The sequence below is a fragment of the Streptomyces sp. NPDC023838 genome, from assembly GCF_040639555.1.
Classification (GTDB): domain Bacteria; phylum Actinomycetota; class Actinomycetes; order Streptomycetales; family Streptomycetaceae; genus Streptomyces.
The window spans coordinates 140,743-196,176 of sequence record NZ_JBFAAD010000005.1; the positions used below are offsets into that span (position 1 = coordinate 140,743).

A 55,434-nucleotide genomic window follows, 5' to 3' on the forward strand; every position below is an offset into this window, starting at 1 on the left:
GCCGCGGCCCGCATCTGTCCGTCGGGCTCGGGCGCCTGGAGGCGGCCGGGCGGGGCGAGACGCTGCTCGTGGTGGCGCCGGAGCGGCCGGACGGCGGGCTCCTGGAGCGGGTCCACGACGCCCGGCGGGCCGGGGCGCGGGTGCTCGCGCTCGACGGGGGCGACCCGGCGGTGCGGGGCCTGGTCCACGAGTCGCTGACGGTGCCGCCGGGTGCGGAGGTCGACCTGGACACGGTGCAGCACCTGGTGAGCGCGGCGGCGGGTGAGAACGGGCTGCCGGTGCAGCGGGGGCGACGGCGGTTCCGCGACCGGCTGTCCCGCCTGGCGGACCAGCTGACGGCGCCCCCGCCGGCGCGGTGGTGAGCCCGCCGGCGCGGTGGTGCGACCGCCGGCACAGTGGTGCGACCGCCGGCACAGTGGTGCGACCGCCGGCGCGGTGGTGAGCCCGCCGGGGCGCGCCCCCCTGTCGGCCTTCGCCCCGGTCAGGCGTCCGGGCGGCCCTCCTTGTCATGCCACTTCGGGTCCGTCTCCCACTCCAGGTTCCGCTCCTGGGCGGTCTCCATGGCGTGCTCGGCCTCCTCGCGGCTGCCGTACGGGCCGAAGCGGTCCTTGGCCGGGCACTCCGGGCCCTCCTCGACCTTGTGGTGGGTCAGGCAGTAGTACCACTCGCCGGGCTTGCCCGCCGTGCGTCTCTTGAACAGCGCCATCAGGTGCTCCTTCCTCTTGGACCATGCTGCCCCAACGCGGCTCGATAGACTCGCCCGCATGTCTGGCCAGTCGCTGCTCGTACCAGGGGAGCTCTCTCCCACCCGCACCGTCCCCGGGAACATCCGGCGCCCCGAGTACGTCGGGAAGCCCATGCCCACGCCGTACACCGGCCCCGAGGTGCAGACCGCCGAAACGATTGAGCTCATGCGGACCGCGGGCCGCATCGCCGCCCGCGCGATGGAGGAGGCCGCCAAGCTCATCGCGCCGGGCGTGACCACCGACGAGCTCGACCGGGTCGCGCACGAGTACATGTGCGACCACGGGGCGTACCCCTCGACGCTGGGCTACCGGGGCTTCCCGAAGTCCCTGTGCAGCTCGGTCAACGAGGTCATCTGCCACGGCATCCCGGACTCCACGGTCCTGAACGACGGCGACATCGTGAACCTCGACGTCACCGCGTACATCGGCGGCGTGCACGGCGACAACAACGCCACCTACCTCTGCGGCGACGTCGACGAGGAGTCGAAGCTGCTGGTCGAGCGGACCAGGGAGTCGCTCAACCGCGCCATCAAGGCCGTCAAGCCCGGCCGCCAGATCAACATCATCGGGCGCGTCATCGAGTCGTACGCCAAGCGCTTCGGCTACGGCGTCGTGCGCGACTTCACCGGGCACGGCATCAGCACCGCCTTCCACTCCGGCCTGATCGTGCCGCACTACGACGCGCCGCACGCCACCACCGTGATCAAGCCGGGCATGACGTTCACCATCGAGCCGATGCTGACGCTGGGCACGCACGAGTACGACATGTGGGAGGACGGCTGGACGGTCGTCACCCGCGACCGGAAGCGGACCGCCCAGTTCGAGCACACACTGGTGGTGACGGAGACGGGCGCGGAGATCCTCACGTTGCCCTGACCGCGGGGCGGGGTACACCTTTACCGACAGGATGTCGGGAACTGGGCTCGGGCAAGCCTGAGCAGCAGGATCGCGGCTGGTTCCCGTCCCCCTCGGTCTCCGGAGGCACGCCTTGGTCACGCCCTTCTCCACCCTCATCCGCACGGCCTCGCACGACCAGCACACCGAGGCGGAGACCTCCGGTTTCATGACCGCCCTGCTCGGCGGACGGCTCGGCGTCGACGCGTACGCCCGCTACACCGAGCAGCTGTGGTTCGTGTACCAGGCCCTGGAGGAGGGCGCGGGGGCGCTGCGCCGCGACCCGGTGGCGGGACCGTTCATACGGCCCGAGCTGATGCGTACGGCCGCGCTGGAGCGGGACCTCACGCATCTGCGGGGCGCGGGCTGGCAGCGGACCGCGACCGCGCTCCCCTCGACCCGGGCGTACGCGGCCCGGGTGCGCGAATGCGCGGTGACCTGGCCGGCGGGGTACGTCGCGCACCACTACACGCGGTATCTGGGTGACCTCTCCGGGGGGCAGATCATCCGCGACCGGGCGGAGAGGACGTGGGGGTTCGCGCGCAAGGGCGACGGTGTGCGGTTCTACGTGTTCGAGGCGATCCCCAACCCGGCCGCGTTCAAGCGGGACTACCGGGCGCTGCTGGACGCGGTGGACGCGGACGAGCTGGAGAAGAAGCGGGTGGTCGAGGAGTGCCGGCGGGCGTTCGCGCTGAACACGGCGGTGTTCCGAGAGCTGGGGGCCGAGTTCCCGCTCAGCGCGTAGCGCTCCGCGGGGGGCCGGTTTTTCGGGTGCGGGTCCGTTGTGGCTGGTCGCGCCCACGCGGCGGAGCCGCACAACGTCACAGCCCCGCGCCCCTTAAAGGGCCCTGCGGGCCCCCAGAAGGGGCGGGCGGGTCCCCAGAAGGGGCGGGCGGGTCCCCAGAAGGGGCACCGGGGCCCCTCGGCGCCTCAGCCCTCGCGCGTCAGCGTGCGCTCCAGCTTGACCCTGCCCGCGAGTTCGATCGTGCCGTCCGGGTTCGGGGCCGTGAGCAGCTGGGAGCCTCGGCCCTGGGTGATGTTCAGGGCCCGGCCCAGCTGGGCCGCAAGCAGCAGCGCGGCCGCGCCCGTCGCCTCGTCCTCGTCCACGCCGTCGCCCCGGCCCGGGAACGCCCGCGCCCGGACCCGGCCCGCCGCCTCGTCCTGCCAGCCCCAGGCGTACACCCACTCCCCCGGCTCCGGCACCTCCAGCGCGTCCACCTCGGCGGCCGAGGCGTACTGGCGCAGGGTGCGCGGCGGGGCCCACTCCGGGCGGGCGGTGATCCAGGTGAACTCGCCGTCCTGGCGCGCGAAGACGTCCCCGACGGCCAGTTCCAGTACGTCTATGTCGAGCAGCCACGCCACCCCGACCAGCGGATGTCCCGCGAAGGGGAGGCGCAGGCCGGGCGTGTAGATGTCGACGGCGCCCCGCTCGGGGTCGTCGACGAACACCGTCTCGCTGAAGCCGAGCTCCTTGGCCAGCGCCTGCCGGGCCGCCTCGTCGGGCAGCGCGGAGCCCTCGCGCACCACGCCGAGGGCGTTGCCGTGACGCCCGTCGGGGCCGCAGAAGACCCTGAGTACGTCGATGAGCACGCCGGGTACGCCGTTTTCGGTCACCCCGGCATTCAACAACACCCGCGCAGCCGAGCCGGAGCCTGTACGGAGTCACGGGGGCGCAAAGGAGCGTGCGGGGGCGCAAGAAATCGGCCAGGCGCTGGCGTGTGAGCCCGGAGTGAACCCGCGGATCATGGTCCACGCAGCGGCGCTTGACCGTCCCTTGACCCTGCCATGGCCCTCTTGTGATTGGCCTGTTATCGACGGCCCTCACCCGGACCGGGGTGAGAGCTGAATCACTGACCCGATGGGTATCGGTCAGGTAAGCCTCGGTTAAGTTAGGTCCGCCTCACCCCCTGACCGAAACCAGTGTGGAGCCCCGTATGCGAGCCGTCCGTCTCTCCGTAGTCACCGCCGCCACGACCGTGGCGGCTCTGGCCGCCGTCACGGGCTGCTCCTCGAAGAGCGACTCCAAGAGCACGGACGGGGCGATCCAGGTCACCGCGTCCGACGACGCCTGCAAGCTGTCGAAGACCGAGTTCGCGGCAGGCCACGTGCAGTTCGCCATCGAGAACAAGGGCTCCAAGGTCACCGAGGTCTACCTGCTCTTCCCGGACGACCGCATCGTCGCCGAGCGCGAGAACATCGGCCCGGGCCTCAAGCAGAACCTCACCGCCGAGGTGAAGGCCGGCTCGTACCAGATCGCCTGCAAGCCCGGCATGAAGGGCGACGGCATCCGCCAGAAGGTCACCGTGACCGGCGGCGGCCAGACCCCCAAGCGCGACCCGAAGCTGGACGCGGCCGTGGCCGAGTACCGCAAGTACGTGCAGCAGCAGGCCGACGAGACGCTGCCCAAGCTGAAGACCTTCACCGAGGCGATCGCCGCCGGCGACGTCGAGGGCGCGAAGAAGGCGTACGCGCCCTCGCGCATCGGCTGGGAGCGCACCGAGCCGGTCGCGGAGTCCTTCGGTGACATCGACCCGAAGACCGACACCCGCGAGGACGGCCTGGAGAAGGGCCAGACGTGGACCGGCTGGCACCGCCTGGAGAAGGCGCTGTGGGCCGACGGCAAGATCGGTGACGAGGAGAAGAAGCTGGGCGTCCAGCTCTCCACGGACATCGCGGACTGGGCCAAGCGCGTCGGCACCGCCGAGATCACCCCGACCTCGATGGCCAACGGCGCCAAGGAGCTCCTGGACGAGGTCTCCACCGGCAAGGTCACCGGCGAGGAAGAGCGCTACAGCCACACCGACCTGATCGACTTCAAGGCCAACGTCGAGGGCGCGCAGCAGGCGTACCAGCTGCTCAAGCCGGTCGCCTCGAAGAACGACCCGGCGCTGACCAGCGAGCTCGACAAGCAGTTCGCGGCGATCGAGGCCCAGCTCGACAAGTACCGCGCGGACAAGAACTCCTACGACTTCACCGCGTACGACAAGGTCGGCGCGAGCGAGCGCAAGGCGCTGTCCGACGGCGTGAACGCGCTCAGCGAGCCGCTCTCCAAGCTCGCCGCGGCCGTCGCCAAGTAACCCCACAAGCAGAACGAACAGGAGGGGCTCCGCCATGAGCGACACCACCGACGCCGGCACCGGCACCACCGCCGACTCCGCCGGGGACAGCACGTCCTCGGCCCCGTCCCGGCGTTCCCTGCTCGGCTGGGGCGGCGCGGGGCTCGCCCTGGGGGCGGCCGCCGCGGGCGGCGCCGTCGCGGCCGTACGCGGCGACGGCGGCGACGCGGTGCCCGCCGCCGAGTCCGGCGCGGCCGTGCCGTTCTACGGGGCCCACCAGGCCGGTATCGCCACCGCGGTCCAGGACCGGCTGCACTTCGCCGCGTTCGACGTGACCACCAAGGACCGCGCGGAGCTGGTCCAGCTCCTCAAGGACTGGACGGCGGCCGCGGCGCGGATGACCGCGGGCCAGACGGTCGGCGAGGGCGCCTACGGCGGGCTCGCCGAGGCGCCGCCGGACGACACCGGCGAGGCGCTCGGCCTCAAGCCGTCCCGGCTGACCCTGACGGTCGGCTTCGGCCCCTCGCTCTTCGCCAAGGGCCGGTTCGGCCTGGAGGGCAAGCGGCCCGAGGCGCTCGTCGACATCGAGAAGTTCCCGCACGACAACCTGGACCCGGCCCGCAGCGACGGCGACCTGTGCGTCCAGGCGTGCGCGGACGACCCGCAGGTGGCGGTGCACGCGATCCGCAACCTGGCCCGGATCGCCATGGGCCGCGCCGCGGTGCGCTGGTCGCAGCTGGGCTTCGGCAAGACGTCGTCCACCACGCCCGAGGCGCAGACCCCGCGCAACATGATGGGCTTCAAGGACGGCACCCGGAACGTGTCGGGCACCGACGCCGCCGCCCTGGACAAGCACGTCTGGGTCGGCGAGAAGGACGGCTCGCCCTGGATGACCGGTGGCTCCTACCTGGTGGCCCGCCGCATCCGGATGCACATCGAGGCCTGGGACCGCACCGGTCTCCAGGAGCAGGAGGACGTCTTCGGGCGCGACAAGGGCGAGGGCGCCCCGGTCGGCAAGGCCAAGGAGCGCGACGAGCCGTTCCTGAAGGCGATGAAGCCGGACGCCCACGTGCGCCTCGCGCACCCGGACTCCAACGGCGGCGCGACCATCCTGCGCCGCGGCTACTCCTTCACCGACGGCACGGACGGCCTCGGCCGCCTGGACGCCGGCCTGTTCTTCCTCGCCTACCAGCGGGACGTCCGCAAGGGCTTCCTTCCCGTACAGCGCAGCCTGGCGCGTCACGACGCGCTCAACGAGTACATCCAGCATGTGAGTTCGGCGATTTTCGCCGTCCCTCCGGGCGTCCGCGACAAGGATGACTGGTGGGGCCGGGCACTGTTCAGCTGATCGGCCGAGGGCTGAGGGGAAACGAATGTTCGGCAATTATCTGATCGGCCTGCGCGAGGGTCTCGAAGCCAGTCTGGTCGTCTGCATCCTCGTCGCGTACCTGGTCAAGACGGGTCACCGCGAGGCGCTGCGGCCGATCTGGATCGGCATCTCCGTCGCCGTCCTGGTCGCCCTGGGCTTCGGCGCGGGCCTGGAGTTCGGCTCGCAGGAGATGACGTTCAAGGCGCAGGAGGCGCTCGGCGGCTCGCTGTCGGTCGTCGCCGTCTGCCTGGTGACCTGGATGGTCTTCTGGATGCGGCGCACCGCGCGGTTCCTGAAGTCCGAGCTCCAGGGGAAGCTGGACGCGGCGCTGCGGCTCGGCACCGGCGCCCTGGTCGCCACCGCGTTCCTGGCGGTGGGCCGGGAGGGCCTGGAGACCTCGCTGTTCGTCTGGACCTCGGTGCACGCGGCCGGCTCCGACAGCGGCAACACCGACCCGCTGATCGGCGCCCTCCTCGGCCTGGCCACGGCGGTCTTCCTGGGCTGGCTCTTCTACCGGGGCGCGCTCAAGATCAACCTGGCGAAGTTCTTCACCTGGACCGGCGCGATGCTGGTCGTGGTGGCGGCGGGCGTGCTCGCGTACGGCGTGCACGACCTGCAGGAAGCCGACTTCATCCCCGGCATCAAGAGCCTGGCGTTCGACATCAGCTCCACGATCCCGCCGGACAGCTGGTACGGCACGGTCCTCAAGGGCGTCTTCAACTTCCAGCCCGACCCGACCGTCCTCCAGGTCACGGTGTGGGCGCTGTACCTCATCCCCACGCTCGCGCTGTTCTTCGCCCCGGTAGGGTTCCCCAAGCCCAAGGGGGCGGTGGCTCCGCAGGGCGGGGCCACGAAGGACGAGGGGCAGAAGGCAGTCCATGAGCAGGGTGAGTCGGCTGGCGGCGGCGCTCGCGACGGTGACCGTACTGACGGTGACGGCGAGCGGCTGCGTGACGGTGCACGGCGAGCGGGAAGTAGTACCGTCGGCGACCAGGGCTGAGGCCGTACAGGCGCTCAGGGACTTCACCGACGCGTACAACAAGGCCGACAAGGCCTTCGACCCGGCCCTCGACGCGGGCCGGGTCACCGGCCCGCTCGGGGCGGTCAACCAGGCGGGCCTCAAGGCCCGGCACGTCACCGACCCGGGCGGCAACCCGCAGCACGTGCCGCTGGAGCTGACGGACGCGAAGTTCGCGATACCCAGGAAGGCGGGCTGGCCGCGCTGGTTCGTCGCCGACACCGACTCCAACCGCGACAAGGACACCGGCCCGGAGGACACGCGCTGGCTGCTGGTGTTCGTACGCGGCGGTGTGGACGACGTCTGGAAGGTGGCCCACCTCTCGGTCCTGGCCCCCAAGGACGTCCCGGCGTTCACCGCGGACAAGGACGGCTGGGCGGAGCCCGTACGGCCGGACGACGCGGGGCTGGCGGTGGCGCCGAAGGATCTGAGCGAGCAGTACGTGTCGTATCTGCGCGCCGGCCGCCCCGAGAGCTTCGCGCCCGGCCCGCACACCACGCAGTGGCGCGAGCTGCGCAAGAAGAACGCGGTCCTGCCGGGGATGTCCACGCAGTACGTGGACCAGCCGCTCGACACCGGCGACTTCGCGCCCCTCGCGCTGCGCACGCGGGACGGCGGCGCGCTCGTCTTCTTCGCCACGCGCCACTTCGAGCGGCAGACCGCGGCGAAGGGGGTGCGGCTGAACATCAACGCGGATGTACGGGCGCTGATGACCGGGGAGGCCCGGTCGACCGTGACGAAGGAGCGGGTGTCCGACGACGCCGCGCTGGTCCCGCCGGCGGGACGGGGGCCCATCACGGTGATCAATCGCCTTCAGGGCCTGGTCTCGGCCAAGGGCGAATAGGGTTACGCGTTCGGCTGCGGCCCGGTGGAGGCTGGTCGCGCAGTTCCCCACGCCCCTTTAGATGCGCCCCGGGGGTGCCGCGCAGCGGCACTTAAGGGGCGCGGGGAACTGCGCGACCAGCCCCCCACTCAGCCGCAGACAAAGGCCCGGCCTGAAAAGGGGCGCGGGGAACTGCGCGGCCAACCCCCACTGGCCCGCAGACGACAGCGCGCCCCGCAGGGGCTATCGGCCCAGGGGCCAGGCCACCGCGTGCGCGTCCGCGACTCCGTGCCTGGCGCACGCGTCCGTCAGGGTTTCCAGGAGGGTCAGGGGGTCCGGCAGGTCGTGTTCCGGGCCCCGTACCCAGGACACCTCGTGGTCGCCCGGCAACCGAGCCGGGGGGACCAGGACGTAGCTGCCGCGGCAGTGCCAGCGCAGGCCCGGGTGCTCGTCCATCGTCTCGGGGTGGCAGTCCAGCTCGCAGGGCCACCACTCGTCCTCGTCCTCCGGCGTGCCCCGCGTCGCCGTGAAGAACAGCATCCGCGCCTGGTCGCCGACGCCGCCCGACTCGGCCACCGGGCCGACGTCGACGCCCTCGGCGAGCAGCCGCTCCAGGGCCTCGCGGCCCGCTTCGAGGGGCACGTCCAGGACGTCGTGGACCATGCCCGTCGCCGTGATGAAGTTCGCCTCGGGCTGGCCCAGCGCCCACCGCTCGATCTGGGCGCGGTCGGTGGTCGACTGCGTCTGCCAGGCGAAGGAGACCGGGTGGCGCGCCGGGGTCGGACAGCCCACGCGCTCACAGGAGCACCGGTAGCCGGCGGGGTACGCGGCCGGGGCGAGCGGCAGCTTCGCGGCGGCGACGGCGAGCAGCAGACCGAGGCGGCCCTCGTCGGCGCCGGGGGCGTCCTTGGGACGCCTGCGCAGCCAGCGGGACAGCTTGCTCTCCGAGCTGCCGGAACGCCCGTACTCCGCGCCCATCTATCCCCTCACCTCACCGTTGCCCCGCGAGAACCTTCCCCCATGCTCCCACCATCCTGCGTCCGCCGAGGCCGTACCCCCCGATCCGGGCCCTCAGCGGGGGGCCAGTCCGCGCAGGGCGTATTCGACGACGGTGTCCGCGTACGCGTGGGTGAGCGGCAGGGTGCGCAGCAGCCAGCGGTGCGAGACCGGGCCGACCAGCAGCTCCAGGGCGGTACGGGGGTCGACGTCGGCCCGTACCTCGCCCGCCTCCTGCGCGGCGCGCAGCCGGTCCACGTACATCTTCAGCTGGGGCTCCAGGAGGTTCTGCACGAACGCGGCGGCGAGCTCCGGGTCCATGACGCCCTCCGCCGCGAGCGCCCGGTACGGCGCCTCGGTCGCGGAGTCGTTGAGCTCGTCGACGGTGGCGCGCAGCACCAGCTTGAGGTCGGCCTCCAGGTCCCCGGTGTCGGGCAGCGACACCTCGCCCTGGACGGCCTGGCGGCTGAGGTCGACGAACGCCTCCAGCAGGACCGCCGCCTTCGAGGGCCACCAGCGGTAGATGGTCTGCTTGCCGACCCCGGCGCGGGCGGCGATGCCCTCGATGGTCGTCTTCGCGTACCCGACCTCGCCGACGAGTGAGAGCGCCGCGTCGTAGATCGCGCGCCGCGAGCGCTCGCTGCGGCGGGTGGAGTCGGGCGCCTGCCCCTTGTTCGCCATGCCGGGATCCTAGCGCCATCGAGGCGAAACGTATCGTCTCTGTTCGCCTGCGCGGTCCGGCTCTGTCAAGGGCGCGCGCAGGGCAACGGTGGGTGAAGCGGCGAAAAACACCCGAACGGATCACTGCGCGAACGGCGGGCAGGCCGCACCATGGGCTGACCACCACCGCAGATGCGGCGCGTGCAGCCGAAGTCGTCCGTGAGGAGCCCTCATTGCTCAGTGAGACCCGTGACCTCCGTGCACCCCGAGTCGCCAGACCCCGGCGCTATCTGATGTGCCCACCGGCACACTTCAAGGTCACGTACTCCATCAACCCGTGGATGGACCCCGCCAAGCCCGTCGACCTGCCGCTCGCCCTCGCCCAGTGGGAGGACCTGCGCGACCGCTACCGGGCGCTCGGCCACACCGTCGAGCTGCTCGAACCCCGCCCCGACCTGCCCGACATGGTCTTCGCCGCCAACGGGGCCACCGTGATCGACGGCCGGGTGCTGGGCGCCCGCTTCGCCCACCCCGAGCGGGAGGCGGAGGCCGAGGCACATCTGGACTGGTTCCGCGCCCACGGCTTCACGGAGATCCACGAGCCGTCCCACATCAACGAGGGCGAGGGCGACTTCGCCGTCACCGCCACCTATCTGCTGGCCGGGCGCGGCTTCCGCTCCAGCCCGCTCTCGCACGACGAGGCCCAGGAGTTCTTCGGCCGCCCGGTGATCGGCCTTGACCTCGTCGACCCGCGCTACTACCACCTGGACACGGCCCTGTGCGTGCTGGACGACGCCGCCGACGAGATCATGTACTACCCGGGCGCCTTCTCGCCCGGCAGCCGGGCCGTCCTCGCCCGGCTCTTCCCGGACGCGGTGATCGCCTCGGAGTCGGATGCGGGGGCGCTGGGGCTGAACGCGGTGAGCGATGGTCTCCATGTGCTGCTGCCGCAGGGGGCGGTGGGGCTGTTCTCGTCCCTGCGGGAGCGGGGGTTCGTTCCCGTGGGGATGGACCTCGGTGAGCTGCTCAAGGGCGGGGGCAGCGTGAAGTGCTGCACGCAGGAGCTGCGCGTTTAGGTGCGGTGAGTTGTCTGCGGGTCGGTGGGGGCTGGTCGCGCCCGCGCGGCGGAGCCGCACATGCCACAGCCCCGCGCCCCTGTAGATGCGCCCCCGCGGGGCGCCCCGGGGATGCCGCGCAGCGGCACGTAAGGGGCGCGGGGAACTGCGCGAGCAACCCAACACAGCCCGCAGACAAACACCGGGCCCGACAAGGGGCGCGGGGAACTGCGCGACCAGCCCCCCACCGGCCCGCGGGCGAAAACGGCCTACCCGGCCGGAGGCCACCCGTCGCCCCACTCCGCGTCCCGGGCCGCCCGGTACAGCGCGCCGTGGCGCTTAGTGACCGTCTCGCGCCGCAGCACCTCCTCCGCCGTGCACAGGTCGAGCAGCACCTGCCCCTTGCGGATCTGGGGCCGCCGCACGATCCGGTTCACGGCGGGCTCGGCCGCCCCCCGCACCGCCGCGACATAGCTGAACTTCTCGTCCTCGTACGCCAGGGAGCCGCCCTTGACCTGCCGGTGCAGGGAGGAGCGGCTGACCCGGGCGGAGAAGTGGCACCAGTCCGTGCCGGGCTCGATCGGGCAGGCGGCGCTGTGCGGGCAGGGCGCGGCGACGGTGAACCCGGCCGCGATCAGCCGGTCCCGGGCCTCGATGATCCGGGCGTAGCCGTCGGGGGTGCCCGGCTCGACGATGACCACGGCGCCGGTCGCGGCGCGGGCGGCGGCGTCCACGAGGGCGCGGCGGTCGTCGGGGGTGAGCTCGTTCAGTACGTACGAGACGGTGACGAGGTCGGTCCGCTCCAGGCTCAGCGCGGCGCCGATCCGGGCCCGCTCCCAGCGGATCGCGCCCAGGCCCTCGATGCCGGAGGCGTCGGCCAGCTCACGCCCGATCGCGAGCGCGGGCTCGGCCCAGTCCAGGACGGTGGTGGCGGTCTCCCACGCCTCCGCGACGGCCCAGCTCGCCGCGCCCGTGCCGCCGCCGACGTCGGTGTGGGTGGCCGGGGCCCACTCCGGCACGGCGTCCTGGAGGGCGCCGAGGGCCGACCGTACCGCCTCGAAGGTCGCGGGCATCCGGTACGCGGCGTACGCGGCCACGTCGGACCGGTCGCGCAGCACCGGGGCGTGGGTCTGGGTGGCTCCCCGGTAGTTGGCGATGAGCCGGTCGACGGCCTGCGCGGCCTGCGACGGCGGCAGCCCGTCCAGCAGCCCGGCCAGCGTCGACCGCAGCACTTCGGGGACCCGCACGTTCTCGTTCACCTGGGGATTCTACGGGCGGGGCGGCACGTCGTCGGCGCGCTGCCAGGGCCTGCACAGCACCAGGAAGCACACCAGCGCCGCCACGCCCGAGGCGACCTGCACCACCGCCATCGGAACCGCGGTCGACTCCCCCGCGATCCCCACCAGCGGCGAAGCCACCGCCCCGATCAGGAACGACGACGTCCCGAGCAGCGCGGACGCCGAGCCCGCCGCGTGCGGGGTACGCATCAGCGCCTGGGCCGTCGTGTTGGGCGTCGCCATCCCCATCGCGGACATCAGCACGAACAGCCCGGCCGCGACCGGCGCGAGGCCCGGGTCCCCGAACACCCCGGACACCATCACCAGCAGCGCCGCCGCCGCCAGGACGACCACGCTCAGCGCGCACGCCAGCACCTTGTCGAGGCTGACCCGGCCCACCAGCAGCTTCCCGTTGATCTGCCCCGCGGCGACCAGGCCGACCGAGTTGAGCCCGAAGAGCAGCGAGAAGGTCTGCGGCGAGGCGCCGTAGATCTCCTGGATCACGAACGGGGAGGCCGAGATGTACGAGAAGAGCGCGGCGAACGCGAGCCCGCCGGCCAGCACGTACCCGGTGAAGACGCGGTCCTTGAGCAGCGAGCCCATGGTGCGCAGGGCCTCGCCGACCCCGCCCTCGTGCCGCCGCTCGGGCGGCAGCGTCTCGCCCAGACACCGCCACACGAAGAGCGTGAGCAGCAGCCCGACGGCGGTGAGCACCCCGAACACCCCGCGCCAGTCGGTGACCCGCAGCACCTGGCCGCCGATCAGGGGGGCCACGACGGGCGCGGCGCCGGAGATCAGCATCAGGGTGGAGAAGAACCGGGCCATCTCCACGCCGTCGTACAGGTCGCGCACCACCGCGCGGGCGATCACTATGCCCGCCGCGCCCGCCAGCCCCTGGAGCAGCCGGAAGGCGATGAGCAGTCCGGCGTCGGGCGCGAAGGCGCAGACGGCGGTGGCGACCACGTACACGGCCATGCCGACCAGCAGCGGTCTGCGGCGTCCCCACTTGTCGCTCATCGGCCCGACGACGAGCTGGCCGAGCGCCATGCCCGCCAGGCAGGCGGTAAGCGTGAGCTGCACGGTGGCGGCGGGCGCGTGGAGCGCGCCGGTGACCTCGGGCAGCGCGGGCAGGTACATGTCCATGGAGAGCGGCGGGAGCGCGGTGAGGCCGCCGAGGACGAGCGTGACCAGAAGCCCGGCGCGGCGGGCGGCGGCGACGGGCACCGGTACGGGTATGTCTGCCTCGGCCGTCGGACTGCTCTCCGCCATGCGCGTCCCGTCTCCTTGTTGTCGTTTCAAGCATCCATGCTCTCAGCCCGGCCGGGGTGCTCGGAACCACATCGCGGACGACCCGGCCCGGCGCCGAAGCCGCTCCCGTACGCTCCGGGCCATGAACGCATCCGCAGCGCGCAAGACCGCCGTCGTCACCGGCGCCGGTTCCGGCATCGGCCGCTCCGTGGCGCTCACCCTGGCCGCGGCGGGCTGGTCGGTGGCCCTGGCGGGCCGCCGGTCCGAGCCCCTGGAGGAGACGGCCGCGCTGGCCGGCGCCGACGCCGACGTCCTCGTCGTCCGTACGGACGTGACGTCACCGGACGAGGTGACGGCCCTGTTCGAGGCGGTACGGGACCGGTACGGGCGGCTCGACCTGCTCTTCAACAACGCGGGCACGTTCGGGCCCGGCGGGGTCGCGGTGGAGGACCTGGCGTACGAGGCGTGGCGCCATGTCGTCGACACCAACCTCAACGGGGCGTTCCTGTGCGCGCAGGCGGCGTACCGCCAGATGAAGGAGCAGGACCCGCAGGGCGGCCGGATCATCAACAACGGCTCGATCTCGGCGCACGTGCCGAGGCCGCACTCGGTGGCGTACACGGCGACCAAGCACGCGATGACCGGCCTGACCAAGGCGCTCTCGCTGGACGGCCGCCCGTACCGGATCGCCGTCGGCCAGATCGACATCGGCAACGCGGCCACGGACATGACGGCCCGGATGCGTACGGGCGTGCCGCAGGCCAACGGGGAGCTGGCGGTGGAGCCGGTGATGGACGCGGCGGACGTGGCCCGCACGGTGTTGCACATGGCGGAACTGCCGCTGGAGGCGAACGTGCAGTTCGCGACGGTGATGGCTACGGCTATGCCGTATATCGGGCGGGGCTGAGTGCCCCCTCGCACCTCCCTCTCCACCCGGGGAATGCCCGCACCCCCAGCCGGAGTTGATCACGGCATGACAGACGTACTGCGCTACACCGCCTTCTCCTCCGACCCGGCCGGCGGCAACCCCGCCGGGGTCGTCCTCGACGCGTCCGGGCTCGGCGACGCCGACATGCTCGCGATAGCCGCCGAGCTGGACTACAGCGAGACCGCGTTCCTGACCGCGCCCCCCGAGGGCCTGGGCGAGAAGGGGCGCGCGTTCACGGTCCGGTACTTCAGCCCGCGGGCCGAGGTCCCCTTCTGCGGTCACGCGACCGTGGCGACGGCGGTGGCGCTCGCCGAGCGGATCGGCCCGGGCGACCTGGTCTTCGCGACCCCCGTCGGCACGGTCCCGGTGACGGTCACGGACGACGAGGGCGTGCTGCGCGCCACGCTCACCAGCGTCGAGCCGCACAGCGAGGACATCGCGCCCGACGACCTCGCGGAGGCGCTGGCCGCGCTCGACTGGCCCGCCACCGACCTCGACCCGGCCCTGCCGCCGCGCATCGCGTACGCGGGCGCCCGCCACCTGGTCCTGGGCGCCGCCACCCGCGAGCGCCTGGCGGACCTCGCCTACGACTTCGACCGGCTGGCCGCGCTGATGCGGCGGCTCGACCTGACGACGGTTCAGCTGGCGTGGCGCGCGTCGGACACGGTCTTCCACGTCCGCGACCCGTTCCCGGTCGGCGGCGTCGTGGAGGACCCCGCGACGGGCGCGGCGGCAGCGGCCTTCGGCGCGTACGTACGCGAACTCGGCCTGGTACCCGAGGAGTCGGTCCTCACGCTCCACCAGGGCGAGGACCTGGGCCGTCCGGGCGTTCTGACGGTGACGCTGCGGGCCGGGGACGCGAGGGTACGGGTGGGCGGCGCGGGGGCTCGTATCCCGGAGTAACCCGACACCCGGCCCGGTCACACCCGCCCGGTCACCCTTGCCCGGTCACCGTTGCCCGGCTACGCCTGCCCGATCACGCTTGCCCGGCTACGCCTGCCCGGTCCGGTCACACCTGCCCGGTCCGGTCACACCTGCCCGGTTACGCCTGCCCGGTCTCGAACCGGCTGATCTTCCCGTCCTGGACGTCGAAGCGCCAGGCGGTCCGCATTTCGCCCCAGGTGTCGTTGCGATAGCGGGCGATGAGCGAGCGGCCGTCCTCGTCCTGCGACTCGACGTCCATGTACCCGCCGGAGGAGAAGACCTCGCGCTCGGTCCAGTCGTCGACGTTCCGGTCGGACCCGTCGTCGGACATGGTCGCGCCCGGGGCGAGCAGCGCCTGGAAGGCGGCGCGGTCACCCGCGTTGAGCGCAGTGACGAAGGCGCGGACGGTCGGGTCGCTGAGCAGCTCGACGGGGATGGTCATGGGGGGCTCCTCCGGATACAGCAGGGGGACGCCTCCCAGCTCACCCCATCCCCACCACCCCCGCCACCGGTCGCGGCGCGGAAGGGGGAAGCGGGGAACGTTCCCGAGGTTCAGACGGTCTGCTCGATGCGCTCGAAGATGTCCGAGTCCGTCTCCTGCTGCCAGGCCGGGAGGTCGGCCCAGTCGGCGACGTATCCGGGTTTCGGATCCTTGAAGTGCTTGAACATCTGGGCGGTCCAACAGATCGCGACGAAGCGGCCCTTCTGCTCGCGGGTGAGCCGCGTGGCGTGGCCTTCGCTGATCTTGATGAAGTCGCGCACCTGTCCGTACACGGCGGCGGCTGCCTCGCGCTCCCACTCGGGCGTCTCGTCCCACGGCGTGATGTAGCCGGGCTTCGGTTCACCGGGGTAGTGCTTGGTCACACCGGCGATCCACGCCTCGCGGAAGATCCGACCGTCACTCATGCACGTGCCCTCTCGTCATGCGGTGCGCGACAGCGCCGCGATTCGGTGATCCAGATCCGAGACTCGGCCATCGGACATGAGCGGGGCAAGACGCCCTCGCAGTCCGTCCAGCTTCTTGCCGATGAATCCCGAGTTCGACCGGTCGGCCAGTCCGAGCACTGCCTCCGCGTACTGCACGACCTGATCGACGTCGCCCCGGTGGGCCCCGAGGACAGCAAGGTCGCTCAGTACGGCGGCGCGGCGGCGCAGCGACAGTGGTTGGGCGAGGGCTGCGGTGAGGGCATCTTCCGCGAGGTCAGAACGGCCGAGCTGGAGGTAGCAGGCTCCTCGTTCCTCGGAGAGGCGGGAGCCGTCGAAGCGGAGCCAACCGCCGTTGTGGGAGTGGCCGTCGAGGGAGTGCACCTTCTCGGCTTCGTCGAGAGCCCGGGCGCAGCCGTCGATGTCGCCCATGGCCGCGCACACCTGGGCCTGGACGGAGGCGACCCAGTGGCGGGTGGACAGGGCACTGTCGCCCCGCCGGGCGATCCGGGAGGCCACCGCCAGCAGGGGCTGGGCAGCGGGCGCGCGTCGCGCGTACAGCTCGACGTAGGCGTGGCGGGTCATGGCGCAGGCCCAGAGGTCGTGGTCACTACCAGCGTGGGCGGCGTTGGCGGCCAGTGTGTAGCACTGGGCGGCGTCGATGTATCGGCTGGCGTCGAAGAATAGTTCCCCGGCGAGCTGGTAGAGGTCGCCGATCATCACGCACAGCCGGGCCCGGTCCGCTGCGGCGCGCGCCTCGGCTAGTCCCTTCGCCAGGACGTCGAGCTGCTTGCGGACCGCCGGAAAGACGGTCGGCTTGGAATCCGCGAGGGTGAAGACCTGCCACAGGCTGCGGTGCAGCTCCTCCCCTGTCTCCAGGAGCGCCGCCACTGTGTACCCTCGCGGAGCCTCGCCCGAATCGGGCAGGGTGACCAGCGCGCCCGTGACGGCGAGCAGGCCGAGGACATCGCGACGCTTCATATCGTCATCATCACCGCGGAGGAGGGGTGGGGTGTCGGGAAGCACGGCGGTTTCGGCCAGCTGCTCTCCGAAGAGAAGCCCGTCCAGCTCGGAGAGGGTGACTCCTAACAGGCTGGCGATCTTGGGCCGTTGGTGCGGCTGTGGGGCAGCACGGCCACTTTCCCAACGGCCCACGGTGGACGCGGCCACCGTAAGCGCTTCTGCGAATTCCTCCTGAGAGTACCCCTTTGCCACCCTCCGCTCGGCAAAGCGCCTACGCCTTAAAGCCATTGGTCTCCCCTCACGAAGAGCGCCTTCCTCACGCGAACCACCCGATGCCCGGAAAACGCCTGGGCAATGCGCGGGGTCCGCTCTGGGAGACGGTAACGGATCGTCGTTCACTGGTCACACGCCGCTCGGAAGTTGAAGGAACCTCGGGCGGTTCCCCCGAGGCAGCGGGCCACACGCCGCGTCCCGTCCGGGCTGCGGCCGGCTGCTGCCCCATCAGAGAGGAGCGACCACGTGGCAACCTCCGAACTCCCCCGCAGGAACCCTGGCGCCAGCGGCCGTACGTACACGCCGCAGAAGCCCCAACCGGGTGCACCGAGCCGGGCTCTGCGGGTACGGGCGGCCAGCGGCTGGGAAAAGTTCATGCGCCGCGTCGAGGCCCGGCAGGGGACGGAGACGTGAACCCGGTCGGGCCCGACGGCTACGAGCAGCACCCGCTCCTGAACACGAACGTCCGCGACATCGCCTCACGCGGGGAGGGTGTTCTCGTCGCCGTCACGCACGAGCTCCACAGCCACGGCACGGTCCGGGTCGCACACATCCGGCTCGAGAGTGGCATTGAGTGGACGACCGCGGCCGACAACATCCAGGCCGCTCACCTCTGAGTCACTGCCCGCAGGTCGCCGTCCGCACCCGCTGGCGCAGGCCGTTTCCCGCACTGCCCCCTTTCTGTCGAAGGAGTCCCATGACCACCTCCGTCGTACTCCCCACCCTCACTCGGCCGTGGGGTGCGGACCGACTCGCGCCCTACCCGACGACCATCCGCCGCCACCACGCCACGGTCGCCATCGACCCCACGACGCAGCTCGGGGTGTTCCGCGACCGCGCCGGGCAGGTGGTCGAGATGGGCAAGCACGGCACCAGCTCCGGCACCGAGACCTCCACGACGACGAACTCGGACTCCCGGAACGACCAAGGTCACGACCAGGACAGCAGCCAGGACTGATGACCGTGACGGAGGAGAGGCCGGTTCTGGTGGCCACCGAGGCGGACGACATCACCGCCGACATGGTGATCAGCGAACTCAACCGGCACGATGTGCCGGTGGTCCGGTTCAACCCCGCCGACATCGGCGGGGACCTCACGGCCTCGGCTCGGTTCGGCACCTGCCCAGCCCATGTGGTCTGGCAGGTGCGCACCCCGTCGAGAACCGCCGACCTGACCCGCGTCCGATCGGTGTACTGGCGCCGCCCGGAGTGGCCGTCATTCCCCAACCTGTCCCCGAACGACTCCCGATTCGCGGCGGCGCAGGTCCGCTACGGGCTTGGCGGCACGCTGTACGCCTTGGACGGCCCGCTCTGGGTCAACCACCCGTTACGCATTGCAGCGGCCGACTACAAGCCCGTCCAGCTCGCCCTCGCCCAGCGGCTCGGCTTCACCGTCCCACCCACCCTCGTCACCAACGACCCGGCCGAGGCGCGCGAGTTCATCCGCATCCAACGAGACGCGATCTTCAAGACGCTGCGATGGACCCCCTATACACGTGACGGCGTGCCGGTGACCGGATGGGCCGACCCCGTCACCCCCGACGAGATCGACGACAGCGTTCGCGTCACGCCCCACCTGTTCCAGGCCCGCGTGGACAAGGTCGCCGACCTCCGCGTCCTGATCGTGGGGCGGCACACGTTCGCCGTGCGCATCGATTCCGAACTGCTGGACTGGCGCAAGGACTACAGCGCTCTGGCATACACCGTGGAGAGCCTTCCCGACCGGGTGGACAAGTCACTGCACGCCTACCTGGACCGACTGGAGCTGGTATCAGGGAGCTTCGACCTCGCGGTGGACCGGGCGGGGGACTACTGGTGGTTGGAGTTGAATCCCAATGGGCAGTGGGGGTGGCTGGAGACGGAGACCGGCCTCCCGATGTCCGCCGCCTTCGCCGACCTGCTCCTGCAAGGAGACTGCCGATGACAGACCCGGCATCCGAGCGGCGCCGCATGGCAGCCGTGCTCGCGAACAAAGGCATCCTGAAGTCTCCCCGGCTGCGCGGGGCCGTCGAGGCCGTCCCCCGCGAGCAGTTCCTCCATCCCGGGGTCTTCCTGGACGAGGGGCGGACCTGGCGGCCGGTCACCGCCGTCGGTACGGACCCGGGCAAGTGGCTGAGGATCGCCTACAGCGTCGACACCCTCACCACCCAGCTCGACGGCCACCTCACCGCCGATCAGACCGGCGAACCCGTCGCGGGTGTACCCACGTCCTCCTCGACCGATCCGACCACCGTCGTCGGCATGATCGAGGCCTTGGGCCTCACAGAAGGTCACCGTGTCTTGGAGATCGGCACGGGCACCGGTTACGCCACGGCCCTGATGTGCCACTGCCTCGGCGAAGACAACGTCACCACGGTCGAGGTCGACCCGCAGGTGGCGGTACGCGCCGACGCCGCCCTGGAATCCGCCGGCTATTCGACGTGGACGGTGACGGGCGACGGGCTTCTCGGCCATCCGCACCGGGCACCGTACGACCGGGTCATCGCCACTTGCACGGTACGTCGCATCCCGTACACATGGGTCCGGCAGACGAAGCCCAGCGGCATCATCCTCGGTACGGTCGGCTCCTGGCCTTGGGGTACCGGCCTCGCGAAGGTCACCGTCGGCGAGGACGGTACCGCCGAGGGCGCGATCATCGGGCGCTCCTCCTTCATGCAGGCGCGGGCCCAGGCGGTGACGCCTTTGGCCGGCGACCTCTCCGCCCGGACCGCCTACGCGGACAGCGAGCGGACCGCACTGGTGTCCCCTCTCGCCCTGGAAGAGTGGATGCCCGCGTTCCTCGCGCAGCTCGCCGCGCCCAGTGCGCAGTTCGTTCGCGCCGCCCGCGACGACGGGGCACAGTTGCGATACCTCTTCGATCCCGAACGGGAGTCGTTCGCCGAGTTCCTCGCCGAGGGCGGGATCTGGACCGTCCGTCAAGGCGGCCCCGTAGCCCTCTGGGACGACATCGAACGCACCCTCGTCGCCTGGCAGGACGACGGCAGTTCAGCTATCGAGGCTGTGCGACTCCGCGTCACCAATAGATCGCACCTGTACTGGATCGACGGCAGCCCGCTGCTGCGCTGGGAGCACCGGCTCACCTGAACCGCTACCCTCCGAGGAAGCCGCTCCCCGGCCCGTAGGAAGCACGATGGACGACGAACCACTGTCGCAGTGGGCCGAGCGTCGTGACGCGAAGATCGGACAGCTCCGCGCCGTTCCGCTTGGCAGCGGCGAGGGCCCGCGAGGGTCGCATGTGAACCCTGATGTACCCCGAGCGATCCAGCGATGGAACGGGTACATATGGGAGCCGTTCGGCTTCGCGGCGAACCTCGCAGAGGCTAGAAGCATCCTGTTCCCCCACACCGAGGACACCCCAGCCTCGGGGCCGGCGCCGAAGCTCGGCCCGGGGAGCGGCAGGCACAGGAAGCCTCAGGCTCCGCGATGGTCCTGATGAGGGGCTGGCCCGAACCATGCGGGTGAAACCCGCTCCCGCCTGGTAGGTCACCGACACCACCATGGCGCCTGTGAGGAGGCCGGGGAGGGCCACTCCCGGCTTCGCCGACGCCGACCTCCAACCCGACGAAGCGTGGATACCTTGGTGGCTACCTTCGTACCGTGAGGTCCGGTTTGAACCGGTAAGGATCGGGGTCATGCTAGGTCCGCCGATCCATGAAAAAAGGCCTCTGACCTGTGTTTCTACTGATCAGAAGCCCCGAGGGGCAGACGAGTCGGGCTGTACGCCGGGTTCTGTCGCCCGGTCGCCTCGCGGCGGCCGGGGAGACGGCCATCCATCTAGGACCGGTGTTGCCACCGGCCTCGTGCGGTCTACCCGCGGACTCGGGCGGGCAGCCCTCGAACGTCCGCGCAGAGCCGCTTTTCACGGCGGCTCCTCTTGACCTTGCTCCGGGTGGGGTTTACCTAGCCGCCTGAGTCACCCCAGGCGCTGGTGGTCTCTTACACCACCGTTTCACCCTTACCGAGGACCGAGGTCCCCGGCGGTCTGTTCTCTGTGGCACTGTCCCGCGGGTCACCCCGGGTGGGCGTTACCCACCACCCTGCCCTGTGGAGCCCGGACGTTCCTCGGGAGGATCCGAGGATCCCCACGCGGCCGCCCGCCCGGCTCGTCTGCCGTGGTGCCCATGCTACCTGCCGGGCGGGACCCCTCAGACGAACTCGGCGGTGTCGAGGTGGAAGGCGAAGGGCTCGGGGAGGGTCTCGACCGTGGCCGGCCGCCCTCAGGCCGGGCTGAACTCCACCTTCGCCGTGCCGGGGTCGGCCTGGGTGAGGCGGACCTGGAGGCGTTCGCCGAGGGGGAGGGGGGTGGTGCCCCTGACGGGGGCCACGACGGCCGGGTCGGTCAAGTGGACGGTGCCGACGGCCGGTTCGTCCTCCTCCACGTCGACGACCGTCGCATCGAAGACGTCGCCGACGCGATCCTTGAGGAGAGCCGCCTCCACGAGGTCGACGCACTCGCGCTCGATCGTGTTGGCCCGGCGGGTGCCCTCGGCCATCTCCTTGGGAAGGGCGTCGAGCGCGGCGAGCACCCAGTCCGGGATGTCGGCGGCGGCGACCGCCGCGAGGCAGAGCTCGCTCGCGTAGCGGTCGACGAGGCGGCGCAGGGGGGCCGTGCAGTGCGTGTACTCGTCGGCGACCGCCGCGTGGACGGCGGGGTGGGGGATGTTTCCGCCGGTGAAGACGGTGTACCCGGCGCCCCGCAGCAGCGTCGTGCACTCCTGGAGGAACGCGGCGTGGTGCGGGTCGCGCGGGTCGAGGGAGCGGACGACCTGGGCGTACGGGACGTGGTGCGGCCAGTCGATGCCCAGCGCCTGGGCGGAGCGGCGCAGCCGGACGACGGCGCCGTCCGGGGCGCTGGGCAGGGTGCGCAGGACGCCGGTGCCGTACGCCAGCATCAGGTCGGCGGCGGCGATGCCGGTGAGCAGGGAGATCTGGGCGTTCCAGCCGTCGGCGGGGAGGGGGGCGCGGTAGTCGAGCCCGTACCGGCCGTCGCGCTCGACGATCTCCTGCTCGGGGACGTTGAGGGAGATGCCGCCACGGGCGACCTCCTGCTGTTCGCGCAGGCGCCCGATGTCCTGGAGGAGGGCGAGGGAGGGCTCGGCGGTGCCGGCGTCGATCTGCCGCTGCACCCCGTCGTAGTCGAGCTTGGCGCGGCTGCGGACGAGGGCGCGCTCGACGTGGGTGGCGGTGGTGGCGCCGTCCGCGTCCAGGTCGATGGTCCACAGGACGGCTGGGCGGGTACGGCCCGGCAGGAGGCTGGCGGCGTCTTCGGAGAGTACGGGCGGGTGGAGCGGGACGCGCTCGTCGGGGAAGTAGAGGGTGTTCACCCGGCGGTGGGCCTCGGTGTCGACGGGGCCGCCGGGGACGACGTAGGCGGCGACGTCGGCGATGGCGTAGTGCACGCGGTATCCGCTGCCGCTTGTGGTGAGGTGCATGGCCTGGTCCAGGTCCATGGAGGCGGGCGGATCGATGGTGAAGAAGGGGAGGTCCGTGGCGTCGCGGGCGGGCAGCCGGGGGCTGCCCGCGGCCCTGTCCGCCTCGGCGAGGACGTCCGGGGGGAAGTCCTCGGGGACGGCGAGGGCGGTGCGGAGGTCGCGCAGGGCGGCCCTCAGCGGGTCGGCTGCGCCGGTCATGTGCAGGTGACGGCGGGGCATGCCCCGAGCGTAGGCCGCACCCTCCGACTCGGCCCCTTTTCCGGGGCTACGCCCCGCCCCCCGGCCCGGCGGCGGCTGCTGCTCGCGGCCCTCCGGGGTGGGGTGCGGAATTCGTCTGCGGGCCGGTGGGGGCTGGTCGCGCAGTTCCCCGCGAGGCCCTCCGGGGCGGGGTGCGGAATTCGTCTGCGGGCCAGTGGGGGCTGAGCGCGCAGTTCCCCGCGGGGCCCTCCGGGGTGGGGTGCGGGATTCGTCTGCGGGCCAGTGGGGGCTGAGCGCGCAGTTCCCCGCGGGGCCCTCCGGGGCGGGGTGCGGAATTCGTCTGCGGGCCGGTGGGGGCTGAGCGCGCAGTTCCCCGCGCCCCTAAAAGACTCGGCTGGGCGCGCCCGCGCGGCGGAGCCGCACGTGTCACAGCCTCGCGCCCCTAAAAGACTCGGCGGAGCCGCACATGTCACAGACCCGCGCCCCTAGAAGCCCGGGCGCCCGTCAGGATGCGGGCCGCGGGACGCAGCCGCCGTAACCCCCAAGGGGCGCGGTGAACTGCGCGGCCAGCCCCCGCCGGGCCGCAGACAAAATCGGAGCCCGGGGCGCAGCCCCGAGAGCGGGAGCCCGGCGCGCAGCCCCGGGAGCGGGAGCCCGGCGCGCAGCCCCGGGAGCGGGAGCCCGGGGCGCAGCCCCGAGAGCGGGAGCCCGGGGCGCAGCCCCGCGAGCGGGGCCCGGGGGCGTGGTCCCCTGGGGAGCTGGCTCCGGCGGCCGACCGCCCTCGGAGAGTTTGGGGAAGGGGCGGGGTGGGGGCTTAACCTGGCTCGGGGCCGCACCCCCGTCCCGTACACCCCCCAAGGAGACCCCGTGCTCGTCCTGCTCCCGCCCTCCGAAGGAAAGGCCGGCGGGGGGCGCGGAACGCCCCTGAAAGAAGAGACGCTGTCGCTGCCGGGGCTCCGCCCCGCCCGCACCGCCGTCCTCGACGAGCTGATCGAGCTGTGCCTCGCGGACGAGGACAAGGCCCGCGACGTACTCGGCCTCAGCGAAGGCCTCCGCGGCGAGATCGCCAAGAACGCCGAGCTCCGCACCGCCGGCACCCGCCCCGCCGGCGAGATCTACACCGGCGTCCTCTACGACGCCCTCGGCCTCGCCACCCTCGACCCCGCCGCCAAGCGCCGCGCCGCCACGTCGCTGCTCGTCTTCTCCGGCCTGTGGGGCGCCGTACGCACCGGCGACCGCATCCCGTCGTACCGCTGCTCGATGGGCGTGAAGCTGCCGGGACTCGGCGCGCTCGGGGCGTACTGGCGCGGCGTCATGGACCCGGTCATGACCGAGGCCGCCGGGACCGGCCTCGTCCTCGACCTGCGCTCCTCCGCGTACGCCGCCGCCTGGAAGCCCAAGGGCGAGGTGGCCGGGCGGACCGCGACCGTACGCGTCCTGCACTCCCAGGTCGTCGACGGCGTCGAGAAGCGTTCGGTCGTCAGCCACTTCAACAAGGCCACGAAGGGGCGGCTGGTGCGGGACCTGCTGTCGGACGGGGCCGCTCCCACCGACCCGGCGCGGCTGGTGGAGGCCCTGCGCGATCTCGGGTACGTGGTGGAGTGCGCCCCGCCCGCCAAGCCGGGCAAGCCGTGGGCGCTGGACGTAGTCGTGGAGCAGATCCACTAGGCCCGGGGCCAACGCTCGTTGCATAGGGTGCAACGAGCGTTGCAGCACGCGAATGCGCCCGGCAGGATGCCCCGTATGGCCTCCGTCCTGGATCTCGCCCCCGTCGTCCCCGTGGTCGTCCTCGACGACGCCGCCGACGCCGTACCGCTCGCGCGGGCCCTGGTGGCGGGCGGGCTGCCGGCGATCGAGGTGACCCTGCGTACGCCCGCCGCGCTCGACGCGATCCGGGCGGTGGCGGCGGAGGTGCCCGGCGCGGTCGTGGGCGCCGGGACCGTCGTCACAGCCGCCGGGGTCGCCGACGCCGTCTCGGCCGGGGCACGCTTCCTGGTCAGTCCGGGCTGGACCGGCGGCCTCCTCGACGCGATGGCCGCGTCCGGGGTCCCGTACCTGCCCGGGGTCGCCACCGCCTCCGAGGTGGTGGCGCTCCTGGAACGCGGCATCCGCGAGATGAAGTTCTTCCCCGCCGAGGCGGCGGGCGGCACGGCCTATCTGAAGTCGCTGGCCGGGCCGCTGCCCGGCGCCCGCTTCTGCCCCACCGGCGGCATCTCGCCCGCCTCGGCCCCGGACTATCTGGCCCTGCCGAACGTCGGCTGTGTCGGGGGTACGTGGATGCTCCCCCCGGACGCTCTCGCCGCGCGGGACTGGGGGCGGGTGGAGGCGCTGGCGCGGGAGGCGGCGGGGTTGCGCTGAGTCCTTCGGCCGCGGACCGTGCCGGGTTGCTCGCGCGGTCCCCCGCGCCCCTGGGTGATCAGGGGCGCGGGCAACCACTCAAACCCTCAGCGCAGATGCGACGTGTCGTTCAGCAGCCGCACCGACGCGTTCCCGTCCCCGTAATACGCCACCGCCGACAGCGACGCCGCCGACAGTTCCATCCGGAACAGGGACTCCGGCGGGGCGCCCAGGGCGAGCCGGACCAGGGTCTTGACCGGGGTCACGTGCGTGACCAGCAGGACCGTCCGGCCCTCGTACGCCGTGAGCAGGCGGTCCCGGGTCGCCGAGACGCGGCGCGACACCGTCGCGAAGCTCTCGCCGCCGCCCGTCGGGGCGGCCTTGGGCGAGGCGAGCCACGCGTCGAGGTCGGCGCCGTACCGCTCGCGCACCTCCGCGAACGTCAGGCCCTCCCACGCACCGAAGTCCGTCTCGCGCAGGCCTTCCTCGACCCGTACGTCCAGACCGAGGCGCGCCGCGACCGCCGCCGCCGTCTCGCGGCAGCGCCGCAGCGGGGACGAGACGACCGCCTGGATCGTGCCCCGGGCCGCGAGGGCCGCCGCGACCTGGTCGGCCTGGCGTCGGCCCGCCGCCGAAAGCTCGGGGTCGGAGCCGCCGCTGCCGGAGAAGCGCTTCTCCGGGGTCAGCGCCGTCTCGCCGTGCCGCAGCAGCACGAAGGTCGTGGGCGTGCCCAGGTCGGGCGCGCTCCACCCGGCCGCCGGGGCCGCACCCGAACTCCGGGCGGGCGCCGGGACGGTGGCGACGGGAGCGGCGGGAGCCGTGGATGTCGCCAGCGCCGCCCTCGCCCGGGCCGCACCCGCCGCCGCGTCCCCGACGACCCGCGCCGCACCCGCGTCAGCGGACGGCGCACCCGCGGATCCCGCGTCCAGCGCCGCCCTGGACGCCGACGGCTCCCACTGCTTGCCCCGCTTGCCCGCGTCCATCGCCTCGTTGGCGAGCCGGTCCGCGTGCTTGTTCTGCTCGCGCGGGATCCACTCGTACGTGACCTGCCCGGGCGGCAGGACCCGCCCGGCCTCGGCGGCCAGCGGCTTCATGTCCGGGTGCTTGATCTTCCAGCGGCCCGACATCTGCTCGACGACCAGCTTGGAGTCCATCCGGACCCGCACCCTCGCCGCCGGGTCCAGCGCCTTCGCCGCCTTGAGCCCGGCGATCAGGCCCTTGTACTCGGCGACGTTGTTGGTCGCGACGCCGATGTACTCCGCCGCCTCGGCCAGCGTCTCGCCCGTCGCCGGGTCCAGGACCACCGCGCCGTAACCGGCCGGACCCGGGTTGCCCCGGGAGCCGCCGTCGGCCTCGACAACGAACTGCCGCACTACAGGCCCGACTCCGCCGTACGGACCAGGATGCGGCTGCAGTTCCCGCACCGCAGCACGGTGTCCGGGGACGCCGCCTTCACCTCGTTGACCTCGGTGATGTCGAGCTCGAGCCGGCAGCCCTCGCACTTGCGCTGGTAGAGCCGGGCCGCGCCGACGCCGCCCTGCTTCTCGCGGAGCTTGTCGTAGAGCTTGAGCAGGTCGGCCGGGATCACACCCGCGACGACCTCGCGCTCCTTGGCCACCTCGGCGGCCTCGGCGTCGAGCTGCTGCGTCGCGGCGTCGCGGCGGGCGGTCGCGTCGTCGGTCTTCGACTGGACGGAGGAGACCCGCTCGGTCAGCTCGGCGACCCGCTCCTGGGCGGACTCACGGCGCTCCATGACCTCCAGGACGACGTCTTCGAGGTCGCCCTGGCGCTTGGCCAGCGAGGTGATCTCGCGCTGGAGGGACTCCAGGTCCTTGGGCGAGGAGACGGCGCCCGAGTCCAGGCGCTGCTGGTCGCGGGCGGCGCGCTGGCGGACCTGGTCGACGTCCTGCTCGGCCTTGGTCTGCTCGCGGGCGGTGTCGCTCTCCTCGGTCTGCGCGGCGACCAGCAGGTCGCGGAGCTGGAGGAGGTCCTTGTTCAGCGAGTCGATCTCGGCGTGCTCGGGCAGCGACTTCCGCTTGTGGGCGAGCTGCGACAGGCGTACGTCGAGGGCCTGTACGTCGAGGAGGCGGATCTGGTCGGCGGGCGCGGCGTTCAGTTGGGGGCTCCAGAAGAGTGGTGGGATGACCAGGGGTCGGTGACCGTCTTCGAGACGTGGACCCGCAGGTCCCAGCCGTGACGGTCGGAAATCTCGTCGAGCTGTGCGGCGGCCTGCTCGCACCAGGGCCACTCGGTGGCCCAGTGGGCGGCGTCGATCAGGCCGAGCGGGCCGGAGGAAGGAGACGCGGCCTGGGTCGCCTCCGACACCGGGTGGTGGCGCAGGTCGGCGGTGAGGAAGGCATCGGCTCCCGACGCCCGTACGGCGTCGAAGAGGCCGTCGCCCGAGCCGCCGCTGACCGCGACGGTCCTCACCAGGGCCTCGGTGTCGCCGGCGACCCGGATGCCCTGCGCGGTGGCGGGCAGCCGGGCGGCGGCGCGGGCGGCGAACTCGCCCAGCGTCATCGGCGGCTCCAGCTCGCAGATCCGGCCCAGGCCGCGGCGGCCCGTGGGGTCCGTGGCGTCGGGCACGAGCGGGCGGACGACCCGGATGTCCAGGGCGCCCGCGAGGGCGTCGGAGACGCCGGGGTCGGCGGTGTCGGCGTTGGTGTGGGCGACGTGCAGCGCGATGTCGTGCTTGATCAGGGTGTGCACGACCCGGCCCTTGAAGTGGCCGGCCGCGACCGTCGTCGTACCGCGCAGATAGAGCGGGTGGTGGGTGACGATCAGATCGGCGCCGAGCTTCACGGCCTCGTCCGCGATCTCCTGGACGGGGTCGACGGCGAACAGCACGCGCCGGACCTCCGCGTCGGGCTCGCCGCAGACGGTGCCGACCGCGTCCCATCCCTCGGCCCGCTCGGGCGGCCAGAGGGCGTCGAGCGCGGCGATGACTTCAGACAGACGGGGCACGGACACAGGTTACCCGCGCTCGGGGCCCCGCCCACCATGGCTCCGGGCCTCCGGCCACCTCGGCCGCGGACCCGGCCCGCCGCCGCTCCGGCCCCGCCCGCCCCGGGCGCGCCTCGCCCCGCTCGCACCGCACGCGCATCCGTACGCGCACCGCACTGCACATCCGTCGCCCCGATCACAGCGGAATCGCCCGATGGCCACCCTTTGGTGTGAAGCGAGTGGTCTCGTGCTGTTCGGCAGGAAGTGCGAAAACTACCTTCATGGGCCGGAGGTGAGCCATCTCATGACGGCCTTGGCCATCGAGATCGCTGCCGGGAACGGCGCGGTCCGGCACACGGACTTCACGATCACTGCGGACGGCTCCTACGCGGCCCGTCTGGTAAGGGGAGGGGGCGAGGGCGAGCGCTGGTTCCCCGAGCGGTGGACGCTCGACGGACCCGAGCCGTACGCAGTGCCGCTGCCCGGCAACCAGCCGGAGGAGCCGGACGCCTCGGTGCTGCCGATGGCGGACGGGCGGGTGCTGATCCACCGCCGGGTCGCCGACCGGGACGCCTTCGCCCTGCTCTACCCGACCGGCCCCGGCACCGGCGAGCTCGCGCTCGGCAGGATCGCCCACGACGCGGAGCGGCGGCTGTCGCTGCTGCCGCCGTCCCCGAACGGCAGCTGTGCGTACGCGCTCGCGGCCGGACCCGAGAACAGCACCATCTGGCTGGTGGCGGGCGGCGCCTTCGGCCCGGAGCCGGTCGCCACCCTCAGGGGGCACTGCTCGGGCGGCGCCTGGCTGGACCGGACCGGGCGGATGCTCGCCCTGGACCGGGAGGTGGACGGGCGGACCAAGGCGGTCGCGGTGGACCTGGAGCGGGGCGGCGAGGTGACCCCGCTGCTGCAGATCACCGAGGAGAGCGAGGACCGGCTGCTGCTCGCCGACCCGGACACCGGTCTGCTGCTGCTGCGCTCCGACGCGCCCGGCCACCACCGGCTCGGCTGGGGCGTGCTCGGCTCCACCCTGCCGGTCCGCTTCCCCGAGTGCCTGCGGCTCGCGGACGCGGCGGTCACGCCGTTCGCCGTGCAGCCCGGACAGGCGCTGATGCCGGAGAGCTGCGCGGTGGCGGTGCGGATCGACGCGGCGGCGGGCACCTGGCTGGGGGTGTGGCGCCCGGCGGGCCGGACCCTGCACCAGCTGGCCGCGCCCCAGGGGTGGCTGGCGGGTTCGGGGCTGTGGACCCGGGACGGGGTGCTGCGGCTGCCGTGCGCGACGGCCTCGGCGCCCTGTGCGGTGGCGGCGGTCCGGGCCCCGGCGGACGTGCCGCGGCCCACCCCCGTACCGTGCGCGACGGCCTCGGCGCCCTGTGCGGTGGCGGCCGTCCGGGCCCCCGCGGACGTGCCGCGGCCCGCCCCCGTACCCGTGAAGCCGCAGGCCCCCCGGCCCGTACCGCTCGCGCAGGCACCGCTGACCGGCCGTCAGTAGACCGGGGGCGTCTGGCTAAAATCCACGGCGAACGCAACGGACGAAAACACAACGGGGTGACTGCACCACATGTCCGAGACACTGACCGCCGTGTCCGCCGAAGCCACGACGGACCCCGACGGCCACGGTCGGCACCGGGGCGGCGCCGCGGCGACCGAGGAGCCGACCACGGAGGCCCACGGCCGTCACCGGCGGAACGACGGCGACGGCGGCCACCACCACGGCTGACGTCGGCGAAGAAGCGCGAAGGGCCCGGGATCCACAGATCCCGGGCCCTTTCCCGTGTCCCCGCGGCTCAGCCGCGCTTGAGCCCCAGCACCTCCGCCGCCGCGAAGGTCTCGTTCGCCGGGCGGTCCGCGTAGTACGGCGAGAGCAGCTCGTCGAGTTCGCCGTACGAGAAGATCTCCTTCGCCGCGTCGAACTTCGCGGCCACCTTGGGGCGCTCCACGATCGCGACCATCCCGCCGTGCACCACCATCAGCTGGCCGTTGACCCGCGCGGCCGCCGGGGACGCCAGATAGCCGACGAGCGGCGCCACATGCTCGGGCGCCAGCGGGTCGAGCCTCCCCTCCCCCGGCTCCTCGCTCCCTGGATTTGCTGAAATGGCGGCGAAGACGTCCTCGGTCATCCGGGTGCGGGCGCGGGGACAGATGGCGTTGGCGGTGACGCCGTACTTGGCGAGCGCGAGGGCCGTGGACGTGGTGAGGCCCACGATCCCGCCCTTGGCGGCCGCGTAGTTGGGCTGTCCGGCCGATCCGGCGAGGAACGCCTCCGAGGAGGTGTTGACGATCCGGCCGTAGACCGCGCGGCCCGCCGCCTTGGACCGCTCGCGCCAGTGCGCGGCAGCGAAGTGGGTGGTGTTGAAGTGGCCCTTGAGGTGGACGTGGATCACCGCGTCCCACTCGGACTCGGTCATCGAGAAGATCATCCGGTCCCGCAGGATGCCCGCGTTGTTGACCAGGATGTCCAGCTTGCCGTAGGTCTCGACCGCCAACCGGACCAGTTCGCGGGCCTGTTGGTGGTCGGCCACGTCGCCGGTGTGGGCGACCGCCGCGCCACCCGCCGCGCGGATCTCGGCGGCGACCTCCTCGGCGGGCCCGGCCGAGGCCTCGCCGGAGCCGTCCCGGCCGGGCTGCCCGAAGTCGTTGACGACGACGGACGCGCCGAGCCGGGCGAGTTCGAGGGCCTCGGCCCGGCCCAGGCCCCGGCCGGCGCCGGTGACGATCGCGGACAGGCCTTCAAGGGGCAGTACTGCCATGCCGGTCGGCTCCTCTCGGGTTCACAGGGAGATGCAGGTACGCAGGGCCTCGCCCGTGCGCATCTGGTCGAGCGCGTCGTTGATCCCGGCGAGCGGCACCCGGTGGGTGATCAGACCCTCCAGATCGATCCGGCCCGCCCGCCACAGCGCCACGGCCCGCTCGTAGGAGCGCAGCACGTCGCCGCCGCCGTACAGCGAGGGCAGGATCCGCTTCTCGTCGAAGAACAGCTCGAACATGTTGACCTGGAAGAAGTCGTCCATGGCGCCCGCGCCGACCACGCACAGGGTGCCGCCGCGCCGGGTCGCCCCGTAGGCGGTGCGGGTGGTGGCGGACTTGCCGACGACCTCGAAGACATAGTCGAAGCCCTCGCCGCCGGTGATCCGCTGCTTGGCGTCGTCGAGCTCGCTGGGCGAGACGGCCTCGGTGGCGCCGAACGTGAGCGCCGCCTCGCGCCGGGAGGCCACCGGGTCGACGGCGACGATCTGCGCCGCGCCCTGCACCCTGGCGCCCTGGATGGCCGAGACGCCGACCCCGCCGCAGCCGATGACGGCGACCGACGAACCGGCCTCCACCTTCGCGGTGTTGATGGCCGCGCCGAGCCCCGTGGTCACCCCGCACCCGATGAGCGCGGCGATCTCGTACGGCACGTCGTCGGGGATCGGGACCGCGCACCCGGCGGCGACCACGACCTCCTCGGCGAAGGTTCCGGTCCCGGCGAAGCCGAACACATCGCCGCCGGGGCGCTTGAAGTTGGGGGTGCCGGCGTTCATGAACCCGGCGAGGCAGAGGTGGGTCTGGCCGCGCCTGCACGCCGGGCAGACGCCGCACGCGGGCAGCCAGCACACCAGCACGCGGTCGCCCGGGGCGAGCGAGGTGACCCCGTCGCCGACGTCGAGGATCTCGCCCGCGCCCTCGTGGCCGGGGACGAAGGGAGCGGGCTGCGGGAGCACCCCGGTCATCGCGGAGATGTCGGAGTGGCACAGCCCGGTCGCCCGGACCCGGATCCTCACCTTCCCGGGTCCGAAGCCCACCGCCTCGACGTCGTCGAGCACATCGAGCTTGTCCTGGCCGATCTCGTGCAGTACGGCTGCGCGCATGGGTGCGGCTCCCCTCTGGACGTATGGGACTCAGACGTGTTCGACGAGCGTGTCGGAGAGCACCGGCGCGTCGTCCCGCTCAACGGCCGTCACCGACACCTGGATACGGCCCTGACCGGCCCACATCCGGATGCGCAGGGTCTCGCCGGGGAAGACCACCCCGGTGAAGCGGGTGGTGTACGAACGGACTCGGCCCACCTCGCCGCCGAGCACCGTGTCGACGACCGCCTTCAGCGTCATGCCGTACGTGCACAGACCGTGCAGGATCGGTCGGTCGAACCCGGCGAGCTTCGCGAACTCGGGGTCGGCGTGGAGCGGGTTCCAGTCGCCGGAGAGCCGGTAGAGCAGCGCCTGTTCCTCGCGCACCTTCCGCTCGACGGTGTGGTCGGGGGCGCGGTCGGGCTGCTCGGTGCGGGCGGACGGGCCGCGCTCGCCGCCGAAGCCGCCCTCGCCGCGTACGAAGATCTGGGCGTCGCTGGTCCACAGCGGCCCCTCCGCGTCGGCGGCCTCGGTACGCAGGACCAGGACGGCGGCCTTGCCCTTGTCGTAGACGGCGGCCACCTTGGAGGTGGAGACGGCCTTGCCCCGTACCGGGATCGGGCGGTGCAGGACGATGCCCTGGCCGCCGTGGAGCACGGCCGTGAGGTCGACCTCGATGCCGGGCGCCGAGAGCCCGCCGACCACGCCCATGCCGGCGCCGGCGACGGTGGCGAAGGAGGGCAGCACGTGCAGCTTCGACTCCAGGGTGTAGCGCAGCTCGCCGGGGTCGGTCGCCGGGACGCCCGCCCCGAGTCCCAGGTGGTAGAGCTGGATGTCCTTGTGATCCCAGACGATCTCGGTGGACCGGGGCTCGGCGGCGAGCGCCTTCGCGACGTCGATGGGCATACGGGGGCTGCTCCTTGGAGGTGGGAAGACCTCGGCGCGGCCGTCCGCACCGTCGGCCGCACCGAGGCCGTGCGGGACCGGCGCCGCGCGCCGGTTCTAGAACGCGTTCTAGGGCTCGATGGCCCCTATGTATAACGCAGCACCCTGGGATTGGGAACACTTCTGACGTGCCGTCAGCTTGGCTGTGTGCCCGGTGCTCGTCTGCGCGTGGGTGGGGGCTGGTCGCGCAGTTCCCCGCGCCCCTTGAATGCCGCTGCGCGGCATCCCCCCACTCAGCCGCAGCCGACCAACCACCGGGACATTTGTCCCACCCAACCCCGTACAAGAACATCTGCCGCCCGCCCAGGGCGGATCCGTAGCGTCGACGGCATGACGCAACCAGCACCCAGCGCCGTGCGCTTCCACGGCGTGGTCAAGACCTTCGGCCCCGTACGGGCACTCGACCGCATCGACCTCGACATCCACCGGGGCGAAACCGTCGCCCTCCTCGGCCGCAACGGCGCCGGCAAGTCCACCACCATCTCCCTCCTGCTCGGCCTCGACGAGCCGGACGCCGGCGAGGTGCGGCTCTTCGGGCGGACGCCCGGGCGGGCGGTACGGGCCGGGCTCGCCGGAGCGATGCTCCAGGAGGGCCAGCCCATCCCCCGCGTCACCGTGCGCGAGCTCGTGACGTTCGTCGGCTCGACCTACCCCCGCCCGATGCCCGCCGCCGAGGCGCTCGCGCTCGCCGGGCTCACCGAGTTCGCGGACCGCCGGGTCGACAAGCTCTCCGGCGGTCAGGCCCAGCGCGTCCGGTTCGCGGTGGCGATCGCCGGGGCGCCGCACCTGCTGGTCCTGGACGAGCCGACCGCCGCGCTCGACGTGGAGGCGCGCCGCGCGTTCTGGGACGCGATGCGCGGCTACGCGGCCCGGGGCAACACCGTGCTGTTCTCCACCCACTACCTGGAGGAGGCGGACGACAACGCCGACCGGATCGTGGTCGTCGACCAGGGCCGCGTCGTCGCCGACGGCCCCGGCGAGCGGATCAAGCGCGCGGCGGGCGGCAGCGTGGTCTCCTTCGACCTGGCGGGCGACTCCAGCGCGGGCCTGGCGGCGCTGCCGGGCGTGGTCTCGGTCGAGGTGCGCGGCGACCGCGCCCGGCTGCGTACCGACGACTCGGACGCCACGGTCGTCGAGCTCGCCCGGCTCGGCGCGGTCCGGGGCCTGGAAGTCGCCCCGGCCAGCCTGGAGGACGCGTTCCTCTCCCTCACCTCGGCCGTCAACGGCCCCGTACGCGAAAGCGAGGCCGTCTGATGACCGGCTCCATCCAGTACGTCCAGCTCGAAATACGGCGTACGTTCCGCGACGCGTCCTTCGTGATCTTCGGCATCGGCATGCCGGTGCTGATGTATCTGCTCTTCACCAACATCGGCTCGGCGGACGGCGACTCGGCCGACTGGAAGACCGCCTCGATGGTCGGCATGGCCGCGTACGGCGCGCTCGGCGCGTCCCTCAACACGGGGATGGGCGTGGCCGCCGACAAGACCGCCGGATGGCTGCGCCAGCTGCGCGTCACCCCGCTGACGCCGTCCCGGGTGGTGGCGGGCCGGGCGGTCAGCGGTTCCGCGACCGTGCTGCCCGCGATCCTCGCGGTGCTCGCGGCGGGCGCGCTCGTCAACGGCGTGCGCCTGGACGCCTGGCAGTGGGCCGCGCTGGCGCTGCTGCTGTGGGCCGGGGCGCTCCCCTTCACCCTGCTGGGCCTCGGCAACGGCTACCGGCTCAGCCCGCAGGCCATGGGCGTGGTCAACGTGGCGTGTCTGATGGGGCTCGCGGTGATCGGCGGACTGTGGTTCCCACTCTCGTCCTTCCCCCACTGGCTCGCCTCGGTCGCCGCGTACAGCCCGGCCCACCGGTTCGCCGACCTCGGATGGGCCGTCTCGCACGGTTCGGCCCCCGGGGCCGGGACGGTCGCGGTGCTCGGTGGCTGGCTGCTGGCGTTCGGTTCGTACGCCGTGATCTCCTACCGACGGTCCGCGAGGACGGTCTGAGCCTGATGAACGGGGAGAACGAGACAGTGGCGCCCAGCCTGCCGAAACTGCCGGAGCTGAAACTGCCCGAGCTGAAACTGCCCGAGCTGCCGGAGCTGCCGAAGAAGAACGCGCGCGACGCCGACCTCCCCGGCCCCCCGGCGAGCGGGTACACCCTGCTGCCCTGGCTCCTGATGGGCCTGGGCGCGTTCTCCAACCTGGTCCAGGGCAGGACCGCCAACCCGTGGGTCGGCGGCGCGGGGCTGCTCGCGTTCAACTCCCTCTACGTCGCGGTCGCCTTCCGCGCCTTCGTCAAGGAGAAGCGCGAGAGCCGTACGACGCTGGTGCTGCTGGCCGCGATGGCCGCGGTCACCTACGGCCTCACCCTCGGCTACGGCGGCACCTGGCTGTTCTTCTTCCCGCTGCTCGCGCTGGCCTGCGGCGCGGTGCTGCGGGACCGGGGCCTCGGTCTCGCGATCATGACCCTGGCGGCCTCGGCGGGTGCCATCTCCGGCGCGGAGGGCGGCGAGGTGTGGGACAACGTGACCCTCGCGTACGGCACGTTCCTGTCCGGCATGGTGACGGCGGCGGTCCTCTCGCTCTCCCAGACCGTGCGCGAACTGCGCGACACCCGCCAGGAGCTGGCCCGTACCGCCGTGGAGAAGGAACGTCTCCGCTTCTCCCGGGACCTGCACGACCTGCTCGGCCACACGCTCTCGGTGATCGTGGTGAAGTCGGAGGCGGCCCGCCGCCTCGCGCCGCGCGACCTGGACGCCGCGCTCGGCCAGGTCGCCGACATCGAGTCGGTCGGCCGCCAGGCGCTCACTGAGATCCGCGAGGCCGTCACCGGCTACCGCGAGGGCAGCCTGGGCACCGAGCTGGACCGGGCCCGCTCGGCGCTGCTCGCGGCCGAAGTGGAGCCGGTGGTACGCCTGTCGGGCCCGCCGCTGCCCTCCCAGGTGGAGGCGCTGCTCGGCTGGGTCGTACGGGAGGCGGTCACCAACGTCGTACGGCACAGCGGCGCGGCCCGCTGCGAGATCATGGTCGACGGCGCGCCCGGACGGGTACGGCTGAAGATCACCGACGACGGGCGCGGCGTACCATCCGAACAGCCCGTCGCCCCCGGTCCACGCATCGGCGGCACGGGTCTGAAGGGTCTCACCGAACGCCTCGCGGCGGCCGGCGGCTCACTCGAAGCGGGCCCCGGGCCGCGCGGCGGCTTCCAGGTGAGCGCCGAGCTTCCGGTCGACCCGCTCGACGCCGAGCTCGAAGCGGAGCTGGGGACGGAACACGGGGTGGCGCGGGGATGACCACCGGCACGATGGGGAGAACGGCATGATCAGAGTCCTGCTCGCCGAGGACCAGGGCATGATGCGCGGCGCACTGGCCCTGTTGCTCGGTCTGGAGGAGGACATCGAGGTGGTCGCCCAGGTGTCGGCGGGCGACCAGATCGTGGCCGCGGCGCTCACCGCGCGTCCCGACGTCGCGCTCCTCGACATCGAACTGCCCGGCCGCAGCGGCCTCGACGCGGCCGCCGACCTGCGCGAGGAGTGCCCCGACTGCCGGGTGCTGATCCTCACCACGTTCGGCAGGCCCGGGTATCTGCGGCGGGCGATGGAGGCGGGCGCGGCGGGGTTCCTGGTGAAGGACGGGCCGGTGGAGGATCTGGCCGAGGCGGTCCGGCGGGTGCTGCGCGGCGAGACGGTGATCGACCCGGCGCTGGCCGCGGCCGCCCTGAGCGCGGGCGCGAACCCGCTGACCGCGCGGGAGCGGGACGTCCTGAACGCCTCGGTGGACGGAGCGACCGTCGCCGACATCGCGGGCAAGCTGCACCTGTCGGAGTCGACGGTGCGCAACTACCTCTCGTCGGCGATCGGCAAGACGGCCACCCGCAACCGCATGGAGGCGGTGCGGGCGGCGCGGCAGCAGGGCTGGCTCTGATTCGTCAGCGCCTGGTGGCCCTGGGCAGCCACACCAGCGCGACCAGCGTGCTGGTGAGCAGGACGAAGCCGCCGGTGCGGAAGGCGAGCGCGTAGCCGTCGGTGAGGGTCTCGGGGGTGAGCGAGTCGCCGGTACGGGCGGTGGCGACGGTCGACAGGATGGCGAGGCCGAGCGCGCCGCCCATCGTGCGGGAGGTGTTGATGAGCCCCGAGACGAGCCCGGCCTCGCCGGGCGCGGCGCCGGAGGTGGCGAGGGAGGCGAGCGGCGTCGTCGCGAGCCCCGCGCCGGTCATCATCAGCACGCCGGGCACCAGGACCGACATCCAGTACGGGTCGTGCGCGTGCATCGTGGACTGCCAGCCGAAGCCCGCGGCGGCGATCAGGAGGGCGAGGACGGTGAGGTTGCGGGTCCCGGTCACCGGCATCAGCCGGGGCGCGATCTTGGCGCCGAGGACGATGCTCAACGAGCTGGGGATGAGGGCGAGTCCGGCGCCGAGCGGGGTGTAGCCGAGGACGTTCTGGGCGTACAGCGTCATGAAGTACCAGGTGCAGAAGGTGGCCGAGCCGCACGCGAACATCACGACGTTGGCGGAGGAGACGGCCCGGATGCGCAGCAGCCGCAGCGGCATCAGCGGCGCCGCCGCCCGCGCCTCGGCGGCGAGGAACGCGCCGAGCAGCGCGAGCCCGCCGAGCAGCGGGGCGAGCGTCTGGGGGGCGGTCCAGCCCGCCCGTTCCGTCTGCACGATGCCGTACGCGAGGACCGCGAGCCCGCCGGTGACGGCGACCGCGCCGGGCAGGTCCAGGCGGTTGCGGGTGGCGGCGCGGCTCTCCGTGATCCACAGGGTGGCGCCGGTGAGGACGAGGGCGCCGACGGGCACGTTGATGAGCAGCACCCAGCGCCACGACAGCGTGTCGGTGAGCACCCCGCCGACGAGCCCGCCCGCCGCGCCGCCGCCCGCGCCGACCGCCGCCCAGGTGCCGATGGCCCTGGTACGGGCGGCGCCCTCGGGGACGGCGGCGGTGAGGATGGTGAGGGTGGACGGCGCGAGCACGGCGGCGCCGAGCCCCTGCACGCCGCGCGCCAGCAGCAGCTGCCAGCCCTCCTGGGCGAGGCCGCCGGCGAGGCTGGCGGCGGTGAAGAGCCCGAGCCCGACGAGGAACATGCGCTTGCGCCCGAAGAGGTCTCCGGCCCGGCCGCCGAGGAGCATGAACCCGGCGTACGCGATGGAGTAGGCGTTGACGACCCACTGCAGTCCGGTCGGGGTCATCCCGAGGCCGGTCCGCATCGAGGGCAGGGCCACGTTGACGACGGAGACGTCGAGCACGACGAGGAACTGCCCGGCGCAGGCGGCGAGGAGGACGAGCCAGGTGCGGATGGGTTTTGTCCGGGTGGGTATGGCGGGGGTGTCTGGGGGCGCTTGGACCATGCGGCCATGTTTGCAGCCGGGGGTTGGATCCCCCACCCCGCCCCTCCCCTAAATCCCTTGGCCGGAGGCCTGGTTGGGGCGGCGGCCCGGGGTCCCCGTTTTGTCTGCGGACGTGGTGGGCTGAGCGCGCCCACGCGGCGGAGCCGCACATGTCACAGCCCCGCGCCCCTTAAATGCGCCCCTTCGGGGCGCCCCTGTAGGGGCGCGGGGAACTGCGCGAGCAACCCACCACGGTCCGCAGACAAACGGAGCGGGGCGCAGGGGCCGCAGGCCCCGCGGCGGGGTCCGGGGGCGTAGCCCCCGGGAGAGCCACCTCAGCCACCCACCCACCCCCGGAGGGTTGAGGGAACGGGCGGGGTGGGGGCTCTACCTCCGTAGGAGCGTCAGCACCGCCGCCCCGCCCAGCCCGATGTTGTGCGCCAGCCCCACCCGCGCACCCCCCACCTGCCTCCGCCCCGCCTCCCCCCGCAACTGCGTCACCAGCTCACACACCTGCGCCAACCCCGTCGCCCCCAGCGGATGCCCCTTCGAGATCAGGCCCCCGGACGGGTTCACCACCCACCGCCCGCCGTACGTCGTCGCCCCGGACTCCACCAGCTTCCCCGACTCCCCCTCCCCGCACATCCCCAGCGCCTCGTACGTCAGCAGCTCGTTGATGGAGAAGCAGTCGTGCAGCTCGATCACGTCGACGTCCTCGATGCCGAGGCCGGAGCGCTCGTACACCGCCCGCGCCGCCGCGCGCGACATGCCCGCGCCGACGACGTCGATGCACCGGCCCGAGGCGAACGACGCCTCCGTGTCCGTCGTCATCGCCTGGGCGACGATCTCCACCGCCCGCTCCTCCAGGCCGTGTTCGGCCGCGAACCGCTCGGAGACGACGACGGCCGCCGCCGACCCGTCCGACGTCGGCGAGCACTGGAGCCTGGTCAGGGGGCGGTGGATCTCCTTCGAGGCGAGCACCTCCGCCACCGAGTAGTCAGTCTGGAACTGCGCGAACGCGTTGTGCACCGAGTGCCGGTGGTTCTTCGCGCCCACCGCCGCCAGCTGCGCCGCCGTCGTCCCGTACAGCTCCATGTGCTCACGCGCCGCGTTGCCGAAGATCTGCGCCGTCGGCGGGCTCATCTCGAAGCCGTGGGCTGCGGCCATGACGGAGTAGTGGCGGGCCACCGGGGACGTCGAGAAGTCGTCACCCGCGCCCCCGCCCAGCGCGCCCCGTTTCATCTTCTCGAACCCCAGCGCGAGCACGCACTCGCTCGCCCCGCCCTCCACCAGCTGCCGCGCCAGCATCAGCGCGCTCGCGCCCGTCGCGCAGTTGTTGTTGACGTTGTGGACGGGCACGCCGGTCAGGCCCAGTTCGTACGCGGCCCGCTGGCCGGCCGTCGACGGCTGGAAGCAGTAGCCCGCCAGGACCTGCTCCACCTGCCCGTATGTGATCCCCGCGTCCGCCAGCGCCGCCGTCCCGGCCTCCCTCGCCATGTCCCAGTACTGCCACGCCCGCGACTCGGGCTTCTCGAACTTCGTCATACCGACACCGGCCACCAAGCTCTTCACGTGCCTCCTCCTTCGGTCAGTCCCGGGGCAGGCCGAGGATCCGCTCGGCCACGACGTTGAGCTGGACCTGGGTGGTGCCGCCCGCGATGGTCAGACAGCGGGACATCAGATAGCCGTGGACGGCCCGCTCCGCCGGGCCCTCGGCCGCCGCGCCCGCCGGGCCGAGCAGCTCCAGGGCCAGCTCGGCCACCTTCTGCTGATGCGCGGTCTGGACGAGCTTGCGCACGCTGGCCCCCGCCCCGGGCTCCAGGCCCGACACCTGGAGCATCGTGGTGCGCAGCCCGATGCAGGCGAGCGCGTGCGCCTCGGCGGCCAGGGCGCCGACCCGGGCGCGGTACGAGCCGTCCAGGCCGTCGGCGCGGGCGAGCAGCGCCTCCAGACCGGTGTCGAAGGTCAACTGGTCGGCCATGTGGACGCGTTCGTTACCCAGGGTGTTGCGGGCGACCCGCCAGCCGCCGCCCGGCTCGCCGACGACCGCGTCGTGCGGCAGCGGCGCCCCGTCGAAGTACACCTCGTTGAAGAGCGCGTCCCCGGTGATCTCGCGCAGCGGGCGTACGTCGATCCCCGGCGTGTTCTTCATGTCGACCAGGAAGTAGGTGAGCCCCTCGTGCTTGGGCGCTTCGGGGTCGGTCCTGGCGAGCAGGATCCCGTGGTCCGCCCACTGGGCCGCGCTCGTCCACACCTTCTGGCCGGTGATCCGCCAGCCGTCGTCGGTGCGCTCGGCCCGGGTCCGCAGGCTCGCCAGGTCGGAGCCCGCCTCCGGCTCCGAGAACAGCTGGCACCACAGCAGGTCCCCGCGCAGGGTCGGCAGCAGGAAGCGCTCCTGCTGCTCGCGCGTCCCGTACGCGAGCAGCGACGGCACCACCCAGGTGCCGATCCCCAGCTCGGCGACCTTCACCCCGGCCGCCCTTAACTCCTCCTGGACTACCAGTTGTTGGACCGGGTCCGCGCCCAGGCCGTACGGCGGGGGCAGGTGCGGTGCGGCATAGCCGGTCGGGGCGAGGGCGCGCCGGGCGGCCGCCGGGTCGAGGCCGCGTACGGACTCCGCCGCCTCCCGTGCCGGACCCCGGAACGCCTGTGCCTCCTCGGGAAGTTCGAGGCGCAACTCCCGGCGCGCCCCGGCCCCGGCGAGCCGGACGGCCCGCTGCCGGTGGGCGTCCCCGGCGCCGAGGAGCTGGCGGGCCACCAGGGCGCGGCGCAGATACAGATGGGCGTGGTGCTCCCAGGTGAAGCCGATGCCGCCGAGGATCTGGACGCAGTCCTGGGCGCAGGTGAAGGCGGCGTCCAGGGCGGTGCCCGCCGCCAGCGAGGCGACCAGGCCGCGCACTTCGGGCGGCTCCTGGTCCGCCGCCCGCGCCGCGTCCCACACCAGCGCCCGGGCCTGCTCAAGACGGACCAGCATGTCCGCGCACAGGTGCTTGACCGCCTGGAACCGCCCGATGGGCCGCCCGAACTGCTCGCGCACCTTGGCGTGCGCGGCCGCCGTCTCCAGCGCCCATGCGGCGGTGCCGCACGCCTCGGCGGCGAACAGGACGGCCGCGAGGTCCTGGACGAGCGCGGGGTCGACGGCGAGGACCCGGTCGCCCGGCACGGTGACGCCGTGCGCGGCGACCTCGGCGGTGGGCCGCGTCGGATCGGCGCCCGCGTGCGGGCGTACGTCCAGGTCCGCCGCGTCCACCGCCAGCCACAGCGTCTCCTCGCCCGCGCGGGCGGCCAGGACGAGCAGGCCGGCCTGCGCCCCGGCGAGGACCGGCGGCGCGGTCCCGTCGAGCGTCACGCCCGCCGCCGGGTCCCGTGCGGCGGTGAGGGTCCCGGGCCCGAGCGCCACGGCGGCGGTCAGGCCTCCGGTCGCGATCGCGTCGACCAGTTCCGTCGGCCCCTCGGACCCCGCCCGCTCCAGTACCGCCGCCGCGAGCACGCTGGGCAGGTACGGGCCGGGCAGCGCGCCCCTGCCCGCCTCCTCCAGCACCACCGCGAGCTCCACCAGGCCTCCACCGCCGTGCCGCTCGCCCAGATGGATCCCGAGCAGGCCCTGCGCGGCCAGCGCGTCCCAGTACGGCGGCCGGGAGGCGTCCCGCGCGGGCGCGTCGAGCAGCTTGCGCACCTCCTCGACCGGCACGGCCCGCGCCAGCCCGCCGCGTACCGCCTCGGCCAGCTCCCGCTGCTCCCGGGTGATTCCGATGCCCATGCGCACTCCCCCGCCCACCGCGGCCGCCACTGGAACGGCGTCAGACTAGAACACGTTCCAATCTGACGGAAGGTCAGATCGAGGCCGGGATCGCCGGGGATTACGATGTGGCGCCACACCCCGACGCACCTCGATACACCTCGACACACCCCACGACGCCCTCCACGCGTTCCGCGCGCACACCCCCGGGAGCCCTGCCATGGCGACACCCAAGGCGACACCCAAGCCGGAGATCCTCGCCGCCTTCGAGGCCGCCAAGGGGTTCATGCCGGTACGCGAAGGGCTCGCGCTCTACGACGCTGCGGTCCAGGCGGGCGCGCTCGGCCTGCCGCTCCTGGAGGTCGGCACCTACTGCGGCCGCTCCACGCTGCTGCTCGCCGACGCCGCCCGCGCCGCCGGAACCGTCGCCGTCACCGTCGACCACCACCGGGGCAGCGAGGAGCAGCAGCCCGGCTGGGAGTACCACGACGCGACCGTGGTCGACCCGGAGGTCGGCCTGATGGACACCCTGCCCACCTTCCGCCGCACCCTGCACAAGGCGGGCCTGGAGGACCACGTGATCGCGGTCGTGGGGCGCTCGCCGCAGGTGGCGCGGGTCTGGGGCGGCCCGGTCGGGCTCGTCTTCATCGACGGCGGGCACACCGACGAGCACGCCAACGGGGACTACGAGGGCTGGGCCCCGCACCTCGCCGAGGGCGGACTCCTGGTGATCCACGACGTCTTCCCCGACCCGGTCGACGAGTTCACCGGCCAGGCCCCGTACCGCGTCTATCTGCGCGCCCTCGCCTCCGGCGCGTTCACCGAGGTCTCGGCCACCGACTCGCTGCGCGTCCTGCGCCGCACGCGCGCCGGGGTGTGACGGCGCACACCGCAGTGCACCCCTTCGGCGCACGCGGGAACCGGGCTCCCGCGGAGCTCCCCCGCTAGCATCACTGCGTGTCGTACGACAGCGAGTCCCCCTCCCAGTCCCCCGCGCCCGGCCGGCGCCGTCTGCGCGGCAACCTCGTCATCGTGACCGCCGCGCTGGTCCCGACCGCCCTGGCCGGGTGGCTGGTGTGGCAGGCCATGGGCGGCTCCGGCGGCCAGGACGACAAGCCGCCGCAGGTGCTGCCGCTGCCGAGCGGGCCGGCCGTGACGCCCTCGGGGAACGCCCGGCCGCCGACCGTGACCGTCACGGCGACCCCGTCGCCGTCCGCCTCGGCCTCCACCCAGTCCGCCCGGCCCACCGGGCCGCTCGCCGGACGGGTCGTGGTGATCGACCCGGGACACAACCCGAGCAACTTCAAGCACGCGGCCGAGATCAACCGCCAGGTCGACATCGGGACGAACAAGAAGGAGTGCGACACCACCGGCACGGACACCGAAGGCGGGTACACCGAGGCCGCGTTCACCCTGGACGTCTCGCACCGCATCCGAGCGCTCCTGGAGAAGCTGGGCGCGACCGTCACGTACACCCAGGACAACGACCGGCCGTTCGGCCCGTGCGTGGACGAGCGGGCCGCGATCGGCAACCGGGCGAAGGCGGACGCGGTGGTCTCGGTGCACGCCGACGGCGCGGGCGAGGGCAACCACGGCTTCCATGTGATCCTGCCCGCCCTGGTGAACGCGGGGAAGGCCAACACCGCCCCGATCGTGGCCCCCTCGCGTGAGCTGGGTGTGAGGATCGCGGGGAAGTTCGTGCACGCCACGGGCATGCCGCCCTCCAACTACGTGGGCGACGGCACCGGGTTGGACGTCCGCAAGGACCTCGGTGGGCTCAATCTGTCGACCGTGCCGAAGGTGTTCATCGAGTGCGGGAACATGCGGGATTCCGGCGACGCCGCCCTGCTGACGAGTGCGGACTGGCGGCAGAAGGCGGCCCAGGGCATCGCGGACGGGATCAGCAGCTTCCTCCAGAAGTGAGGGGCTCCGCGACGGGTCCGCCGACGGGAGCGGTCGGCTGCGGGTCGGTCACGGTCTGAGCACCGAGGGGACTTCCCACCCGGTCAGACGATAGATTCTCCTCCGGGTGGGGAACCACCCCCGTGCTTCGCGCCGTGTGCACGTACACCGGCGGCAGCGATGACCGCCCCGACGAGACGACCCCAAAGGACTATTACGTGAACATCCGCTCCCTCACGCGAGGCGACGGCGTGGTGATCGGAGCAGCGGTGGTGCTGTTCATCGCCTCGTTCCTCGATCTCTACTCGGTCGGCAATTCGTGCTCCGGTACGTTCTGCCCGAAGCTCGACCTGCCGAACGCCTGGGACTCGCTGGGCCTGCTGATGAGCATGTTCCTGGCCGGCATCATCGGAGCGGTCCTCATCGTGGTGGCCCGTTCGCTGCCGCAGCCCAAGAAGATCGCCGGGATCGACCTGGGCCAGTTCGGCACGGCCTTCACGATCTTCGCCGCGTGGACCGCGTTCTGGACCATCATCGACATGGACAAGGCCGGGGCCGGCATGATCCTCGGCCTGATCGCGGCGCTGGTGCTCGCCGCCGGTGCCGTGGCGGGTCCGATGGTCGCCGCGCTCAAGGCCCCGCTGATGGGCGCCCCGAGCCCGGCCGTGGCCCCGTACGGCGGCCAGCCCTACGGCGGGCAGCCCGCGGGCGGCTACGGCTACCCGGGCGCCGGCCAGCCGCAGCCCCAGCCGTACGGTGCCCCGGGCGCCGACCCGAGCCAGGGCGGCCAGACCCCGGCGCCCGGCGCCGGTGCCGCCGCCCAGCCGCAGCCCGCGGCAGGCGCTTCGGCCGGTGACTTCGCCCCGTTCTGGTTCGCCGTTCCGGTGGCCCGTCCGCTGTACCCGGAGGACGGCTCGGCCACGCCGATCGCGGAACTCGCGCCCGGCACCTGGTACCTGGCGGTCGAGCAGCGTGGTGCGGCCCTGGTCGCGCAGACGCAGGACGGACGTCGTGGTGTGCTTCAGGACACCACAGGTATCCAGCGGGGTTAGTCAGTCGACGGTTCGCCTGCGGACCGGCCCCCATGTCCCTCAAGGGCACATGCATCACGGCCCCTCGCCCCTTCCGGGCGGGGGGCCGTTCCCGTACGCTCCCCTGACGATCCATCAGATACTGCTACGGGCAGGGGCTCTCGCCATGCGGCTGGGACTCGCACTGGGCTACTGGGGGCGCGGGCCGAACCCCCGGCATCTGGAGCTGGCCCTCGAGGCCGAGCGGCTCGGGTACGACTCGGTCTGGACGGCGGAGGCGTGGGGCTCGGACGCGTTCACCCCGCTCACCTGGATCGCCGCGCACACCTCCCGTATCCGGCTGGGCACGGCCGTCGCGCAGATGGCGGCCCGCACGCCCACGGCGACCGCCATGCACGCGCTCACCCTCGACCACCTCTCCGGCGGCCGCGTACTGCTCGGCCTGGGACTGTCGGGGCCGCAGGTGGTGGAGGGGTGGTACGGGCGGCCGTTCCCGTCCAGTCCCCTGACAGCGACGCGGGAGTACGTGGAGGTGATCCGGCAGGTGCTGCGGCGCGGGGCGCCGGTGGAGCTGGACGGCCGCTTCCACCCGCACCCGTACCGGGGCGCGGACGGCACGGGTCTCGGCAGACCGCTCAAGCCGATCACGCATCCGCTGCGGGCGGACCTGCCGGTGCTGCTGGGCGCCGAGGGCCCCAAGAACATCGCCCAGACGACCCGGATCGCGGACGGCTGGCTGCCGTTGTACTGGTCGCCGACGCGGCTGGACGCGTACGAGGCGTCGCTGGCGCGGGCGCCGGAAGGCTTCACCGTGGCACCCATGGTCCGGGCGCACGTCTGTGACGACGTGGCCGAGGGGCTGCTGCCGGTGAAGGCCATGCTCGGCTTCTACATCGGCGGGATGGGGCACGCGGCCCGCAACTTCCACGCGGATCTGATGGCGCGGATGGGGTACGAGGCCGAAGCCCGCCGGATCCAGGGGCTGTTCGCCGAGGGCCGCCGCGAGGAGGCGGTACGGGCGGTGCCGGACGCGTTCGCGGACGAGATCTCGCTGGTCGGGCCGCGCGAGCGGATCGCGGAGCGGCTGGAGGCGTGGCGCGCGGGCCCGGTGACGGACCTGCTGGTCACGTCACCGGACCTGACGACGCTGCGGCTGCTGGCGGAACTGAACGGCTGAGCGGGCTCGGTCGGCTCAGCCGGCTCGGTCGGCTCAGCCGGCTCGATCGGCTCAGCCGCCGCTGAGCTGGGAGGCGGACGGCACCTGGTCCTTGACCTCGGCACCGGCGCTCTTGCCCGCGCCCTTGACTCCGTTGATGACGTTCTCGAACATCCCGACGTCCGCGTCGGTGGCGTCGCCCTTGCGGAGCTTGCCGCCGAGGTTCTTGAGGGAGTCGATGCCGGAGCTGAGGGGGGCGACGGCCTTGGAGAGGAGGGGGTCGCCCTTGGCGTTGTTCACAGCCGCCTTCAGCCGGTTGTACGTGAAGGCACCGGCGAGCCCGGCCTTCACCAGGGCGAACGTGCGCCCCTTGGCGCCCTTCTTGAACTTGCCCGCCTTGAAGGGCTTCACGATCCACTGATAGGCGGCGCCCGCCGCGAGGCCCGCGTTGGCGACGAACCGCGTCTTGGCGAGCTTCTGCTTCTCGAAGGAGCTGGACGGGGTCGGCGAGGCGCCGGCCTCCGCCGCGGTCAGGCTGTTGTGGGCGCTCTTGGTCTCGCCTCCGCAGGCGGTCGTCGACACCAGGACTGTGGTGGACAGGACGACCGCCACGAGTATGCGGCGGAAGTTGAGCGTACTGGGCACGGTGACCTCCGGGGATGTGGTCCTCCCCGGCAGCCTCACCCGCCCCGGCCGATGCGGCCACCCCAGCTAGCCCGGACGGGTCCCCCTCCGGGGCGGGTACGGCATTCGTCTGCGGGCCGGCGGGGGCTGGTCGCGCAGTTCCCCGCGCCCCTTGAGTGCCGCTGCGCGGCATCCCCCTGGGCGCCCCGAAGGGGCGCATTCAGGGGCGCGGGGCTGTGACATTTGCGGCTCCGCCGCGTGGGCGCGACCAGCCACATGCGGCCCGCAGACGAACGGGAGCGGGGTGCAGGGGCCGCAGGCCCCGCAAACGGGGCCGGGGGGCGTGGCCCCCGGGAGAGCCGCCTCAGCCACCCACCCACCCCCGGAGGGTTTAGGGAACGGGCGGGGTGGGGGCGCAGCACTGCGGTGCCAGGCCGCGCGGCAGGCGCTCCCCGCCGAACACCGCCCCGGTCGCCTCGTCACCCCCCAGCGCCGCCACCGCAAGCAGCAACGACCCCGCCGTCCACGTCGTGAGCTCCTCCGGCCACACCGCCCGGTCGCCCTCGAACACGTAACCCGTCCAGTACAGACCGTCCCCGGCCCGCAGGTGCTGGATGGACTGGAGGATCTCCAGCGCCCGGTCCGACTCCCCCATCACCCACAGCGCGAGCGCGAGTTCACAGCTCTCGCCCCCCGTCACCCACGGGTTCGGCAGCACGCACCGCACCCCGAGCCCGGGCACCACGAAGGCGTCCCACCGCGACTCGATACGCGCCTTCGCCTCCGCGCCGGTCACCGCGCCGCCGAGGACGGGGTAGTACCAGTCCATGGAGTAGCGGGACTTGTCCAGGAAGCGCTCGGGGTGGTGGGCCACGGCGTGCGCGAGCGCACCCGTCGCCAGCTCCCAGTCCGGCTGCGGCTCCTCGCGCTGCTCGGCGATGGCCAGCGCGCACCGCAGCGCCTGGTGGATCGAGGAACTGCCGGTCAGCAGCGCGTCGGTGACGGGGGTTCCGTCCTCCTCGCGCTTCCAGCCGATCTGCCCGCCCGGCTGCTGGAGCCGCAGCACGAACTCGACCGCCGCGTACACGACCGGCCACATCCGGTCGAGGAACGTGTCGTCGCCGGTGGCGAGGTAGTGGTGCCAGACCCCGACCGCCACGTACGCGACGAAGTTGGTCTCCCGGCCCCGGTCGGTGACCTGCGCGAAGTCGCCGTCGTGGTAGGCCGCGTACCAGGACCCGTCATCGTTCTGGTGCCGCGCCAGCCACGCGTAGGCCCGCGCCGCCGCCTCGTGCTCGCCCGCCGCGTCCAGGGCCATCGCGGCCTCGGTGTGGTCCCACGGGTCCAGGTGATGGCCGCGGAACCACGGTATGGCCCCGTCCTCGCGCTGCACGGCGAGGATGCCGGCCACCGTGGCGGCGGCCTGCCCGGCCGTGAGCACGCCCGGCAGAACCAGGTGCTCGGTCCGTTCCGGTGAGGTCACTTGGCGGCGACCTTGTCGAAACGCGCGAGGTGCGGCTTGGTCGCGTACGCCACGAAGCTCTTGCCCACGATCGGGTTGAGCGCCTGCTCCGCGAGCCGCGTGACCAGGGGCTTCTTCATGATGTCCCAGACCAGCAGCTTGTGGTACGCCCGCACCGGCAGCGCCTTGTCGTTGTCCACGCCGAAGGCGCACTTCAGCCACCAGTACGGCGAGTGCAGCGCGTGCGCGTGGTGCGTGCCGTACGGCTTGAGGCCCGCCTCGCGCATCTTGCCCAGGAGCTCGTCCGCCTTGTAGATGCGGATGTGGCCGCCCTCGACCTCGTGGTACGCGTCGGAGAGCGCCCAGCAGACCTTCTCCGGCCCGTAGCGGGGGACGGTGACCGCGATGCGGCCGCCCGGCTTGAGGACCCGGACCATCTCGGCGAGCACGCCCTTGTCGTCCGGGATGTGCTCCATGACCTCGGAGATGATCACGACGTCGAAGGACTCGTCCGGGAACGGCAGGTTGAGCGCGTCGCCCTCCATCGCCGTGGCGGTCGCCCCCTCGGGCGCCTCCCCGGCCTCCTTCATCGCCGCGAACCACTTGGCGACCTCGCGGATCTCCTCGCCGTTCTGGTCGAGCGCCACGACCTGCGCGCCGCGCCGGTAGCACTCGAAGGCGTGCCGCCCCGCGCCGCAGCCCAGGTCGAGCACGCGGTCGCCCGGGGCGAGCGGGAAGCGGGAGAAGTCGACGGTCAGCACGGGGCCTGCCCTTTCGGATGGAGAACAGCTGTGGCCGCGGAGCGGCCGGGGGTCGGGGCCGCGGAGCGGCGGGTGCCGGCGCGGTGCCCGGTCACCTGGTGGGTGCCTTGTGGTGGGCGATCGCGGAGCGATAGAGCTCGGCCGTGCCCTCGGCCGCCCGGGCCCAGGTGAACCGGGAGAGCACCCGTTCCCGCCCGGCCGCGCCGAGCCTGGCCCGCAGCTCGGGGTCGGCGAGGAGCCGGTTCAGCCCGGCGGCCAGCGCCCCCGGGTCGCCCGGCGGCACCGCGAGGCAGGTCTCCCCGTCGGGCCCGGCGACCTCCGGGATGGCCCCGCCGGTCGTGGCCACCAGCGGCGTCCCCGTCGCCATCGCCTCCGCGGCCGGCAGCGAGAACCCCTCGTACAGCGAAGGCACACAGCTCACCTGCGCGGACCGTACGAGGTCGACCAGCTCGGCGTCGCTGATGCCCTTGACGAACCGGACCGCGTCGGCGAGCCCGTACTTCTCGATGGCCTGCGCGACCGGCCCGTCCTCGGCGCGCTTGCCGACGACCACCAGGTGCGCCCCGGGGTGTTCGGCGCGCACCTTGGCGAGCGCCTCGACGAGGAAGACGAGCCCCTTGAGCGGTACGTCCGCGCTGGAGGTGGTGACGATCCGGCCGGGCACCTCGGCCACCGACGGGTCCGGGGACCACAGGTCGGTGTCGGCGCCGATGTGCACGACGGAGACGCGGTCCTCGCGTACGCCGAGGTGCTCGACGATCTCGCGCTGCGAGGAGCCGGAGACGGTGAGCACGGACGGCAGCCTGCGGGCGACCCGCTTCTGCATCCGCGTGAACCCGTACCAGCGGCGCACCGAGGAGCGCCGCTTCCAGTCGCCGGCGGCGTCCAGTTCCAGCTGCCGGTCGACGGTGATGGGGTGGTGGATCGTGGTCACCAGCGGGGCGCCGAGGTCGGCGAGCAGGCCGTAGCCGAGCGTCTGGTTGTCGTGGATGACGTCGAACTCGCCCTTGCGGGCGGCGAGGTGGCGCCGGGCCCGCAGCGAGAAGGTCAGCGGCTCGGGGAACCCGCCGGTCCACATGGTGGCGACCTCAAGGGCGTCGATCCAGTCCCGGTACTCGTCCTTCTTGGGCGTACGGAACGGGTCCGGCGAGCGGTACAGGTCCAGGCTGGCGAGCTCGGTGAGCGGCACGCCCTCGTCGAGCACGGGGTACGGCTGCGCGCCGATGACCTCCACGCTGTGCCCGAGGCGGGCGAGTTCGCGGGAGAGGTGGCGTACGTAGACGCCCTGGCCGCCGCAGAACGGATTGCCCTTGTACGTCAGGAGGGCGATCCGCAGGGGGCGGTCGCCCGCACGGGCCGGCTCCCCTGCGCGGGGGCTTGCCTCTACGGCCTCTGCGGTCACTCGCGGCCCCTTCATCGCTGCGTTTCGCCGGAGCGTAACCGCTCGCGCTAATCTAGAACAAGTTCCAGACTTGATCCTTCTTGATCACTCCGAGGAGCCTCAAGAAGCTTCGAATCTACCGGCAGGTAGCGCGCGTGTGAGGGCCGGATCAGGTGATTCGCGCCACCACCGGAGCCCCTGCCATGCTGTGCCCCCGGAAACGGGCCGCCAGGGGCACGGGAACCGCACGCGGAACACTGGGCATCGGACGACGGAACGGGACAGATGACAGCGGAAGCCAGAGCAGCCACCCCCGCGTCGGCCACCGCCGCGTCAGCGACTCGCGCGTCGGCCGTTCCCGCGTCGGCGACTCCGGCGTCGGCCGTTCCCACGCCGGCCGTTCCCGTGTCGCCCGCCCTGACCGAGCGCCAGGAGGCGCGCCGCCGCCGCATCCTGCACGCCAGCGCCCAGCTGGCCAGCCGGGGCGGCTTCGACGCGGTCCAGATGCGCGAGGTGGCCGAGGCCGCGGGGGTCGCGCTCGGCACGCTCTACCGCTACTTCCCGTCCAAGATCCATCTGCTGGTCGCCACCATGCAGGACCAGCTCCAGCATCTGCACTCCACGCTCCGCAAGCACCCGCCGTCCGGCGACTCCTCCGCGGAGCGGGTCGCCGAGACGCTGATGCGGGCGTTCCGCGCGCTCCAGCGCGAGCCGCACCTCGCCGACGCCATGGTGCGCGCGCTGACCTTCGCCGACCGCTCGGTCAGCCCCGAGGTGGACACGGTCTCCCGGCAGACCACCGCGATCATCCTGGACGCCATGGGCCTGGACCACCCGACGCCGCAGCAGCTCTCGGCGGTCCGCGTGATCGAGCACACCTGGCACTCGGCCCTCATCACCTGGCTGTCGGGGCGGGCCTCGATCGCCCAGGTGAAGATCGACATCGAGACGGTGTGCCGGCTGATCGACCTCACCGCGCCGGACGACGTCCCGGCCTGATCCGGGGTCCCGCGACTCCGCGCCCGGCGCGCAGCCGCTGCGGGCGCTGCCGCCACGCGCCCGTACTGTGCGCCGTGCGCGCCCCCGTGCCACCCCATGGCTGATAATCCGGCTTCCCGTCCCCCGGGGCGCCGATAGAAATGTTTCGCGTGCAAAAGGAAGGCAACCGGTAGGCGGGGAGCTGGAGGGGGCTGAAACGTGATCCGGGTACTTCTCGTGCACGATGCCTGTCTGATGCGGTCGGCACTGGCCGACCGTCTGGCCCGTGAACCGGGCTTCGAGATCCATCACGCGCCGTGGCGCAGCGCACCCGCCCGCGCGCGGGTCCTGCGCCCGGATGTGTGCGCCGTGGACCTGGACTGTTCCGACTCGTACGGGATCGCGCCGCTGGGGGAGTTACAGAGCCGGCACAACGGGTCGCGGGGCACCCGGCTCGTTGTGCTGGCCAGCGCCAACCGGCCCGGGCCGCTGCGCCAGGCCGTGGAGGCGCACGCCCTCGGTTACGTCGACAAGGACGCCACTCCGGAGCGCCTGGTCATGGCGATAAGACGGGCCGCCGCCGGCCAGCGGTTCGTCGACGACTCGCTGGGCGGCGGGTTCCTGCGGGCGGCCGAAATGCCGCTGACGAGACGGGAGCTGAGCGTGCTCTCACTCGCCGCCGAGGGCGCGTCCATCGCGGACATCGCGCACAGTCTCCATCTGTCCAACGGGACCGTGCGGAACTACATGGCGGCGATCACCCGTAAGACCGGCGCCCGCAACCGCGTGGACGCCATCCGCATCTCCCAGGGCGAGGGATGGGTGTAATCCGGTCAACTCCCGGTAGAAGGCGGATTGTTGGAGAAGCTCGTCGTGCGTACCGCGTTCCACGCCGTCGCCGCCGAGCATCAGCACCTGCCGGGCCCGCCGCGCCGACCCGGTCCGGTGCGCCACGACCACCAGGGCGGTGCCGGGCCGCTCCGCGAACGCCCGCTCGGCCCGCGCCTCGGCCGCCGGGTCGAGATGACAGGTCGCCTCGTCGAGCAGGACCAGGGGGGCGGGGGCGGTGTAGGCCCGGGCGAGCGCGATCAACTGCCGTTCACCTGCGGACAGTTGTGACGGCTTGACGGTGGCGTCGAGTCCGCCGAGCCGGTCGACGAGGTCGCGGGCGCCGACGGCCGTACAGGAGGCGAGCAGATCCTCGTCGCGGGGCAGGCCGTCACGGTTGGACGAGCCGCCGGGCAGGCCGTCACCGTCCGGTGAGTCGCCGGGCAGGCCGTCACGGGGCATGCCGTCACCGGCGGGCGAGTCGCCGGGCAGGCCGTCGCCGTCGGGCGAGTCGCCGGGCGGGTCGTCCGGGCACAGATAGGTGAGGTTGGCGCGGACGGTGTCCGTGAAGACGTACGCCTGCTGGGGCACCAGGACCCGGGCGCAGGCGCGTAAGACCTCACCGCTGTCCGGCGCCCGTACCCCCGCCATGAGCTCGGCCAACGTGGACTTGCCGATTCCGCTGGGGCCGACGACCGCGAGGTGCCCGCCGTACGGCACGGTCAGGTCCAGGCCGTCGACGACCGGCGCCGCGCCCGGCCCGTACGCGAAGGTGACGCCCCGCAGCCGCACGGCCTCGCCCGGGTCGGGCGCACCGGCCGGGTGCGCGGGCGCCTGCCCCTGCCCCCCGTCCGCCGTCAGCCGCCGCAGCACCACGAACAGCCGCGCCCCCGAGGTGCCCAGCCCCTGCATCAAGGACTGGAGGGCCGGGATCAGGGACTGGGTGAGGTAGGCGAGGGCCCCCACGAACGCGCCCGGGGTGACGCCGTGGCCGAGCAGCCAGGGGGCCGCCGCGAGCAGCAGCACCACCGTCAGCCGTCCGCCGATCCCGGCCGCCAGCGTGCGCAGCACGCCCCAGCGGGCCAGTGCGCGCGACGCGTGGAACTCGGCGTCGATCCGCTCCCGTACGTCCCTCCCCACCCGGTCCTGCGCCCCGGCCGCCGTGATGTCCCGCAACCCGCCCACCACGAGCCCGAGTTCGGCGGCCAGCGCCTCGTCGGCGGCCAGGAACACCTCCTGGCGGCGGGCGAGCGGGCGCAGGGTGACGAGGAACAGGGCGAGCCCGGCGGCCAGCGGCAGCGCCACCACCGGCAGCAGCACCGGTGCCAGCGAGAACAGCCCGATCAGCGCCCCCACCGCCGTGACGACGAACGTCCGCGACACCATGACCAGTCCGGCGAGCGTGTCCCGGGCGATCTCCACCTGGTGGGTGAGCCGGGAGACCGCCGCCCCGTCCGGCGCCCGCAGCGCCCGGCGCACCACCCTGCGTACGAGATCGTCGCGTACGGGCTCGACGAGCGCGGCCACCGCCAGGTGCACCCGGCCGGTGCCGAACGACCCGGCCAGCACGCCGAGCGCCGCGAGCCCCAGCCAGGCGAGGCCGGTCCCGGTGTGGCCCGCGAGGAAGCCCCGGTCGAGCGCCCGCGCCAGCGCGTAGCCGAGCAGGAACGTCTCCCCCGCCTCCAGCGCCGACCAGGCGGCGAGCCTCAGCAGCGCCCGCCACCGGGGGCGTACGAGCCGCAGCAGGCGCCCCTTCACCCCGCCTCCTCCCACCCGGTCTCCTCCCACCCGGCCTCCTCGGCGAACACCGCGCGGTACTCGGGCAGCCGCCACAGCTCGTCGTGCGGGGCGAGCGCGCGTACTCCACCGCCGTCCAGCCAGACCACCAGGTCGGCGCGGGCGGCCGTGGTCACCCGGTGGGCGACGATGAGCCGGGTGCCCGGGGTCAGCTCGTCGAGCAGGGCGCGGGAGACCCTCAGCTCGGTCGCGGAGTCCAGGCTGGAGGTGGCGTCGTCGAGGATCAGCAGCCGTCCGCAGTGCGCGAACGCCCTGGCCAGGCCCAGGCGTTGGGCCTCGCCGCCGGACATGGGGGCTTCGGCGCAGGGCGTGTCGTAGCCGAGCGGCAGCCTGCGGACGAACTCGTCGGCGCACGCCGACCGCGCGGCCGCCCGGACCTCCTCGGGGCCCGCCTCGTCGGCGCCGAACGCGATCGTGCCGCCGACGGTCGCGCCGAGGAGCGCGGGGCGGGCGAAGGCGTGGCCGACCTCGCGGCGCAGCGCGTCCCGGGAGAGTTCGGGCAGGGGGACGCCGTCGACCAGGACCGTGCCCCGGTCGGGGTCCGCGAGCCGGCCCGCGACCGCCGCCAGGGACGTCTTGCCGCTGCCGGACCGCCCCACCACGGCGGCGATCGCCCCGCCGGGCACGTACAGGTCGACGTCGCGCAGGGGTCCGGTGGACACGCTCCGGAACTCCAACGCCCCTGTTCCGTCCGGCAGTTGGCGTGTTCCGTACGTCATCGCCGGCGGGGCGAGCGCCCCGGCCAGGCGGTCGGTGGCGGCGCGGCCGCGCACCAGGCCGTTGAGCTGACCGACCAGGACGCCGGTGCCGGTGGCGAGGACCGCGTACCGCCAGGCGGCGAGCATCCCGCCGACGCTCAGCGCCCCGTCCACGAGCCGCAGCCCGGCGACCGCGAGCACGGTGAGCTGGAGCAGCGGCAGCAGGGCGGAGGCCTGGGCGGTGGAGCGGCCGGTGACGCGCCACATGCGGAAGCCCTGGCGGGAGAGTTCGGGCAGCGGGGCGAGGATGCGGGCCGCGTCCCGTTCGGCGGTTCCGGCGGCCGCGATGGTGCGGGCGCCCTCCACCGCCTCGGTGAGCCGCCCGGCGATCTCGCCCTGGGCGCGCAGATAGGCGGCGCCCACATCGCCGGAGGCGCGGACGAACACCTTGAGCAGCAGGGCGAGTACGGGCATCCCGGCGAGCAGCGCGAGGGCCGTCCACCCGTCGGTGAGGGCGAGCGCCACCACTCCGCCGACCGGGGTGATCACGGCGGCGAGGGTGGCGGCGAGGGTGGCGGGGACGGGGCCGGCCTGGGCCGCGTTGCCGACGAGCCGGGCCACCAGGTCGCCCTCGGGGAGCTGGGCGCGCGGCCCGGCGGCGAGGACGTGGCGCAGGACCCTGTCCCGTATCCACGCGGTGGTACGGGCGTTGGCGGTCGCGGTGACCAGGCCGTCGAGGGCGCCGAGCAGGACGGTCGCGCCGGTGAGCGCCGCGCACAGCGCGAGCCAGGGGCGCGCGGCCGCCCGGTCGTCGCCGAGCAGCAGGTCGAGGGTGCGGCCGAGCGCCCACGGCAGGGCGAGGCCCGCCCCGGCGAGGGCCGTGGTCAGCAGCAGGACGAGGGCGGCGGGTGCCGCGCCGTACCGAACGGTCT

Annotated in this window: 53 protein-coding genes, 1 other RNA gene and 2 pseudogenes (2 of these 56 cut by a window edge); 29 read left to right on the forward strand and 27 right to left on the reverse strand. The window is 73.1% G+C overall.

Features of this window, described 5'->3' with window-relative positions; translation table 11 throughout:
- On the forward strand, positions 1-362 hold the 3' portion of the coding sequence (locus AB0G17_RS08445) for a hypothetical protein (RefSeq protein ID WP_361377538.1). The gene continues 241 nt to the left of window position 1, outside the view; 362 of the gene's 603 nt are visible here — the last part of the coding sequence; its start codon lies off the left edge, out of view; its stop codon occupies positions 360-362.
- 119 nt (positions 363-481) lie between these two features.
- Here AB0G17_RS08445 and AB0G17_RS08450 read toward each other — a convergent pair whose 3' ends face one another.
- Complete coding sequence (locus AB0G17_RS08450) at positions 482-706, reverse strand: hypothetical protein (RefSeq protein WP_361377541.1); 225 nt, start codon at positions 704-706, stop codon at positions 482-484.
- 58 nt (positions 707-764) lie between these two features.
- Here AB0G17_RS08450 and map point away from each other — a divergent pair, with 58 nt between their 5' ends.
- Both map and AB0G17_RS08460 read left to right on the forward strand, forming a co-directional pair.
- Positions 765-1,622 (forward strand): type I methionyl aminopeptidase, encoded by an 858-nt coding sequence (map, locus tag AB0G17_RS08455; protein WP_361377544.1) that lies wholly within the window; start codon positions 765-767, stop codon positions 1,620-1,622.
- A gap of 112 nt (positions 1,623-1,734) precedes the next feature.
- On the forward strand, positions 1,735-2,385 hold the full coding sequence (locus AB0G17_RS08460; protein WP_361377547.1) for a biliverdin-producing heme oxygenase: 651 nt from the start codon (positions 1,735-1,737) through the stop codon (positions 2,383-2,385).
- 185 nt (positions 2,386-2,570) lie between these two features.
- On the opposite strand, the gene AB0G17_RS08465 is transcribed toward AB0G17_RS08460, so the two are convergent.
- Entirely contained in the window at positions 2,571-3,254 is a 684-nt protein-coding gene (locus tag AB0G17_RS08465) for a PhzF family phenazine biosynthesis protein (RefSeq protein WP_361377550.1), read from the reverse strand.
- 320 nt (positions 3,255-3,574) lie between these two features.
- Between AB0G17_RS08465 and efeO the strand changes: the two genes are divergently transcribed.
- From efeO to AB0G17_RS08485, 4 genes are read left to right on the forward strand one after another with little or no spacing between them, the layout of a single operon-like run.
- Positions 3,575-4,717 (forward strand): iron uptake system protein EfeO, encoded by a 1,143-nt coding sequence (gene efeO / locus AB0G17_RS08470; RefSeq protein WP_361377553.1) that lies wholly within the window; start codon positions 3,575-3,577, stop codon positions 4,715-4,717.
- A 34-nt stretch (positions 4,718-4,751) separates the two neighbouring features.
- Complete coding sequence (gene efeB, locus AB0G17_RS08475) at positions 4,752-6,044, forward strand: iron uptake transporter deferrochelatase/peroxidase subunit (protein WP_361377556.1); 1,293 nt, start codon at positions 4,752-4,754, stop codon at positions 6,042-6,044.
- A 25-nt stretch (positions 6,045-6,069) separates the two neighbouring features.
- A complete protein-coding gene (gene efeU / locus AB0G17_RS08480) occupies positions 6,070-7,065 on the forward strand; it encodes an iron uptake transporter permease EfeU (protein WP_361377559.1) in 996 nt (331 codons plus the stop codon).
- A complete protein-coding gene (locus AB0G17_RS08485; protein WP_361378057.1) occupies positions 6,953-7,927 on the forward strand; it encodes a hypothetical protein in 975 nt (324 codons plus the stop codon). The genes efeU and AB0G17_RS08485 overlap by 113 nt, the downstream gene beginning before the upstream one ends.
- 222 nt (positions 7,928-8,149) lie before the next feature.
- On the opposite strand, the gene AB0G17_RS08490 is transcribed toward AB0G17_RS08485, so the two are convergent.
- The gene (locus AB0G17_RS08490; protein WP_361377562.1) at positions 8,150-8,884 is read right to left on the reverse strand and encodes a bifunctional DNA primase/polymerase; all 735 of its coding nucleotides are present in this window, start codon (positions 8,882-8,884) and stop codon (positions 8,150-8,152) included.
- Positions 8,885-8,977: 93 nt separating this feature from the next.
- Positions 8,978-9,583, reverse strand: a complete 606-nt coding sequence (locus AB0G17_RS08495; RefSeq protein ID WP_361377565.1) for a TetR/AcrR family transcriptional regulator — start codon at positions 9,581-9,583, stop codon at positions 8,978-8,980.
- A 212-nt stretch (positions 9,584-9,795) separates the two neighbouring features.
- On the opposite strand from AB0G17_RS08495, the gene ddaH reads away from it, so the two are divergent.
- Positions 9,796-10,638, forward strand: a complete 843-nt coding sequence (ddaH, locus tag AB0G17_RS08500; RefSeq protein ID WP_361377568.1) for a dimethylargininase — start codon at positions 9,796-9,798, stop codon at positions 10,636-10,638.
- 248 nt (positions 10,639-10,886) lie between these two features.
- Here the strand turns inward: ddaH and AB0G17_RS08505 are convergent, their stop codons facing one another.
- Entirely contained in the window at positions 10,887-11,876 is a 990-nt protein-coding gene (locus tag AB0G17_RS08505; protein WP_361377571.1) for a small ribosomal subunit Rsm22 family protein, read from the reverse strand.
- A 9-nt stretch (positions 11,877-11,885) separates the two neighbouring features.
- Positions 11,886-13,163, reverse strand: a complete 1,278-nt coding sequence (locus AB0G17_RS08510) for a multidrug effflux MFS transporter (protein WP_361377574.1) — start codon at positions 13,161-13,163, stop codon at positions 11,886-11,888.
- A gap of 121 nt (positions 13,164-13,284) precedes the next feature.
- Here AB0G17_RS08510 and AB0G17_RS08515 point away from each other — a divergent pair, with 121 nt between their 5' ends.
- Positions 13,285-14,049 (forward strand): SDR family oxidoreductase, encoded by a 765-nt coding sequence (locus AB0G17_RS08515; protein WP_361377577.1) that lies wholly within the window; start codon positions 13,285-13,287, stop codon positions 14,047-14,049.
- Positions 14,050-14,115: 66 nt separating this feature from the next.
- On the forward strand, positions 14,116-14,973 hold the full coding sequence (locus tag AB0G17_RS08520) for a PhzF family phenazine biosynthesis isomerase (protein WP_361377580.1): 858 nt from the start codon (positions 14,116-14,118) through the stop codon (positions 14,971-14,973).
- Positions 14,974-15,112: 139 nt separating this feature from the next.
- On the opposite strand, the gene AB0G17_RS08525 is transcribed toward AB0G17_RS08520, so the two are convergent.
- The 4 genes and pseudogenes from AB0G17_RS08525 to AB0G17_RS08540 form a co-directional block, all read right to left on the reverse strand.
- Positions 15,113-15,436, reverse strand: coding sequence for a nuclear transport factor 2 family protein (locus AB0G17_RS08525; protein WP_361377583.1), 324 nt, complete (start codon positions 15,434-15,436; stop codon positions 15,113-15,115).
- Positions 15,437-15,546: 110 nt separating this feature from the next.
- Complete coding sequence (locus AB0G17_RS08530) at positions 15,547-15,900, reverse strand: hypothetical protein (protein ID WP_361377586.1); 354 nt, start codon at positions 15,898-15,900, stop codon at positions 15,547-15,549.
- A gap of 15 nt (positions 15,901-15,915) precedes the next feature.
- Positions 15,916-16,899 carry a transcriptional regulator gene (locus AB0G17_RS08535; protein WP_361378059.1) on the reverse strand — a complete coding sequence of 328 codons (984 nt, stop codon included), beginning with the start codon at positions 16,897-16,899 and terminating at the stop codon, positions 15,916-15,918.
- A 141-nt stretch (positions 16,900-17,040) separates the two neighbouring features.
- A pseudogene (locus tag AB0G17_RS08540) lies at positions 17,041-17,169 on the reverse strand (helix-turn-helix transcriptional regulator); the annotation flags it as partial.
- 395 nt (positions 17,170-17,564) lie between these two features.
- On the opposite strand from AB0G17_RS08540, the gene AB0G17_RS08545 reads away from it, so the two are divergent.
- The 5 genes from AB0G17_RS08545 (at position 17,565) to AB0G17_RS08565 (ending at position 20,586) form a co-directional block, all read left to right on the forward strand.
- Positions 17,565-17,771, forward strand: a complete 207-nt coding sequence (locus AB0G17_RS08545) for a hypothetical protein (RefSeq protein ID WP_361377589.1) — start codon at positions 17,565-17,567, stop codon at positions 17,769-17,771.
- An 80-nt stretch (positions 17,772-17,851) separates the two neighbouring features.
- A complete protein-coding gene (tgmA, locus tag AB0G17_RS08550; RefSeq protein ID WP_361377592.1) occupies positions 17,852-18,112 on the forward strand; it encodes a putative ATP-grasp-modified RiPP in 261 nt (86 codons plus the stop codon).
- Positions 18,112-19,077 carry an ATP-grasp ribosomal peptide maturase gene (gene tgmB / locus AB0G17_RS08555; RefSeq protein ID WP_361377595.1) on the forward strand — a complete coding sequence of 322 codons (966 nt, stop codon included), beginning with the start codon at positions 18,112-18,114 and terminating at the stop codon, positions 19,075-19,077. Before tgmA ends, tgmB begins: the two co-directional genes overlap by 1 nt.
- On the forward strand, positions 19,074-20,237 hold the full coding sequence (gene tgmC, locus AB0G17_RS08560) for an ATP-grasp peptide maturase system methyltransferase (RefSeq protein ID WP_361377598.1): 1,164 nt from the start codon (positions 19,074-19,076) through the stop codon (positions 20,235-20,237). The genes tgmB and tgmC overlap by 4 nt, the downstream gene beginning before the upstream one ends.
- 46 nt (positions 20,238-20,283) lie before the next feature.
- A complete protein-coding gene (locus AB0G17_RS08565) occupies positions 20,284-20,586 on the forward strand; it encodes a DUF6087 family protein (protein ID WP_361377601.1) in 303 nt (100 codons plus the stop codon).
- A gap of 269 nt (positions 20,587-20,855) precedes the next feature.
- Here AB0G17_RS08565 and rnpB read toward each other — a convergent pair.
- Together rnpB and AB0G17_RS08575 are read right to left on the reverse strand one after the other, a co-directional pair.
- Positions 20,856-21,259: RNase P RNA component class A (gene rnpB / locus AB0G17_RS08570), an RNA gene on the reverse strand.
- 111 nt (positions 21,260-21,370) lie between these two features.
- On the reverse strand, positions 21,371-22,804 hold the full coding sequence (locus AB0G17_RS08575; protein ID WP_361377604.1) for an RNB domain-containing ribonuclease: 1,434 nt from the start codon (positions 22,802-22,804) through the stop codon (positions 21,371-21,373).
- A gap of 846 nt (positions 22,805-23,650) precedes the next feature.
- Here AB0G17_RS08575 and yaaA point away from each other — a divergent pair.
- A complete protein-coding gene (yaaA, locus tag AB0G17_RS08580; protein ID WP_361377607.1) occupies positions 23,651-24,451 on the forward strand; it encodes a peroxide stress protein YaaA in 801 nt (266 codons plus the stop codon).
- A 75-nt stretch (positions 24,452-24,526) separates the two neighbouring features.
- Entirely contained in the window at positions 24,527-25,141 is a 615-nt protein-coding gene (gene eda, locus AB0G17_RS08585; RefSeq protein WP_361377610.1) for a bifunctional 4-hydroxy-2-oxoglutarate aldolase/2-dehydro-3-deoxy-phosphogluconate aldolase, read from the forward strand.
- Positions 25,142-25,227: 86 nt separating this feature from the next.
- Here eda and AB0G17_RS08590 read toward each other — a convergent pair whose 3' ends face one another.
- Genes AB0G17_RS08590 through AB0G17_RS08600 form a run of 3 tightly spaced genes read right to left on the reverse strand, consistent with a single transcriptional unit; the run spans position 25,228 to position 28,084 of the window.
- Positions 25,228-26,493 carry a bifunctional RNase H/acid phosphatase gene (locus AB0G17_RS08590; protein ID WP_361377613.1) on the reverse strand — a complete coding sequence of 422 codons (1,266 nt, stop codon included), beginning with the start codon at positions 26,491-26,493 and terminating at the stop codon, positions 25,228-25,230.
- Complete coding sequence (locus AB0G17_RS08595; RefSeq protein ID WP_361378061.1) at positions 26,493-27,236, reverse strand: C4-type zinc ribbon domain-containing protein; 744 nt, start codon at positions 27,234-27,236, stop codon at positions 26,493-26,495. The genes AB0G17_RS08590 and AB0G17_RS08595 overlap by 1 nt, the downstream gene beginning before the upstream one ends.
- Entirely contained in the window at positions 27,233-28,084 is an 852-nt protein-coding gene (locus tag AB0G17_RS08600) for a Nif3-like dinuclear metal center hexameric protein (RefSeq protein ID WP_361377616.1), read from the reverse strand. Before AB0G17_RS08600 ends, AB0G17_RS08595 begins: the two co-directional genes overlap by 4 nt.
- A gap of 283 nt (positions 28,085-28,367) precedes the next feature.
- Between AB0G17_RS08600 and AB0G17_RS08605 the strand changes: the two genes are divergently transcribed.
- Entirely contained in the window at positions 28,368-29,552 is a 1,185-nt protein-coding gene (locus AB0G17_RS08605) for a hypothetical protein (protein WP_361377619.1), read from the forward strand.
- 69 nt (positions 29,553-29,621) lie between these two features.
- Positions 29,622-29,780 (forward strand): hypothetical protein, encoded by a 159-nt coding sequence (locus AB0G17_RS08610; RefSeq protein ID WP_361377622.1) that lies wholly within the window; start codon positions 29,622-29,624, stop codon positions 29,778-29,780.
- Between the two features lie 67 nt (positions 29,781-29,847).
- On the opposite strand, the gene AB0G17_RS08615 is transcribed toward AB0G17_RS08610, so the two are convergent.
- Genes AB0G17_RS08615 through AB0G17_RS08625 form a run of 3 tightly spaced genes read right to left on the reverse strand, consistent with a single transcriptional unit; the run spans position 29,848 to position 32,793 of the window.
- A complete protein-coding gene (locus tag AB0G17_RS08615; RefSeq protein WP_361377625.1) occupies positions 29,848-30,810 on the reverse strand; it encodes a 3-oxoacyl-ACP reductase in 963 nt (320 codons plus the stop codon).
- A gap of 21 nt (positions 30,811-30,831) precedes the next feature.
- Positions 30,832-31,908 (reverse strand): Zn-dependent alcohol dehydrogenase, encoded by a 1,077-nt coding sequence (locus tag AB0G17_RS08620; protein ID WP_361377628.1) that lies wholly within the window; start codon positions 31,906-31,908, stop codon positions 30,832-30,834.
- A 30-nt stretch (positions 31,909-31,938) separates the two neighbouring features.
- The gene (locus tag AB0G17_RS08625; protein WP_361377631.1) at positions 31,939-32,793 is read right to left on the reverse strand and encodes a MaoC/PaaZ C-terminal domain-containing protein; all 855 of its coding nucleotides are present in this window, start codon (positions 32,791-32,793) and stop codon (positions 31,939-31,941) included.
- A 369-nt stretch (positions 32,794-33,162) separates the two neighbouring features.
- On the opposite strand from AB0G17_RS08625, the gene AB0G17_RS08630 reads away from it, so the two are divergent.
- The 4 genes from AB0G17_RS08630 to AB0G17_RS08645 are packed head-to-tail and all read left to right on the forward strand — an operon-like array spanning position 33,163 to position 36,740.
- On the forward strand, positions 33,163-34,086 hold the full coding sequence (locus AB0G17_RS08630) for an ABC transporter ATP-binding protein (protein ID WP_361377634.1): 924 nt from the start codon (positions 33,163-33,165) through the stop codon (positions 34,084-34,086).
- Positions 34,086-34,820, forward strand: a complete 735-nt coding sequence (locus tag AB0G17_RS08635; protein WP_361377637.1) for an ABC transporter permease — start codon at positions 34,086-34,088, stop codon at positions 34,818-34,820. The genes AB0G17_RS08630 and AB0G17_RS08635 overlap by 1 nt, the downstream gene beginning before the upstream one ends.
- Positions 34,821-34,825: 5 nt before the next feature.
- The gene (locus tag AB0G17_RS08640; RefSeq protein ID WP_361377640.1) at positions 34,826-36,109 is read left to right on the forward strand and encodes a sensor histidine kinase; all 1,284 of its coding nucleotides are present in this window, start codon (positions 34,826-34,828) and stop codon (positions 36,107-36,109) included.
- Positions 36,110-36,134: 25 nt separating this feature from the next.
- On the forward strand, positions 36,135-36,740 hold the full coding sequence (locus AB0G17_RS08645) for a response regulator transcription factor (protein ID WP_361377643.1): 606 nt from the start codon (positions 36,135-36,137) through the stop codon (positions 36,738-36,740).
- A gap of 4 nt (positions 36,741-36,744) precedes the next feature.
- Here the strand turns inward: AB0G17_RS08645 and AB0G17_RS08650 are convergent, their stop codons facing one another.
- The 3 genes from AB0G17_RS08650 to AB0G17_RS08660 form a co-directional block, all read right to left on the reverse strand.
- Entirely contained in the window at positions 36,745-38,166 is a 1,422-nt protein-coding gene (locus tag AB0G17_RS08650) for an MFS transporter (RefSeq protein ID WP_361377646.1), read from the reverse strand.
- Between the two features lie 366 nt (positions 38,167-38,532).
- A complete protein-coding gene (locus AB0G17_RS08655) occupies positions 38,533-39,717 on the reverse strand; it encodes a lipid-transfer protein (RefSeq protein ID WP_361377649.1) in 1,185 nt (394 codons plus the stop codon).
- Positions 39,718-39,733: 16 nt separating this feature from the next.
- The gene (locus AB0G17_RS08660) at positions 39,734-41,905 is read right to left on the reverse strand and encodes an acyl-CoA dehydrogenase (RefSeq protein WP_361377652.1); all 2,172 of its coding nucleotides are present in this window, start codon (positions 41,903-41,905) and stop codon (positions 39,734-39,736) included.
- Positions 41,906-42,104: 199 nt separating this feature from the next.
- On the opposite strand from AB0G17_RS08660, the gene AB0G17_RS08665 reads away from it, so the two are divergent.
- From AB0G17_RS08665 to AB0G17_RS08680, 4 genes are all read left to right on the forward strand, one after another.
- Entirely contained in the window at positions 42,105-42,764 is a 660-nt protein-coding gene (locus AB0G17_RS08665; protein ID WP_361377655.1) for a class I SAM-dependent methyltransferase, read from the forward strand.
- A 77-nt stretch (positions 42,765-42,841) separates the two neighbouring features.
- The gene (locus AB0G17_RS08670; RefSeq protein ID WP_361377658.1) at positions 42,842-43,807 is read left to right on the forward strand and encodes an N-acetylmuramoyl-L-alanine amidase; all 966 of its coding nucleotides are present in this window, start codon (positions 42,842-42,844) and stop codon (positions 43,805-43,807) included.
- A 197-nt stretch (positions 43,808-44,004) separates the two neighbouring features.
- Positions 44,005-44,838, forward strand: coding sequence for a hypothetical protein (locus AB0G17_RS08675; protein ID WP_361378064.1), 834 nt, complete (start codon positions 44,005-44,007; stop codon positions 44,836-44,838).
- Positions 44,839-44,983: 145 nt separating this feature from the next.
- Positions 44,984-45,994, forward strand: a complete 1,011-nt coding sequence (locus tag AB0G17_RS08680; protein ID WP_361377661.1) for an LLM class F420-dependent oxidoreductase — start codon at positions 44,984-44,986, stop codon at positions 45,992-45,994.
- Between the two features lie 51 nt (positions 45,995-46,045).
- On the opposite strand, the gene AB0G17_RS08685 is transcribed toward AB0G17_RS08680, so the two are convergent.
- The 4 genes from AB0G17_RS08685 to AB0G17_RS08700 form a co-directional block, all read right to left on the reverse strand.
- Entirely contained in the window at positions 46,046-46,618 is a 573-nt protein-coding gene (locus AB0G17_RS08685) for a hypothetical protein (protein WP_361377664.1), read from the reverse strand.
- Between the two features lie 370 nt (positions 46,619-46,988).
- Positions 46,989-48,080 carry a prenyltransferase gene (locus AB0G17_RS08690; RefSeq protein WP_361377667.1) on the reverse strand — a complete coding sequence of 364 codons (1,092 nt, stop codon included), beginning with the start codon at positions 48,078-48,080 and terminating at the stop codon, positions 46,989-46,991.
- Entirely contained in the window at positions 48,077-48,820 is a 744-nt protein-coding gene (locus AB0G17_RS08695; RefSeq protein ID WP_361377670.1) for a class I SAM-dependent methyltransferase, read from the reverse strand. Before AB0G17_RS08695 ends, AB0G17_RS08690 begins: the two co-directional genes overlap by 4 nt.
- Positions 48,821-48,911: 91 nt before the next feature.
- Complete coding sequence (locus AB0G17_RS08700; RefSeq protein ID WP_361377673.1) at positions 48,912-50,222, reverse strand: glycosyltransferase family 4 protein; 1,311 nt, start codon at positions 50,220-50,222, stop codon at positions 48,912-48,914.
- A gap of 384 nt (positions 50,223-50,606) precedes the next feature.
- Between AB0G17_RS08700 and AB0G17_RS08705 the strand changes: the two genes are divergently transcribed.
- Both AB0G17_RS08705 and AB0G17_RS08710 read left to right on the forward strand, forming a co-directional pair.
- On the forward strand, positions 50,607-51,200 hold the full coding sequence (locus AB0G17_RS08705) for a TetR family transcriptional regulator (RefSeq protein WP_361377676.1): 594 nt from the start codon (positions 50,607-50,609) through the stop codon (positions 51,198-51,200).
- Positions 51,201-51,416: 216 nt separating this feature from the next.
- Positions 51,417-51,923: pseudogene (locus tag AB0G17_RS08710) on the forward strand (response regulator transcription factor); the annotation flags it as partial.
- Here the strand turns inward: AB0G17_RS08710 and AB0G17_RS08715 are convergent.
- Entirely contained in the window at positions 51,849-53,765 is a 1,917-nt protein-coding gene (locus tag AB0G17_RS08715; protein WP_361377679.1) for an ABC transporter ATP-binding protein, read from the reverse strand. The pseudogene AB0G17_RS08710 and the gene AB0G17_RS08715 overlap by 75 nt on opposite strands.
- Positions 53,762-55,434, reverse strand: the 3' portion of a protein-coding gene (locus AB0G17_RS08720; RefSeq protein ID WP_361377682.1) for an ABC transporter ATP-binding protein. It continues 85 nt past the right edge of the window; only the last 1,673 of its 1,758 coding nucleotides appear in the window; the start codon falls outside the window, past its right edge; its stop codon occupies positions 53,762-53,764. Before AB0G17_RS08720 ends, AB0G17_RS08715 begins: the two co-directional genes overlap by 4 nt.

Coding starts and splice junctions, on each gene's coding strand:
- AB0G17_RS08565 (WP_361377601.1), top strand. CDS start 20,284: ATGGACGACGAACCACTGTCGCAGTGGGCCGAGCGTCGTGACGCGAAG.
- efeO (WP_361377553.1), top strand. CDS start 3,575: ATGCGAGCCGTCCGTCTCTCCGTAGTCACCGCCGCCACGACCGTGGCG.
- efeB (WP_361377556.1), top strand. CDS start 4,752: ATGAGCGACACCACCGACGCCGGCACCGGCACCACCGCCGACTCCGCC.
- tgmA (WP_361377592.1), top strand. CDS start 17,852: ATGACCACCTCCGTCGTACTCCCCACCCTCACTCGGCCGTGGGGTGCG.
- tgmB (WP_361377595.1), top strand. CDS start 18,112: ATGACCGTGACGGAGGAGAGGCCGGTTCTGGTGGCCACCGAGGCGGAC.
- AB0G17_RS08530 (WP_361377586.1), bottom strand. CDS start 15,900: ATGAGTGACGGTCGGATCTTCCGCGAGGCGTGGATCGCCGGTGTGACC.
- AB0G17_RS08635 (WP_361377637.1), top strand. CDS start 34,086: ATGACCGGCTCCATCCAGTACGTCCAGCTCGAAATACGGCGTACGTTC.
- AB0G17_RS08495 (WP_361377565.1), bottom strand. CDS start 9,583: ATGGCGAACAAGGGGCAGGCGCCCGACTCCACCCGCCGCAGCGAGCGC.
- AB0G17_RS08515 (WP_361377577.1), top strand. CDS start 13,285: ATGAACGCATCCGCAGCGCGCAAGACCGCCGTCGTCACCGGCGCCGGT.
- AB0G17_RS08615 (WP_361377625.1), bottom strand. CDS start 30,810: ATGGCAGTACTGCCCCTTGAAGGCCTGTCCGCGATCGTCACCGGCGCC.
- AB0G17_RS08510 (WP_361377574.1), bottom strand. CDS start 13,163: ATGGCGGAGAGCAGTCCGACGGCCGAGGCAGACATACCCGTACCGGTG.
- AB0G17_RS08520 (WP_361377580.1), top strand. CDS start 14,116: ATGACAGACGTACTGCGCTACACCGCCTTCTCCTCCGACCCGGCCGGC.
- AB0G17_RS08640 (WP_361377640.1), top strand. CDS start 34,826: ATGAACGGGGAGAACGAGACAGTGGCGCCCAGCCTGCCGAAACTGCCG.
- AB0G17_RS08665 (WP_361377655.1), top strand. CDS start 42,105: ATGGCGACACCCAAGGCGACACCCAAGCCGGAGATCCTCGCCGCCTTC.
- AB0G17_RS08450 (WP_361377541.1), bottom strand. CDS start 706: ATGGCGCTGTTCAAGAGACGCACGGCGGGCAAGCCCGGCGAGTGGTAC.
- AB0G17_RS08610 (WP_361377622.1), top strand. CDS start 29,622: ATGTCCGAGACACTGACCGCCGTGTCCGCCGAAGCCACGACGGACCCC.
- map (WP_361377544.1), top strand. CDS start 765: ATGTCTGGCCAGTCGCTGCTCGTACCAGGGGAGCTCTCTCCCACCCGC.
- AB0G17_RS08535 (WP_361378059.1), bottom strand. CDS start 16,899: ATGAAGCGTCGCGATGTCCTCGGCCTGCTCGCCGTCACGGGCGCGCTG.
- AB0G17_RS08525 (WP_361377583.1), bottom strand. CDS start 15,436: ATGACCATCCCCGTCGAGCTGCTCAGCGACCCGACCGTCCGCGCCTTC.
- AB0G17_RS08630 (WP_361377634.1), top strand. CDS start 33,163: ATGACGCAACCAGCACCCAGCGCCGTGCGCTTCCACGGCGTGGTCAAG.
- tgmC (WP_361377598.1), top strand. CDS start 19,074: ATGACAGACCCGGCATCCGAGCGGCGCCGCATGGCAGCCGTGCTCGCG.
- AB0G17_RS08605 (WP_361377619.1), top strand. CDS start 28,368: ATGACGGCCTTGGCCATCGAGATCGCTGCCGGGAACGGCGCGGTCCGG.
- eda (WP_361377610.1), top strand. CDS start 24,527: ATGGCCTCCGTCCTGGATCTCGCCCCCGTCGTCCCCGTGGTCGTCCTC.
- AB0G17_RS08680 (WP_361377661.1), top strand. CDS start 44,984: ATGCGGCTGGGACTCGCACTGGGCTACTGGGGGCGCGGGCCGAACCCC.
- AB0G17_RS08650 (WP_361377646.1), bottom strand. CDS start 38,166: ATGGTCCAAGCGCCCCCAGACACCCCCGCCATACCCACCCGGACAAAA.
- AB0G17_RS08490 (WP_361377562.1), bottom strand. CDS start 8,884: ATGGGCGCGGAGTACGGGCGTTCCGGCAGCTCGGAGAGCAAGCTGTCC.
- AB0G17_RS08645 (WP_361377643.1), top strand. CDS start 36,135: ATGATCAGAGTCCTGCTCGCCGAGGACCAGGGCATGATGCGCGGCGCA.
- AB0G17_RS08575 (WP_361377604.1), bottom strand. CDS start 22,804: ATGCCCCGCCGTCACCTGCACATGACCGGCGCAGCCGACCCGCTGAGG.
- AB0G17_RS08620 (WP_361377628.1), bottom strand. CDS start 31,908: ATGCGCGCAGCCGTACTGCACGAGATCGGCCAGGACAAGCTCGATGTG.
- AB0G17_RS08625 (WP_361377631.1), bottom strand. CDS start 32,793: ATGCCCATCGACGTCGCGAAGGCGCTCGCCGCCGAGCCCCGGTCCACC.
- AB0G17_RS08660 (WP_361377652.1), bottom strand. CDS start 41,905: ATGGGCATCGGAATCACCCGGGAGCAGCGGGAGCTGGCCGAGGCGGTA.
- efeU (WP_361377559.1), top strand. CDS start 6,070: ATGTTCGGCAATTATCTGATCGGCCTGCGCGAGGGTCTCGAAGCCAGT.